Raw genomic sequence first — 56,545 nt, 5'->3', positions numbered from 1 at the left:
GCTGAGCAGGGCTACTACGGCACGGTGGCCCCGCTGACGTTTCTCGCCGTGGCCGGACGTCGCGTTCAGGCCGACGTCTTCACCAAGTTCGACATCCCGATCAACCTGGCCCGCGTGCTGCACCGGGATCAGAAGTTCATCTACCACCGCCCGATGGTGGTCGGCGACAAGCTGTATTTCGACACCTATCTCGATTCGGTCATCGAGTCGCACAGCACCGTAATCGCGGAGATCCGCAGCGAAGTCACAGACGCCGACGGAAAGCCGGTGATCACCAGCATCGTCACGATGCTCGGCGAATCCACAAGTCCAGACGCGAATGCCGAAGCCACCATCGCGGCAATTGCTTCGATCCGAAGCGGGGCATAATGTCAGCGCGGACGAATCAGGGGGACCCCAATCCGATGAGCACCGAATTGACGCCGCATTTTGACGACGTCCAGTCGCATTACGACCTGTCCGACGAGTTCTACCAGCTCTTTTTAGACCCGAGCCAGACCTACAGCTGCGCCTACTTCGAACGCGACGACATGACGCTGGAAGAAGCCCAGCTGGCCAAGGTCGACCTGTCGCTGGGCAAGCTCGGTCTGGAGCCGGGCATGACCCTGCTCGACGTGGGTTGCGGCTGGGGGGCCACCCTGCGCCGCGCGATCGAGAAGTACGACGTCAACGTGATCGGCCTGACGCTGTCCAAGAACCAGGCCGAGCACGTGCAGAAGTCGTTCGACGAACTGGACACCCCGCGCTCGCGGAGGGTACTGCTGAACGGCTGGGAGCAGTTCCACGAGCCGGTCGACCGGATCGTCTCGATCGGTGCCTTCGAGCACTTCGGTTTCGAACGCTACGACGACTTCTTCAAGATGGCCTGGGATGCGCTGCCCGCCGGCGGCACCATGATGTTGCACACCATCGTCGTCCCGACCGACCAGGAATTGGCAGACCGCGGCATCAAGATGACCATGACCAGAGCGCGGTTCGCCCTGTTCATGATGCAAGAGATCTTCCCCGGCGGCCGCCTGCCGACCGTCGCCATCGTCGAGGATCACGCCACTAAGGCTGGCTTCGAGCTCACCCGCGTCCAGCCGCTGCGACAGCACTACGCGCGGACCCTGGACTTCTGGGCTGCGGCGCTGGAGTCCCGCAAGGACGAGGCGATCAAGATCCAGTCCGAAGAGGTCTACGAGCGCTACATGAAGTACCTGACTGGATGCGCCGAGTTGTTCCGCGAGGGCGCCTGCGACGTGGCGCAGTTCACCCTGGTCAAGCCCGCTTAGCTCGGGGGTTCTAGCCGAAGAACATGTTTCGGCGCCCGGCCAGCAGCTGATAGAGCGTCTGCTGGATCGTCTCGCGCACCTGATCGGTCAACTCGAAGGTGACCATCGGATCTTCGGCGTCGGCGTGCTCGTAGTGCGCGGTGTCGATCGGCTCACCGAACGCGATATGCCACTTCGACGGCAGCGGCACCAGCCCGGCGGGCCCGGCCAGCGGGAACAGCGGCGTGATCGGGAAATACGGCAGACCGAACAACCGGGCCAACAACCTGACGTCGGTCAGCATCGGGTAGATCTCCTCGGACCCGACGATCGAGCACGGGATGATCGGAGCCTTGGTGCGCAGCGCCGCCGCGACGAAGCCGCCGCGGCCGAACCGCTGCAGCTTGTAGCGGTCCTTGAAGCGCTTGCCGAGGCCCTTGTAGCCCTCGGGGAACACCGCGGTCAGCTCGCCGGCGGCCAGCAGGCGATGGGCGTCGGCGGTGCAGGCCATGGTGTGGCCGGCCTTGCGGGCAGCGGCGCCGACCATCGGCAGGTCGAACACCATATCGGCGGCCAGCAGCCGCAGATCCCGGTGCGCGGGATGCTCGTCGTGCACGGCCACCGAGGCCATCAGCCCGTCGAACGGCAACACGCCGGCGTGGTTGGCCACCACCAGCGCCGCGCCGGTGTCGGGAAGGTGCTCGATGCCGCTGACCTCGACCCGGAACCAGGACTTGAAAAAGAACCGCAGCAACGGCCGCACAAACGCGTCGTTGAAATGCGGATCGAACCCGAACTCGTCGACGCGGTAGTCGCCGGTGAACCGATGCCGCAGAAAGTCAGCGACCGCGCTGACCTTTTGCGCAAGCTCGTTGGGAGTCTGCTCGACGTCGGACGCGCCGCGACGGTGCAGATCGATTTCACGGACAACCGCGGCGATCTCGTCTGCCGACGCGTGGGTGTCGGGTTCGGAGAGCAGTGACGGATGTTGCCGGGAAGCCTGCGCGCGGCCAGCACGTCGTTGCGCCGCTGCACGACCTGTATTCCCGTGCAGCGGAATGACTTTCGCCTTTGAGTCGCCCGCCACGAAACTAACCTCGCCCCACCATCAGTTGATTTTGATTCGTCCGCCAAAGCGCTGCGCTGCGGCTACGGCTCGACCTTCAATGGAGCGTACCCATTCTGGATCGATAATGGGAGTCAAACCTCTGCCGCGTACGTAATCGTCGAAAGCCTCCGCAGTGGTCCACTTGGGATGGTATTCGAGCTCCTGACGCATGCGGGTCGTGTCCATCACCCGGCCGTAGCTCAAATAGTCGAGTTGCTCGCGATTGACCTCGACGTAGCGATTGGCTTTGCGTAGTGAATCCAACGCCCACAGACTGAATCCCGGCACCGGCAGCGAGACGCGCCCGGCCCGTCGAATCGCCTGCGACAGCATCATGACCCCGCTGCCGCCGATGTTGAAAGTGCCTGCCCTGCCCGCCATCACGGCGCGTTCCAGCGCGCCGAGCGCATCCTGCTCGTGCAACAGCTGCAGCCGGGCATCGCGACCGAGCACCGTCGGCACCAGCGGCCCGGCCAGATATCGCGACAGTGTGGTTTCCATCGCCGGACCGATCATGTTGGCCAGCCGGAGAATCGTCACCGCGATGTCGGGCCGACGCCGACCCAGCCCGCGGGTGTAACCCTCGATGTCCAGGCTGTCCTTGGGAAAGCCCTCCCGGAATGGACGACGGCTGCTGCTGTCCTCGGTGAACATCACCGGGTCATGCGCGCTTGACCCGTAGACCTCCGACGTGGACTTCAGCACGACACGTTTGACCGACGGCGCCTTCTGGCAGGCAGCGAACAGTTGCATCGCACCGAGCACGTTGATTTCCTTCAACGCCGCCCCGCCACCGGACCGCGGCGCGAACGACGCCGCCGCGGCGTGCACCACCGTGTCGACGTCGCCGTTTCGAATCACCTTGGCGACAAAGGGGTTGCGGATGTCGGCGCGGACGAACTCGGCGCGGCCCATCCGCCGCAGCATGTCCTTGCTGGGTGCGACGGCGTCGACCGCGATGACCCGGTTGATCATCGGGTTCTGCGCCAGTCGCGCCGTGAGATAGCCGCCGAGAAACCGGCACGCACCGGTGACCAGCACGACTTTCGGATAGTGAACGGTGTCAGGTCCGTTGCCTGATTGACCGCCCGACGACTCCACCTGGCTAGCCTAGCGGCGGCAGCGGTGCGAGGTTACTTACCGAGTTTTCTACGCTGCACCCGTGTGCGGCGAAGCAGCTTACGGTGCTTCTTCTTCGACATCCGCTTACGCCGCTTCTTGATTACTGAACCCATAACTCCGCTATCTGTATTGGATTGCCCGACTCCTCTTCGAGACGCTGCGCGTCCCGCATCGTCGTCGAGCGGTGGCCGGCCCGAGTCCGCCATGGCCGGGCTACATGCAATAACCCGGACACTCTACCCGGGACAACGCGTCGAACACCAAAGTGCACCGGCAGGCCGATACGGCTCACCGGTGCACGCGACTAGAGGCGACCGCGAGGCCGGCGTGGCGATCGCGTTCCAATGTCACGCCAGCTTGATGCTGGACGCGGCAACGCTAGCCGGCGTCGAAGTAGGAGCTCTCCAGCATGTCGTGCACGGCCTTGGCGTGCACGCGGAATGACCTGCCGACGCGGACGGCCGGCAGTTCACCGTTGTGAACCAGCCGGTAGACCGTCATCTTGCTGACCCGCATCAGTGCTGCCACTTCAGCGACGGTCAGGAACTGCGTGCGGGGCTGCTGGCCGTCCGCGGAACCTGAATCTCGTCCCGCCTTACCGCCAGCTGAATCCCGTCCCGATGGCCCGTTCATAGACGTCATCGCAACCCAATCCGTCAGGCTCCTGCAATCCCAGCGGCTTCCCCTCCGCTGGCACCGACAGGTGCTTACCAAGAAGGAGAATAGCGGGACTAGTGGGGTTACTGCGACGCATGGGGGTAATTAAATAAAATTCTATAAATTACTCTGATGTAATTCTTAGCTGCTCAGAGCGGGTTTTTGCGGCCCGAACCGCCTCGTCTACCGCCGCCCGCAAACCACGCTTTTCCAATTCTCGCAAAGCAGCCGCAGTAGTTCCACCGGGCGAGGTAACAACGGCCCGCAGCCGCGCAGCGGTGGTATCCAGCGACAGATCCCGCGCCGCGTCGCTACCCGTTCCACGGTCCTGCTCCATGCGGTCCAGCAACAGCGCCGCCGACCCGGCCATCGTCTGGGAAACCAGCTCGGTGGCGACCGCGCGACTTAGCCCTGCACCCACGCCGGCATCCACCAGAGCCTCGACCATCAGGAAGAAATACGCCGGGCCTGAGCCCGATACCGCCGTGACGGCGTCCAGGTGCTCCTCGGGCACCGTCAGCACGGCGCCGACCGAGTCGAACAGCGCGGCGACCTCTTTGAGTTGCTCTGGCGTCGCATAGCGGCCTGGGGCCATGGCGCTGATCCCGGCGCCGACCAACGCGGGCGCGTTGGGCATCACCCGGACCACCGGTGTGCCGGCCGGCAACTTCGACTCCAGGTAGGCCGTCGTCACCCCGGCGGCGACGGTGATGACCACCTGATCAGGACTGTCGTGGGCGGCATCGCAGGCGATCTGGGCGATGTCGGCAACCGTCGAACCGACGTCGGAGGGCTTCACCGCGATGATGACGAACGTCGCGTTGCCCACCGCATCCGGCAGCGACGTCACCAGCACCGAATAGGTGTCGGCGAGGTAGCGGGCGCGGTCAGGCATCCGCTCGGCGACCACCAAGTCCTTGACCTGCCGTCCGGCCCGCAGCAGCCCGGAAAGCAGGGCTTCGCCCATGCTGCCGCCGCCGACGATCGCGATTCTGGCCATGCCGACCAGCATCTCAGACGTTTGACAGTTTCGTCATCAAGGCGCGGGCACCATCGCCAGCTGTCGGCTCTGCACCACGATGCGGCCTTCGCAGTCGACGACGGTGTGGTCTTCGTCGAACCAGTCCTGACCGATCTGCACACACGTGCACACCACCCGCAGCCAGCCGTCGGCCGGCAACCCACGCAGGTAGGCGGTCAGCTGAACGGTCGGCGCCCAGCCGGTGCGATCAACGGCGAAGCTCACCGGCGCCGAGATGTCGCCGCACATCAACGCGAACAGCACGTCGGGTGCCGCGTCACGTGGCCGAACCCAGTTCTGTATCACCGGCGGCTTGCCGTCGGTGGAGATGCCCAGCGTCGAGGTCAGCGTCCGCACCTCACAGCCCTCGGCCAGGTTCACCAGCCCGGCCAGCCGATGACCGGGCGCGATCGGCAGGACGTCGTCGGGTGGCTCGGGATCCATCAGGCCGACCGCCGGATTGGCCGACAGCAGCGGCGGCACCAGGTGCTCCGGCTCACCGAGCGTGATCACGGCGTGCACCGCGGCGCGATCACCCTGGATCAGCTCGACGTCGACCACGCTGATCCGACGCCCGCGCTTACGCATCGAGGTGACCAGCTGCATCGGGCCGGGATCGGGTGCGGACAGAAAGCTGGCCGAAACCGCAACCGGCTCAACGGGTCCGCCGTGGGCTGTGCGAGCGGCGTTGGCGCACAACGCAACCATGGCGCCGCCGTGCACCTTGGGCCCGATGGTCCAAATCTTGTTCAGCTCGCCCTCATAGATGCGGCGCACGCCGTCCTCACGGACCTCGCGGAGTGCCATCGCGGAGGTGAATAGTGGGGTCAAGTTGTCGAATATCCTTGCGTTTTAACGCAACAGGTGCGTACGGGCGAATTGCAGCGACTCAGCCAACATGGCCTCGCGCTCGTGAACGGAACGCGCACTCGAGGTCGACACCTCCAGGACGACGTGGCCGGCGAAGTCGCCGGTGGCCAGCATCTCGCAGACCTCGACCACCGGCTGGGTGCCACGACCCGGTGTCAGGTGTTCGTCGGCCGGCAGACCGGTGCCGTCGCACAGGTGCAGATGCACCAGCCCCGAACCCATGCGCTCCGCCATGTCGACCGCATCGGTGCCGGCGGTCGCGGTGTGCGAGAGGTCCAGCGTGTAGTGCGCGTGGTTGCCGTCCAGCGGGTCGTACGACGGCGCGAACGCCGAGATCCCCGGCCCCGGCCCGCCCCCGCGTCTGCGCATCCGCTCCATCGTCTGCCCCGCGCCGAAGAACCGGTCGGCCCGAAACGGGAACATGTTCTCCACGGCCACCAGCACATCGCTGGACTCTTCCAACTGCGCGACCTGCTCGGTGAAGCCGTCGACGTAACGGCGTTGCCAGCGGAACGGCGGATGCACGACGACGGTTTGGGCGCCCAGCTTTTCGGCGGCCCGCACACTGCGATCGAGCTTGGCGATCGGGTTGGCACCCCAGACCCGCTGCGAGATCAGCAGACAGGGCGCGTGCACCGACAGCACCGGAACCCGGTATCGCTTTGAGAGCTTGGCCACCGCGCCGATGTCCTGGCTGACCGACTCGCCCCACACCATCAGCTCGACACCGTCGTAGCCCAGCTTGGCCGCATATTCGAAAGCGGCCTCGGTCTTCATCGGATAGACCGAGGCCGTCGACAGACCGACCTTGATGGCTGGGCGCACAGATGTCTGCTGAGCGCTAGCCGGATTGCAACAATGCCAGCGGGCCCAGCGTGACCAGTGCGCCGACCGCCACCGCGATCAGCGTGCTGCCGATGTCCTCGGTCTTTCGCACCACCCGCACACCCACCACCAGGCCGAGGATGACCAGAACCGAGAGCACCAACGCCACGATGTTGTTCCATCGCCACAGCTGGTCGAACGCGATGAACAGTCCGGCGCCAAATGCGACAGCCAGAATCGATTGCAGCACAACCATTCCGCCGAAACGCATGCTGTCGGCTCGCGACCAGGTGTGCGGTTCGCCGTGGTCGAGGTCGTCGGGGTAGTCCTCTTCCTCGGCGACATCGGCGATGTCGCGATAAGACCGGTCGTCGTGGGAATCGTCGTTCTCGCCAGTTTGCAGGTAGGAGCGCACGTAGGCGGAGTCTTCGATCACCGGCTCGGCGTCTCGCACGTCGGTGTCCATCACATCCACCGACATGCCCGCGTAGTCCTCGATCGGATCGGGGGCCATGCCCTCGGCCCCGGTCCGTTCCGCCGGCTTGTCGTTGCGGTCCTCGGCGCGATCGGCTTCGGTTCGTCCGTTGGTGCGCACCGGGCGCGGATACGCGCTGGGCTGCAGACGCGGTTCGCGCGGCTCGGGTCCCGCTTCCCGCGGGCGAGGCGGCGCGGACTCCGGCCAGCGCGGCTCGGGTTCCGACCAGTACGACGGCTTCTCAGCGGGCTTGGCGGGGGCCGGGTCGTCGACGGGTCGGGCAGTCGAATGCTCAGGCGCGTCGGGGTCGGTGTCGTCGGTGATGATCGGAATCTCGCCGGTCAGTTCGGCGACGGTGACCGCATCGGAGTTGCCGCGGCGGCGGCGGCGACGCGCGGGAACGGGTGCCCCGAGTGTGCCGTTCTTGGCCAGCAGCTCGGCAACCGAGATGGGTCGGGTGGTCTCGTTTGGTCCGGTCATTTCTTGCCGCCATTCCGATCGGCTCGCTGTTTAACAGCATCTCGCACCGATGTCTCGACCAGGGCGGTTCCGTCAGCTTCGCTGTCGAGTTTGCGCAGAATAAGACCCTCCCGTAGCGCCCACGGGCAAATGTCCACCGAATCCAACGACAGCGCTCGCATACTTGCCTCTGCGACCAGAGCTCCTGCCACAATTTGCGGCGCTCGCTCGGCGCTCACCCCTTCCAATTCGGCACGGTCAGCGGTCGTCATCCTAGAGATGAAAGATATGAGTTGTCTGAGGCCATTGGCCGTCAGCGTCCGCTTCACCCGAGGTCCGTCGGCCGACGGCGCCGCCCCGGTCAGCCGGGCCAGCGAACGGAATGTCTTCGACGTCGCGACCGCGAGGTCGGGGTTGCCGGCGTCGAGCAACTTGGCACTCGCGTCAGCCAACTCCGCGTCCAGCCAGTCGCGCAGCATGCCCACCCGGCGGCGGCCGGGCGGATCGTCCTTGAGCCATTCGCGGGTCAGCCGGCCGGCGCCCAGGGGCAGCGATAACGCGACTTCGGGTTCCTCGTCGACGCCGCTGGACATCTCCAGCGAGCCGCCGCCGATGTCGAGGTTGATGATCCGGCCCGCGCTCCACCCGTACCAGCGCCGCACCGCCAGGAACGTCAGCCGAGACTCGTCGACGCCGCGCAGCACCTGCAGTTGGACGCCGGTCTCCTTGCGGACCCGGGACAACACGTCGTCGGAGTTCGTGGCGTCGCGGACCGCTGATGTGGCGAACGCCATCAACTCGGCGCATCCGGAGCTGTCGGCGATCTTCTCGAACTCGTCGATGGTCTCGATCAGCTTGTCGGCGCCCTTGCGGGTGATCTTGCCTGAGCCGTCGATCGACTCGGCCAGTCGCAAGGTGGCCTTCGTCGAACTCATCGGCGTCGGGTGCCCGCCGCGGCGGGCGTCCACCACCAGCAGGTTGACCGTGTTGCTGCCCACGTCGAGCACACCTAATCGCACGAGACACAACCTTACGGTGGGGCACGGTACCGACGGATTGGTCTACCGTGAAAACCGTGGCAAGTGCGCAGCCAAATCACCCCGGTGAAGTCGAATTGGACTTCGCCCGTGAGTGGGTGGAGTTCTACGACCCCGACAATCCCGAGCATCTGATCGCCGCGGATCTGACCTGGCTGCTGTCCCGGTGGACGTGCGTGTTCGGCACGCCTGCCTGCCAGGGCACCGTCGAAGACCGCCCCGACGACGGCTGCTGCTCGCACGGCGCGTTTTTGTCCGATGACGACGACCGGGCCCGGCTCGACGACGCGGTGTCCAAGCTCACCGACGACGACTGGCAGTTTCGCGATAAAGGCTTGGGGCGCAAGGGTTATCTCGAGCTCGACGAGCATGAAGGCGAAGAGCAGTTCCGCACCCGCAAGTACAGAGGCGCCTGCATCTTCTTGAACCGGCCGGATTTCTCGGGCGGCCAGGGCTGCGCACTGCACACCAAGGCGCTCAAGCTCGGCGTGCAGCCGCTGACGATGAAGCCCGACGTCTGCTGGCAGTTGCCGATCCGCCGCAGTCAGGAATGGGTGACCCGTCCCGACGGCTCGGAGATCCTCAAGACCACCGTCACCGAGTACGACCGCCGCGGCTGGGGCGCCGGCGGCGCCGACCTGCACTGGTACTGCACCGGCGATCCGGCCGCCCATGTCGGCGCCGAGCCGGTGTGGGTCAGCATGGCTGCCGAGCTCACCGAGTTGCTCGGCGAGAAGGCCTATTCCGAGCTGGCGGCGATGTGCAAGCGGCGTGGCGGGTTAGGGCTTGTCGCGGTGCACCCCGCTACCCGGGCCGCCGAATAGCGGGCGCTTACATGCCGTCCATGTTGACCGCGTAGGCGTGGGCGAGATCGTTGCCCATGCCGAAGAAGATGTGCATTCCCAAGTGCCGCATGGCCATGCGCGGGTGGTAGTGCCAGCGAGTGATCGGACCTCCCGGCGTGGGCGGCGGCCCCGGATACGCGCCGTCGGCCAGGAACATGACTCCGACGAGCTTCCATGCGCCGTCGCTCTCGTAGTCGTACATCAGCATGTCGGGGGCGTTGGGGTCCAGCACGGCGCCGCCGGGGTGGTCCTTGGCGACATGCATCATCGTCATCTTGCCCGGCACCATTGAGGCGTAGACCTCGGTGAGTCTGGTGACCGCCGGGTTTTGCCGGTAACCAGCCTTCTCGGCCGCGGCCAAGTCGACCCATCCGGCTGTGGCGGCTTCGGTTCGGACCAGCAGATCGGTCGCAGCGGCCCGCTGCTGTGGGGTGGCGGCGCCCACATCCGGCAGATTGGGCATTTGCAACGCGTTCTGGCCGTACTTCTCCACCCACGCCCGCATATCCGGGCCGGCCGGGTTCCGCTTGAACGGCCACATCTTGGTCTTGGCGCGGATTCCGGGGCTGCCGGGCGCGGCGGGAGTCGTCATGCAGCCGGCGGAGGCGACCAGAAACACAGCGGTGCCGATGACGACCGCGACGATGCGTAACCGTCGAGCCATGACGCCAGTGTGCGCCGACGGTCGGCCGGTGTCAGCCCTGCAATGGCATCAGCCGTCCGGCTGCCGGAAGACACTTGACTGGTTCGTTGGTTTAACCAATATCGTGGACGCACCCTCAGCGACGCGGGAGGTGGAGCCGTTAACGAGGAATTGCAGTCGGCTGCGGCACCACGGTGGCGCGGACAGGCCGGCCGTCTGGAGGTTTGGTACGCGACCCTGTCGGATCCGGTGACGCGCGCTGCGCTGTGGGTCCACTACGAGATGGTGTCGCCGACGTCGACAAGCGCCCGCGATCCCTATGCACACGGCTGGGTGAGCTGGTTTCCCGCAGGCGGCCTACCGCAGACCGAGCGTTTCGGTCCCGAGCCCGTCGCGCCGGACACTGGGCCGGACTGGCTCACAGTTGCCGAAGCTCGAATGACGTCGGAAGTGCTGACCGGGCGGGCCGGGCCAATGGCATGGAACCTGAGCTGGAAGGACAGCGGTGCCCCGCTGTGGACCTTCCCGCGATCGGTGTGGGAGCGCGAACTGCTGCCCGGCGCGCAAGTGGTGCTCGCCCCGACCGCACAGTTCACCGGCTCGCTCGGCGTCGGCGACATCACCCACCGGGTCGATGGGTGGCGCGGCGCCGTATCCCACATCTACGGGCACGGCAACGCTAGCCGCTGGGGCTGGATCCACGCTGACCTCGGCGACGGCGACGTGCTGGAGGTGGTCACCGCGGTGTCGCGCAAAGCGGGCCTGCGCAGACTCTCGCCGCTGGCGTTCGTTCGATTCCGTATCGACGGAAAAGATTGGCCTGCAAGCACTTTGCCGTCGGTGCGGATGCGGACCACATTGGGCCTGCGGCACTGGCAACTGAAGGGTCGGATCGGCGGTCGTCAGGTGCTGATCCGCGTCGACCAGCCCGCCGAGCGATGCGTGAGCCTCGGTTACACCGATCCTGACGGCGCCACCGCAGTATGCACCAACACCGAGCAGGCCGACATCTACGTCGAGATCGACGACCGCCACTGGTCGGTGATCGGCACCGGCCACGCCGAGGTCGGCTTACGCGGTGACTCGGCACCGAATACCACCGAGAAGACCCCGTCGTGAGTTTCCTGCTCGACTCGCCAATCATCGGCGTGAGGGTTCAGCCCTCGAGTTTGTAACCCAGTCCGCGGACCGTCACCAGGTGAATCGGGTTGGCCGGGTCGGACTCGATCTTGGAGCGCAGACGCTTGACGTGCACGTCCAGCGTCTTGGTGTCGCCGACGTAGTCCGCGCCCCACACCCGGTCGATCAACTGACCACGCGTCAGCACCCGGCCGCTGTTGCGCATCAGGTACTCGAGCAAGTCGAATTCCTTGAGCGGCAACGTAATCGGTTCACCATTGACCGAGACAACGTGGCGTTCGACGTCCATTCGCACCGGCCCGGACTCCAGCACGCCGTCGGTGATCTCAGAGTCGTCGTCACCGCCACGGCGCAGCACCGCGCGGATCCGGGCGATCAGCTCACGCGCCGAATACGGCTTGGTGACGTAGTCGTCGGCGCCCAATTCGAGGCCCACGACCTTGTCGATCTCGCTGTCACGTGCCGTCACCATGATCACCGGCACGCTGGAACGCGACCGCAACTGCTTGCAGACGTCGGTGCCCGACATGCCCGGCAACATCAGGTCGAGCAGCACGATGTCGGCGCCGGCCCGGTCGAACTCGGCCAGCGCGGACTGCCCGTCGGTCACTACGGTGGCCTCGAAGCCTTCCTTGCGGAGCAGGAACGCCAGCGGATCCGCCAGCGATTCTTCGTCCTCCACGATCAGGACACTGGTCATTAGTGCGATTCCTTCAGGGTCATCGGTGTAGCTCTTCCTCTCGTTGGGGCTCCCGTTGGGGCTTCATGGGCCGAATCTCGCGCTCTGGCGGTTGTTCGGGCGGGTCGTAAACGGTGTCGTAGGCGGGGATGGACAGGGTGAACGTCGAGCCGGTACCCAACTGGCTCCACAAACCGATGCTGCCATTGTGGTTGGCCGCAACGTGTTTGACGATGGCCAAGCCGAGTCCGGTGCCGCCGGTGGCACGCGAGCGGGCCTTGTCGGCGCGGAAGAACCGTTCGAAGACGCGCTCTTGGTCCTTACGGGCAATTCCGATACCCCGGTCGGTGACCGCGATTTCGATGTTCTCGCCGCGACGCCGACGGCTGATCGACACCAGCGAGCCGCGTGGCGAGTACGCGATCGCGTTGGACACCAGGTTGGCCACGGCGGTGACCAGCAGGGCCTGCTCGCCCATCATCCGCAGACCGCTGGGCTCGTCGGTTCGCACCGTGATGTCGGAGTTGTCGGCAGGCACCTTGTGACGTGAAATTGCTTCGGCGACAACGGAATCGACATCGACGGCACCCATGTCCGGCAATCGCTCGGCACCCTGCAACCGGGACAACTCGATCAGCTCGCTGACCATGTTGCCCAGCCGGGTGGCCTCGACGAGCACCTTCTCGCCGAACCGCCGCACGGTCTCGGGGTCGTCGGCCGAGGACAGCAGCGCCTCGGCGAGCACCGACATCGCACCGACCGGAGTCTTGAGCTCGTGGCTGACGTTGGCCACGAAGTCGCGGCGGGTCGCCTCCATCCGGGCATATTCGGAATGGTCGTAGACGAAGACCACGGCGAACCTGCGGTCTTCCTCGCTGAGCAGCCGCGCCTGTCCGTGCACCGAGAGGCCCGCGCGCCCCGGGACCAGCCGCTTGCCCGGCATCAGGTCGAACTCGACGTCCGAGCCGTCGGTGAGGGTCTTACGCGCGGCCTGCCACGCCTCGTCGTCCAGCTGTCGCTCGCGCACCAGGCCCAGCTCCTTGGCCCGGCCGTTGTGATAGACCACGTCGCGGTGGCGGTCCACGACGGCGGCGCCCAGCGGCATCAGCGCGACGATGCGATCCAGCATCTGCGCGACGGTGATGCCGGCCGCTTCGACGACCGCCCGTTGCCGTCGCTCCAGCGCCCTCGGCGCCAGGCGGGCGCCGACGGTAACTCCGACAGCCAATGCCGCGAGGAACAAAACCCCGGCCAGTGACAGGGCCGAGAACACGGTCACGTGAAAAGCTTACAAATCAGGTGAACGCCAACCCAGCAGCGCAAGGCCAAAATCGGGCATGTCACATGCCACGAGACAGGTGTTCGGGCGCCGTTCACCCGACGTTTGCCGGGTTGCTGCGATCGGGCGGTTATTTCGCGCCTTGGCTGGCCACTGCCGCCGCACCGGCCGCCGCGGCTTCTGGATCGAGGTAGCTGCCACCGCGAACCAGCGGCCGCATATCGGCGTCCAGGTCGTAGCGCAGCGGAATGCCGGTCGGGATGTTCAGCCCGACGACGTCGTCCTCGGACATGTCGTCGAGGTATTTCACCAGGGCGCGCAGCGAGTTGCCGTGCGCGGCGATCAGTACCGTCTTGCCAACCCGCAGGTCAGGGATGATGACGTCGGTGAAGTACGGCAGGAAACGGGCCACCACGTCGGCCAGGCATTCGGTTAGCGGCCCGCCGCCGACGTCGACGTAGCGGGGGTCGGCGTCCTGGCTGTACTGGCTGCCTTTTTCGATCGGCGGCGGCGGGGTGTCGTAGCTGCGCCGCCAGGTCATGAACTGCTCGTCGCCGTAACGCGCTTTGGTCTGGGACTTGTCCAGCCCCTGCAACGCGCCGTAATGCCGCTCGTTGAGCCGCCAGCTGCGCCGCACCGGGATCCACAGCCGGTCGGCGGTGTCGAGTGCCAGGTGTGCGGTGGTGATCGCCCGTCGCAGCAGCGAGGTGTACAAGACGTCGGGCAGCAGGCCGTGCTCGGACAGCAACTCGCCGCCGCGGACCGCCTCGCGGCGGCCCTTTTCCGTCAGGTCGACGTCGACCCAGCCGGTGAACTGATTGCTTGCGTTCCATTCGCTCTCGCCGTGGCGGAGCAGCACCAGCGTGGCCGTGTCACCCATGGGAGAAAGTCTCTCACCCCCCTCCGATGGGCTCCCGGGGGATCGGCGCTCGGTGAGGTGAGTCACACGCCGTCGATCATCGTTTGGAACTGATATAAAGTTATGCCGTAATCGAGTATCACAGCGTTGTGAGGAGGATCCGATGAGCGAGAAGACGACCTGCGTGATCGTCGGCGGCGGTCCCGCCGGAATGATCGCGGGGCTGCTGCTGGCCCGAGGCGGCGTGGACGTCACCGTGCTGGAGAAGCATGCGGATTTTCTTCGGGACTTCCGGGGCGACACCGTGCATCCCTCCACGCTGCGGCTGCTCGACGAGCTCGGCCTCTTCGAGCAGTTCGATGCGCTGCCACACACCAAACTCAGCGGGTGGGGCCTGGACTTGCCCGACGGCCGCAAGGCGCCGGTGATCGACTTCACCCGGTTGCGGCTACCGCACCGCTACATCGCGATGGTCCCGCAGTGGGACCTGCTCGACCTGCTCGCCGAGGCGGCCCGCAACGAGCCGTCGTTCACCCTGCGGATGAGCCACGACGTCACCGGGCTGATCTACGAGCGGGGCCGCGTGGCCGGCGTGCGTTACGACAGCCCGGACGGGCCCGGGCAACTGCGCGCCGACCTCACCATCGCCTGCGACGGGCGCTGGTCGCTGTGCCGCCGCGAAGGTGGGCTTATTCCGCGTGAGTACCCGGTCAGCGCCGACATCTGGTGGTTCCGGCTGCCCAAGGCGGAAGGGGTCGGCGATACGCTGCTGCCTCGATTCAAGGACGGCCAGTTCCTTGGGGTCATTCCGCGCGAGAACTACCTGCAGACCGCCTACTTCCTGCGCAAAGGCGCCGACGCTCGACTGCGGGCCCGTGGGATCGAGGCGCTGCGCGCGGACATCGTCAACGCGATTCCCGAGCTGGCTGAGGCTGTCAACAGCCTCGCGATGGACGACGTCAAGCTGCTCGACATCCGGCTCAACCGGCTGCGCCGCTGGTACACCAACGGCCTGCTGTGCATCGGCGATGCCGCACACGCGATGTCCCCTGCCGGCGGCGTCGGCATCAACATGGCCGTCCAGGACGCCGTGGCTGCGGCCAGGCTGCTCGCGGCCCCGCTTCGCGAACACCGCGTCACCGCGCAGGACCTGGCCGCCGTGCAGCGCCGCCGCGAATTCCCCACGGCGGTCACCCAGACGGGTCAACGATTCCTGCACGCCGCGATGCTGCGCGCGATGAACGCCGGCACGACGCCGGCACCGACCCGAGCGCTGCGCATCCTGGCTCGCTTCCCGCAACTGGCGGCGATTCCGGCGTACCTGATGGGCGTCGGCGTCCGGCCCGAGCACGCTCCGCAGTTCGCCCGTCGTGCACCGCAACCGGTTTCGGCGGCGACGGACCGATGACGACGCCCGCGATCCACGACGTGCCGCCCGAGGTGATCGCGGCGGCGCTGCGGGCCGCCGAGACCCTCGGTCGCGACGTGGCCGACGTGCCACTGGTCGCGATCGCCCGCGAGGCCGGGATGTCGCGCAGCACCCTCCTGCGGCGGCTCGACGGTTCCCGACAGCCGCTGGACGACGCGGTGCGTGCCGCCGGGGTCGAACCCGGCGGCCGGCCGCCGGTGCGTGAACGTGCGGTGGAGGCGACGGCCACCCTGATCAGCGACCGCGGCCTGGCTGCAGTGACACTGGAAGCTGTTGCCGTGCAAACGGATTGCTCAGTACACAGCCTGTACGCAGTGTTCGGCGGCCGGGACGAGTTGCTGCGCAAGGTGTTTGACCGCTACGGCCCGATTCTCGACCTCGACGAGGTGGTCGCCGAACCGGATGCCGAACTGAGCGACACGGTGCACCGGATCTACCGGTTGCTGGCCAAGACATTCAGTCGCGAGCCACGGGTGGCACCCGCGATGCTGGCCGAGGGGCTGGCCCGGCCGACCGGGCCGACGGCGCAAGCGATTCTGCAGTACTACGTGCCGCGCATGCTCGCCGGCGTAGGTCAGTGGCTGGCGGGCGAGATTGCTGCCGGTCGTATTCGAGATCTGCCGTTGCCGTTGCTCATTCAGCAGATGCTCGCGCCGATGGCCTTCCACACCATGGCCCGGCCGGCCGCAGACGGTATCCCCGAAGTCGAGCTGCCAGACCTGGATCAGGCCTGCACGGTGTTCGCCGACGCCTTCTTGCGCGCCGTCGCCGTCTAACCTTCGTCGTCGTCTTCGAGCCTTATGCTCGACTTCTCCTCATCGCGCTTCGCGCTCTGCATCGTCGTCTTCGAGCCTTATGCTCGACTCCTCCTCATCGCGCTTCGCGCTCTGCATCGTCGTCTTCGAGCCTTATGCTCGACTCCTCCTCATCGCGCTTCGCGCTCTGCATCGTCGTCTTCGATCAGATGCGCGAAGGCCTCGAGGTTCTTCAGCGACTCCCCGCGGGACACCCGCCACTCCCACTCTTTCTGGATCGACGACCGAAAACCCAACTCCAGCAACGTGTTGAAGTCGGTGTCGACCGCCTCGAGCACCTGTCCGAGCACGCGGTCGATCTCTGCGGCATCCACGGACGCCAGCGCCATCCGGCCGACGAGATAAATGTCGCCGATGTTGTCCAGCGTGTAGGCGACGCCGTAGAGGCGGCGATTGCGCTTGAGCAGGAAACGGTAGACGCCCTCGTGGTTTTCGTCGGGCTTGCGGCAGACGAACGCCTCGATGCGCACCGAATGCTCACCGATGCTGAGGATGGTGTTGGTCTTGAGCTTGCGCTCGCCCGGCAGCTCGACGATCAGGCCGGGCAGACCGCCATGCGAGCCTTCGTGCCGCGAGTAGGTCAGCTCGTTGGCGTCCAGAGTGTCTTCGATCAGCCGCTGGACGTGTGGGATCGGCCGGTCACCGTTCGGGTGGCTCACGCCCACGCCTTCCTGCGCGACGACCGCCGGGCAGCGCGGCGGGTCGAGGGCAGACCGCGGACCGAACGGCGGGCGGTGAAGTCGCCGATCGCCCGCCGGTAGCTGGCCAGCAGCGCATCGACGGTGTGATCCCAGGAGAACCGCGACGCGTGCTCGACGGCGGCGCGGCCCATGGTCTCGTCGTCCCGCTCGAGCAACTCGTCGATAGCTTGCGCCCACCGGTCGACGTCATGACCCGGCACCAGGGTGCCGGTCACCCCGTCGCGCACCGCCACCGGCAGGCCGCCGACGGCGGCGGCGGCAACCGGCGTCCCGCACGCTTGCGCCTCGATGGCGACCAGGCCGAACGATTCCGAATAGCTCGGCACCGCGACCAGGTCGGCGGCCTGGAAGACGGTGGCCAGGTTGTCCCGCGACTGCGGGGGTAAGAAGGTCACCCGGTCAGAGATACCCATATCGCGGGCGAGCCGAACAAGGCCGTCGGGCGTGGCCAGCCCGCTGCCGGAGGGACCGCCGACGACCACGATGTGCGCCCGCGGCAGTTTGGCCGCCGCGCGCAGCAGGACTTCGGGGCCCTTGAGCGGCTGAATCCGACCGACGAAGGCCACCACGTCCCCGTCGATCGGCAGGCCGAGCCTGGCCCGCGCGGCGCGCTGATCACCGGGCCGGAACACGTCCAAGTCGACGCCGGGGTGGACGATGTCGATCCGGGCCGGGTCGGCGTTATGCAACGAAACCAGTTGTCGCGCTTCGTCATCGGTGTTGGCGATCAACCGGTCGGCTTCGTCGACCACCTGCTGTTCGCCCACGGTACGCAGCGGCGGCTCGGGTATGTCACCGTCGGCCAGGGCGGCGTTCTTCACCGCCGCCAGCGTGTGCGCGGTGTGCACCAGCGGCACCGACCAACGGTCGCGGGCCAGCCAGCCGACCTGACCGGACAGCCAGTAGTGCGAGTGCACGATGTCGTAGTAGCCAGGTTCGTGGGCGGCCTCGGCCCGCAGGACTCCAGCGGCGAACGAGCACAGCTGGGTCGGCAGGTCGTACTTGTCGAGCCCTTCGAACGGCCCGGCCACCACGTTGCGCACCAGCACACCCGGCGCCACCCGCGCGACGGGCGGATCGGCGGACGCGGTGGCCCGGGTGAAGATCTCCACCTCGACACCGCGACGGGCCAAATGCAGCGCGCTTTGCAGCACGTAGACATTCATCCCGCCGGCGTCACCGACACCGGGCTGAGCCAGCGGCGACGTGTGCACGGCCAGCACCGCGACGCGACGCGGATTGGTCAGATCAGAGGGGCCCACACGATCATCTTTACAGGGCCACCGCAAGCCGCCAGAAGGCGCAGGTCAGGCGGACGACTCCGAGGCAACCTCGAACGCGGGCGCAGGCGGCTGAGCGCGGCGCATGGCACCGAGCGGGTCGGCGTACAACCCGGCCAGCGACACGATGCCCGCCCCGGCTTCCTGGACCCGGTTGCCGAACGCGGTCATGCGGATGTCGCGCGGCGGCAGCACCGAGCGAGCCTTGTAGGCGGCCTCGACGTGCTCCATCGCCTCGGGGTATTCGGTGAACGCCTGCCCGCCGACCACCAGGTCGTCGGGGTTGAGCAGGTCACGCAGCAGCGCGACCGATTCACCGAGGACCCTGGCCCGCTCGGCCAGCAAGTCCTTGGCCTGCTCATTGCCGCTGCGGGCTGCGCGCAGCAGCTCGGTGACGGCGACACCCGCCCCACCGGTGCGGGCCGGCAGGATGCGCAGCCGACGAGCCGCGGTCAGCACGGCCTCGTCGCTCACGGTGGATTCCAGCAGCCCGGTACCGCCGAGCAGCTCGGACTGTGCGGGCAGGTTGGTGATGGTGCCCGGTCCGCTGGCCGGGCTGTGCACCCGACCGCCGATCATCAGCGCGTAGCCGACGGTCTCGCGGGCGTAGACGTACAAGCTGGTCGACGAGTTCGGCCCGAACCGGCGCATGCCGAGCAGCAATTCGGCGGCGGCCATCGAGTCGACGTGTGACGCCACCGACACCGGCAGTTCCAGCGCCTCGGCGATGACCGGGCCGACCGGCGCGTCGCGCCAGCCCAGCCGGGCGTGCTCGACGTGCCCGCTGGCCGCGTCGACCGAGCCACCGATCGCGACGCCGACCCACAGCGCACGACGTCGGTGCCAGCGCCGCAGATACCGCTGGGCACCGTCGGCCAAAGCGGCCAGCGCGGGGCCTTGGGCGCTGCGCGGGGTCGGGGTCTCGACCGCGTCCAGGGTGCGGCCGAGCAGGTCGGTCGCGACGATGCTGGTGGTTCGCGCGCCGATGTGGATGCCCAGCGTCAGGAACGGTTCGTGGTTGACCTCGACCGGCACCCGGGGGCGCCCGATTGCACCGGAGACGGCCAGATCAGCACGTTCCCGCAGGATGCCGGCGTCCAGCAGCGCGATGACCTGGCGGTTTACCGTCGCAATCGACAGCGAGGTGACTTGAGCGATGACGTCGCGGCCGATCGGGCCGCGCAGCCGCACCGCCCGGAATACCGACGAGGCGGCGGCGTCGGAGAGTTGCAGTGATGGCGCCACGACCCGGTGTCGTCCGGGCGATCGCCGGCGGTTGGGAGCGAGGTGGCTATGGGTGGTGAAAGTGGTTGAGCGCATTGCGTGTCCTTGTCCGAGTTCCGATGGCGGTCTGAGCCGCACACCGTCGCGAGCGCTGGGCGCTCGATCAGGCGCGGCTGGTTGCGCGGCAACAACACGCGCAGTCCGCGTGACAACACGCAGACAGACAGCCGAACAAGGTGTAGGTGAACACACGAGGAATTTAGCACGGTTATTAGAGTTGGGCAGATGAGTTCCGCGAAGCGCGTTGCGGTGGTCACCGGCGCCAGCGCCGGCATCGGCGAGGCAACCGCGAGAGCCCTTGCCGCACAAGGTTTTCATGTGGTGGCCGTGGCGCGGCGGGCGGACAGGATCAACGCACTGGCCGCCGACATCGGCGGGACGGCGGTCGTGGCCGACGTCACGGACGGCTCGGCGGTCGACGAACTGGCGAGTCGACTGGGCCGGGTCGACGTGCTGGTCAACAATGCCGGCGGCGCCAAGGGCCTGGCGCCGGTCGCCGACGCCGACCTGGAGCACTGGCGGTGGATGTGGGAGACCAACGTGCTGGGCACGCTGCGGGTCACCCGCGCGCTGTTGCCGAAGCTGATCGACTCCGGCGACGGCCTGATCGTCACCGTTACGTCGATCGCGGCACTGGAGACCTACGACAACGGCGCCGGCTACACCTCAGCGAAGCACGCGCAAGGGGCGCTACACCGGACGCTACGCGGTGAACTACTCGGAAAACCGGTGCGGCTCACCGAGATTGCGCCCGGGGCGGTCGAGACCGAGTTCTCGCTGGTGCGCTTCGACGGCGACAAAGAGCGCGCCGACGCGGTCTACCAGGGCATCACGCCGTTGACGGCGCAAGACGTCGCCGAGGTGATCGGCTTCGTGGCGTCGCGGCCGTCGCACGTCGATCTCGACCAGATCGTCATCCGGCCGCGCGATCAGGCGCCGGGGAGTCGGTTCAACCGCCGGGCCCCGCAGGACTAGGCGTCGTGGTCGGCGTGCCCGACAGCGTCGGGGCATCGCGTGGCGTGGCCGGGGCGCTGCGCGGGATCGACACCGGCGACGGCTTGGCGCCCGAGGACGGCGGCAGCGCCGACATCCCGACCCAGGTGTCCCAGGGCACGGCCCAGTCCCAGATGTCGCCGTCGGAGTAGGACAACTCGATCGTGCTGCCGGTGACCTCGACCGGGTCGCCGTAGATCGCGCTGCCGAAGTACTGCTCGGCGTCGGATGTGGACAGGTTGATGCAGCCGTTGGTGACGTTGGTGTTGCCCTGCGCGCTCGCACTGTTGGGGTTGGCGTGGATGAACTCGCCGTTGTTGGAGATCCGCACCGCCCAGCGTTCGTGGATGTGGTTGTAGCCCGCGGCCGGGTTGGACATATAGAAGTCCGAGTACTTCTCGCTGACCACGTGAATGCCGTTGCGGGTGACGTTGCGCGGCTTGTCGGCCTCGCCGTAGCTGCACGGGAAGTCCATGATGACGCCCTCGTCGCGGACCACCTGGATGCGGTGCGACGAGACCTCGGCCTTGACGACCTGGCGGCGCCCGATGTTGAAGTTCAGGCTGAAGTCCTGCTTGCCGTACGCGCCGTCGCCGAAGGCCAGCCCGTACAACTTGGCGTCGACGTTGACCTTGGTGCCGGCCGGGTAGTACTCGCGGGTGCGCCAGTGCACCCGGGCGCCCTGCGCCTCGTCGGGCAGCCACGCCCAACTGCCCTCGACGGGCGGCTCGGTGGTCACCTTCAGCGCACGCTCGACGGCGGCCTTGTCGGAGATCGGCGCGTCGAACTGGATGATGATCGGCGCCGCGACGCCGACGGTCTGGCCGTCGTTGAGCTGAAACCCGCCGTCGATGACTTTCGTCGGTGCGATCGTGGACAGCTTGCCCGCCACCGGGACGGACTTGCCGTCGTGCCCTACCGCCGACCCGGTCCAGGTGTAGGTCACGTCGTAGCCGAGCGGCTCGCTGACGGTGTAGATGGTGCGGTCGCGGTTGAGCGAACCGGCGACGACCTTGCCGTCCGGATTGCTCAATGCGACGTGCTGAAACCAGCCGTCGCGGACCTCGACGCTGACCGGCGTCGTCGGCTGCACGTCGGTCGCCTTGTCGGCGGGCCGGAAGGTGATTGCGGCCGCAGCCGGCGGCTTGGCCTTCTCGGCCTGCTTAGCTGCTTCCCCGAAGCACGCGGCCAACACGTTGGGCGCGAACACGCCGACCGCCAGGGTCGTCAGGGCCCGGCGTCGGTTGACCGGCGACAAGCCGCGTGCTGCGTTCACGAGAGTCCAAGATACCGGCGGGAATGCCGCTCTTCGTCCCCGAGCGCGTCACAGCGAGCAGCCGACCAGCACCGGCTCGGGTACAAGTGTGACGCCAAACACATCGCGGACGCCGTCGCGCACCGTGCGGGCCAACGCCAGCACATCGTCGGCGCTGGCTTCGCCGCGGTTGGTGAGCGCCAGTGCGTGTTTGGTGGACAGCCGGCAGCGCGCGGCACCGTCATCCGGATAGCCCTTGCCGAACCCGGCCCGCTCCACCAGCCACGCCGCGGCCAGCTTGACACCGCCGGGGGCCGGATAGTTCGGCACCGCATGGCGTGCACCGTCAGCGATCGACTGGTAAATATGTTGTGTGACAACAGGATTGGTGAAGAACGATCCCACGCTCCAGGTGTCGTGGTCGGCTGGGTCGAGCACCATGCCTTTGCGAGCCCGCAGCGTGAGGACCGCCGCCCGGACCGCTGCGGGATCGGTGCGTTGCCCGGCCGCGACGTCCAGCGCCGTCACAAGTTCGCCGTAGCGCAGCGGCGCGCTGCGGCCCGAAGCGTCCAGCGCGAACTCCACTTCCAGCACGGTCGCGGCGTCGGAGTGCTTGAGCACGCTGGTGCGATACCCGAATTCCAGCTCGTCGGCCGTCGCCCAGCGCTCCTCGCCGCTGCGCCGGTCCAGCAGCCGAACCCGGGTAATGGTGTCGGCCACCTCGGCGCCGTAGGCCCCCACGTTCTGCACCGGGGTGGCGCCCACCGAGCCGGGAATACCGGACAGGCACTCCAGTCCACCCAAGCCGGCGTCGATCGCGGCGACGACCACGTCATCCCACACCGCGCCGGCCTCGGCGCGAACGACATTGCCGTTGACGCGAATGGTGTTGGCGGCCAACCGGATAACGGTCAGATCGGTCAGCGTGTCGGCGATCACCACGTTCGACCCGCCGGCTAATACCAGCAGCGGGCCGTTTCCCTTGGCGGCGTCGAGGTAACGCAGCGCTACGACGACCTGCTCGGTGCTGGTGCAGGTGATTACCCGCGACGCGACCGGTCCGACGCGCAGGGTGGTCAGCGGCGCCAGCGGCACGCCCTCGTCCACACGCGCACCGGCGAAAAGCGTTCCGACATCACCCGCTTTCATGAGTCTTGACGGTAGCCTGACCTGCTATGCCGCGTTCGTTCGACATGTCCACCGATTACGGCGTGAGCGTCGACGAGGTTCTTGCGGCCTTCAGCGAAGAGCAGTATTGGCTCGCCCGGCTGGCCGATTCGGGCGCCGACGACACGGTCCTGGATTCGATGGAGATCGGCGGCCCCGCCGGCGACGACGGCAGCATCGACGTGATCACCACCCAGGTGCTGCGCCGGGATCGGTTGCCCGGTGTGGTCACTCAGTTCCATCGCGGCGATCTGCGTATCCGCCGCGAAGAGCGTTGGGCACCAGTCATCGACGGCGCGGCTACCGCAACGGTCACCGGCTCGATCCTGGATGCGCCGGCGTTGTTGACCGGCACCGCAATGCTGGAGCCGCTGAACGACTGCGGCGGCGCGCGGTTAACGCTCCGGGCCACCGTCGAGGTGAAGGTCCCGCTGGTCGGCGGCAAACTGGAGAACTTCATCGGCAGCCAACTCGTCGACTTGCTGATCGCCGAGCAGCGGTTCACCACGACGTGGATCGGCCGAACCGCCTGAGGTCAGGCGCGACCTTCGGCGGCGTCCACCGCGCCGTTGAGAAGCTCGCCGATCACCCGCTTGAGCACCGGCGACAGCAACCAGTCGAGGCCGGGGATCTTGGGTGTCGACCGCAGATGCCAGCTGACCTCGGTGCCGGTGCCTGCTTCCTTCAGCGAGACCGTGCCGACGTGGTCGCGCACCGGGGCGCCGGCGACCAGTTTGTAGGCGTAGCGGGTCGGTCGCTGGTAGTCGATGATCTCTTCGACGATCGCGGGTCCGAGTGCTTCGATGCGCCTGACGGCGCCGATGCCGTTGGGCGGCGGCGTTCCCTCCCGGTCGAGGGTGCTGCGACGTACCAGCCGGACATAGCTTGCGATCCCGCGGTGATTGGTGAGGGCGTCGAACACGGCCTCGATCGGCGCCGGCGTGGTCCGCGTGAGAGTGAACTCGGTCATCGTCGAATTCTGGCATCCGCGGCGACCCGCCCGATCCGCCGGGCGTTCGGATTCATAGCGCAGGCACGTCAAAACCGGCGGGGATGATGTCCAGCGGGTTGAGGGGGATGGCGGCGTCGAGGGACGGGATCGTGAAAGTGATCAGCGGCCCGAACGCCGTCATCAGGGTGTCGGTGACGGTCCCGCTCGGGGTGCCCTCGTAGATGTTTTCGATACCACCGCCCAGGTTGAAGACGTCGAAGATCGTTCCGTTTGCCGGCGCATCCGTACAGAGAACGATCGCACAGCCGGTGACAGTGAACGACGCGTTGCTGAACGACAGCACGTCCAAGACCGACATGCTGGTTGTCAGTTCCCCTTCTAAGTGGGCGCTGGCACCCGTGCCGCTGTAGTAGAAGAAGTCTTGCGGCGCGAGACTGATGCCCTCAGCCGAGCCGCCGAAGGCGGCGACCCACGGCGCTGCGCCCAGCGTTTGAGCGATGTTGTTATAGCCCTCGGTGAGTAAAGACGTCTCGGGGTAGAACGTAATTTGGTTGATGGTGAAAGCGTCCGTAGCGGGGGCGCCTAGCAGGGGCGGCGGAATGCTGGCGTCCTGGGGCTGCTCCGCGGCCAGCGAGGCAAACACACTGGCCGGGTTGATCTCCGCGGTGCCGGCTGAGTCGAGGTTGAACGGGGCGGCTTCGGTGAAGCTGCCAGTCGTCGTCACCGTGGTGTCGGTGGCGGATGTTGTCGGCGTTGTGAGGTAGACCTCGGCCTTCCCGGCGTTGTGAAACGGGGCCAGGTTGGTGACGCTGAATACCGTTCCCACTGCCGGCAGGTTCGCGTCGGTAAACCCGAGTTGCGGGAGTGCGGCGGTGACCACTTCCTCCGTGCTGGTAACGCCCACCGCATTGACCACGAACTCGTCGGCCTGGATGCTGCCGACGTCGGTGCCGGCGGCGTTGTAGACATTGAAACCCTGGGTATCAACAGATATGCCGATGAAGTCGGCGCCGCCGGCGGCGAAGAACGGCGGAAAGCCTGCGAGGGGGGTCACCGCGTTGTACGTGTCCGGGGCGAGGAGAGTGCTGACGGGGTCGAGTGTGTAGTCGAAGCCAGGCACGTTGATCGTGAAGGCGTCTGGGCCGATGCTGGCATCGGCCGCTGTCGCCAGACTGCTGAAGGCGGCGCCCGGCTGCAGATCCGCGGCGTAGTTCGTCGTCAACAACGACGACAGGTTGATTGTGCCGAGGCCTAGCGGCAGCCGAATGGGGTCGGCCAGGTTGTACTGGCCGCTCGGCTCCACCAGGTAGTCGGCGATGTTGCCGCTCGGGGTGGCCTCGTAGACATTCTCGAAGGCGTTTGAACCGCCGGGCCCCACGCCGAGACCTTTGAAGATGTCGTACACCGTTCCCACTGCCGGCAGGTTCGCAGTGCTTCCCAACAACACAGGGGTTGAGCTGGTGACGGTGAACTCGTAGCTGTCTTGGCCAAGGACCTGCAATATGGTCCCGGCGGTGCCGATGGTCCCGACTTCTTGGCCGCTGGCGTTGAACACCTCGAAGTTCTGAGGGGCGAGGCCAATTCCGTCCAGATTTCCGCCGGCGATATTAAACACAGGCGGACCAGGGAAGACCGGGGCGGGGAATGTGGCCCAGCCCTCTTGGGGCAGGAGGAGGGGGGTCGTGTAGGGATCAAAGGTGTACGGGCCGAGGGTGAACGCGTCGACGCCGGTGTCGCTCGGACCGGAGAGCAGCTGCGCGGAGGCGGTCACCGGGCGTGCGTGGGCGGACTCATCGGCTTGGCCGGCGCCGATCCCGATCACAGCGGCGGTGGCCAGGGTCGCACCAGCTAACCCTGCAACGTCCCCGCGCTGGAGCTGTCGACGAGCGGCACGGTGTCTGGGCATAAGGACAATCCCAAGCTTCCCTCTACGTCCGACTAATGCCCCGTTAGCCGTCTATTAGATGCGTGTAGAAGACCATACAGTCTGTCGAGCCATCCCTAAAGAGATTCGGCGATAACCCCTGCGCCCGGCTTCGCCCCGCTGGCGATCGCCCTAGTCCGTCGGGGGCGACCCGCTGCGCCCGGCTTCGCCGCGCTGGCGATCGCCCTAGTCCGTCGGGGGCGACCCGCTGCGCCCGGCTTCGCCGCGCTGGCGATCGCCCCTAGTCCGTCGGGGGCGACCCGCTGCGCCCGGCTTCGCCGCGCTGGCGATCGCCCCTAGGCTGTTCTGCATGCGGATCGCGGTGGCGCAGATTCTCAGCGGCACTGACCCGGCCGCCAACCTGCAACTCGTGCGGGACTACTCAAGGCAGGCCGCCGACGCCGGCGCACAGCTGGTGGTGTTCCCGGAAGCCACCATGTGCCGGTTCGGTGTCCCACTGTCACCGATCGCCGAGCCGGTCGACGGGCCCTGGGCAGACGCCGTCCGCCGCATCGCGGCCGACGCCGGTGTCACCGTCATCGTCGGTATGTTCACTCCGGCGGACGGTGACCGGGTCTTCAACACGCTGCTGGTCGCGGCGCCGGATCAGGCCGACGCGCACTACGACAAGATCCACCTCTACGACGCCTTCGGGTTCACCGAGTCGCGGACTGTCGCGCCGGGGCACGAGCCGGTGGTGATCACCGTCGACGGTGTCGGGGTGGGGCTGAGCACCTGCTACGACATCCGCTTTCCGGAGCTGTTCACCACGCTGGCCCACCGCGGCGCCCAGCTCATCGTCGTCAGCGCGTCGTGGGCCGCGGGCCCCGGCAAGCTGGAGCAGTGGACGCTGCTGGCGCGTGCCCGCGCGCTGGATTGCACCAGCTACATCGTCGCGGCGGGGCAGGCCGATCCCGGCGAACCGCTGGCCTCCAGCGCGCCGACCGGGGTGGGCGGCAGCCTGGTGGTGTCGCCGTTCGGCAACGTGGTGGCCGCGGCCGGTGCCGACCCGCAGCTGCTGGTCGCCGACCTCGACCTCGAGCAGGTGACAAAGGCCCGCGAGACTATAGCGGTGCTACGCAACCACTCAGCGTCCGCTAATCCCGATAAGGCAGAATCGCCCAGGTGACGAATCCCCAGGGACCCCCACAACAGGACCCGTCGATGTGGGCTCGTCCGGGCGAAAACAGCCCGCCCACCCAGTCGACTTCTCAGTCCTATTCGCCGCCCGCGCGCGAATATCCGGCCACCGCGGAGTTCCCGGCCGGCTCGCCCCCGCCGCAGGACAGCACAGCTCCCGAGAAAACCAAGCGCCGCTTCCAATTTCGCCGCAGCGATCCGGTGTCGATCATCCTGGTGCTGGTCATCGTGGCCGCGTTGGGCATCGCCGCCCTGATCGGCGGCGAACTCTACGCCCGCAACCGCGCCAACAACGTCGTCGCCACCGCGACCCAGTGCGTCGTGCAAGACGGCGCCACCGCGTCGTTCGGTCCCAGCCCGTTCCTGCTGCAGCACCTCACCGGGCACTACAAGGACATCTCCATCCACACCGCAGGACACAACATCAAGAACGCCAAAGGCATGAAGGCCGACATCAACATCAACGACGTCGACCTGCACGGCAACGCCGACTCCAAGGGCACCATCGGCGAGCTGGACGCCAACATCACCTGGACGTCGGAGGGCATTCAGGAGACCATTCAGGATTCCCTGCCGTTCATCGGCGGCCTGGTCAACAGCGTCAGCACCAACCCCGGCGCCGGCACCATCGAGCTCAGCGGCGCGATGGGCCTGGGCGGGGTCACCGTCAAACCCCAGGTCGCCGACGGCGCGCTGACGCTGCAGGTATACAAAGTCACTGCGCTGGGCGCCATCATCCCCCACGAGACGGCGCAGACCGCTTTGAACACCTTCACCGCGGCATTGCTCAAGCAGTATCCGCTGGGCATTCGCGCGGACAGCGTGCAAGTCACCGATTCCGGTGTGATAGCTCACTTTTCGACGCACAACGCGTCGATCCCGCCCGGCGGGCAGGACCCCTGCTTCGCCCACGTCTAAGGTCATTCATTGATGACGAATCCGCCAGGCCCCGGCAACGGCGAGCCGCCAGAACGAGGTCGGCCGCTCAGGCCGGCCGGCCCGCCCAACCGCGGGTTTCCGCCGCGCCGGCAACCGCCGGTGCCGTCGGAATCGCCGACTCGCCACATCCCGCAACCCGGCCGCCCGCAGTCGACGGCCCGCGATGTCCCGCGGCCGCAGCAACCCGGCCGCCCACCCGGCCCTCCGCAACAGCCGCCGCCTCCCCCGGTCAACCGGCCACCGCAGCAGCCCGGCCCGGCGCCCAACCCGCGGCCTCAGCAGCCCGGTCCCCCGCCGCAGCCGCATGAGCAACTGACCACCCGGATCTCCACACCGACGCCACCGCCGCCGCCGGAAGCGACCGAGACGGGTAAGCGTTCGTTCTTCGCCAACCGGACGTCGCTGCTGTTGATCCTGCTGATCGTGGCGCTGGTCGTCATCGCGGTGCCGGTCGGCGCGGAGCTCTATGCCCGCCACGTCGCAAGCACGAAGGTGGCCAACGCGGTGCAGTGCGAGGTGCAGGACGGCGCCAGCGTGTCCTTCTCGCCTGTCCCACCGGTGCTGTGGCAATACCTGACCAAGGACTACAGCGACATCTCGGTGCAGACCAACGGCAACCAGGTGCGCCAGGCCAAGGGCATGAAGGTGAACCTGGACATCCGCGACATCAAATTGGCCAGCGGCAACAACTCTCAAGGCACGATCGGGTCGTTGAGCGGCACCATCAGCTGGTCAACCGACGGGATCAAGCAGTCGATCCAGGACGCCATCCCCGGCCTGGGCAAGTTCGTCAGCGGCAACGTGACCGCCAATCCCAGTGACGGCACCATCACGATCAAGGGCACGTTCGACAGCGCGACGGTCAAGCCGCAGATCGTCAATAACGGGCTGTCGTTGCAGGTGGTCAGCCTGTCTGCGTTGGGTTCCAACATGTCGACGGCGACAGTCCAGAAGAACCTGGACGACCTCACATCTAAAGCCACCCAGAACTATCCCCTGGGCATCCACGCCGACAGTGTGAAAGTCACCAGTTCCGGGGTCGAGGGCGCGTTCTCCACGCGCAACGCGACCATCCCGTCGGGCGGCGGCAACCAGGACCCCTGCCTGGCGAATCTTTAGCCTGCCCGGCGACGATGCAGAGCGCGCAGCGCGATGAGGAGGAGCCGGGCAATCCGGCCTAAGCCTTAACCCAAGCCGTCGAGCACGGCGCGGGTGCCGGACAGCCCCAACCGGGTAGCGCCCGCGTCCAGCATCGCGAGGGCGGCGTCGGCGGTGCGGATGCCGCCGCTGGCTTTGACCCCCAACCGGCCGCCGACGGCGTCCGCCATCAGCGCGACGGCGGCGACCGAGGCGCCACCGGCGGGGTGAAATCCCGTGGAGGTCTTGACGAAATCGGCCCCGGCGTCCTCGCCGGCCCGGCAGACGTCGACCAGCGCCTGCTCGCCGGCCAGGGTCAACAGCGCGGCCGACTCGACGATCACCTTGAGCACGGCGTCGGGCACGGCGGCGCGCACCGTCGCGATGTCGGCCCGTACCGCGTCGATGTCACCGGCGACCGCCGCCCCGATGTCGATCACCATGTCAATCTCAGCCGCGCCCGCTTCGACGGCCTGCGCCGCTTCACGCGCCTTGAGGCCCGACAGATGCTTGCCCGACGGGAAACCGGCGACCGCAGCCACCGGCACCCCGGCGTGGATGGCGTGCGACACCATCGAAGGCGAGACGCAGACGGTGCAGACCCCGAGCTGCGCGGCCTCGTCAGCGACGGCGGCGACCTTGGCGGCGGTGGCCTCGGGTTTGAGCAGAGTGTGGTCGACCAGAGCGGCCAACTGGCCGCGGGTCAGTCGGGTCGGCATCAGAACGGCTCGCGCGGGCCGCCGGGGTTGCAGCCGGCGTCGACCATCGCGGCGTCGTCGACGACCGGACGCCACGGCTCCAGGTTCCAGCTCACCTTGCCGGGCTGCGCAACCTCGGCGAACTCCCAATGGCAGAGGAATTGCGCACGCATGCCGGGTGAGCCGGCGTTGGGGGCCTGCGCGAGCACCTCGGACCACGCCTCGTCGGCGGCGGGTGTCGAGGACCCGAGCTCCCGCGCTGCGGCCCGCCCGGACTGCGTCGGATAGACCCGCAGGCTGGACAGCTGATTCCGCCCGGACCACTGGGTCCATAAAACGTGGTCGACGAACGGCGGTGCATAAGGCAACGCGCCCGATCCCGGATCGGCCGACGCGGGAGCGACACTCGTCAGCGCGCCGAGGACGGTCGCCGCGAGGAGCAGAACTCGCATATCGCTATCGCGACTTACCTTGAATCTCAAGTAGTTTGGGCCGCACATCGACTAGGTAGACACCCGCTGCACAGGCGGCGGCGACCGCCCCCATCACACTGAGCACGTACGCCACCGGCAAGGCGACACCCAGGATGATCAGCCACACCGGCTTGGTCATCTTGTCGGCGGCCGTGTAGGCATCAGGCCGCTGCATCGCCGCGTGCACGAACGCGTAGAGCGTCATCAGCATCACGCCGAGTTGCAAGTACAAGATGACGGTCTGCACCAAGTTCACCCAGTAAGCGTAAGCGGGCGTCCCGCTAAACGTCGACTCCGAGCCACCCAACCGGGCAACTCGGAGTCGAACGTCAGCGATATTCGCTTACTTCTGGGTGACCTTCTTGGCCGGCGCCTTCTTGGCCGGAGCCTTCTTGGCGGGAGCCTTCTTGGCGGGCGCCTTCTTGGCGACAGCCTTCTGCGCCTTCTTGGCGGCCGCGTCGGTCTTCTTCGGCAGCTCGATACCGACCAGCTTGGCGGCACGCTCGCCGACAGCGCGGGTCTGCGACGCCACGGTGCCCAGCGCCTCCTGGGTCAGCTCGACCGCCTGGTCGACGTAACCCTCGGCACGCGCCGATGCGTCGTCCAGACCGGACTGGCTGCGCAGCCGCTCCAGGGCGGCCTCGCCGCGCTCGACCAGCTCGTTGTAACGCGAGGTCGCGGCCTCGACGTAGCCCTCGGCGGCGCTGCGCAGCTCGTCTGCGGTAAACCGGTCGCGCAGGTCACGCAGCTGCTCGGGGAGCTCCCCCTGCAGCTTGGTCAGGCGAGCGCGGCTCTCCTCGACGCGGCTGCGGGTGTCGGTGCGGGTCTCCTCGGCACGCTCGCGCAGCTCGGTGAGCAGGTCGTTGACCGTGGCCAGCGCCAGGTCAGCGGCGCCCAGCGCCGCGAGCAGCGGGGCCTTCAGGTCGTCGATGTTCGGGTTGTTGTCCGCCATTGGTGTTTCCTTTCGTCGTTCTCGGTCTTCTCAATTGGGTTGCCAAGTTGTCGAGGTCTAAGCAGGCGCAGTCTCCTCACGATCCGCTTCGTTTTGTTGGACGAAGGACGTGTAGATGTCCAGCAGGACCTGTTTCTGTCGCTCAGTGATCGCCGTGTCGGTCACGATGGCGTCGCGGACCTCGTTCTTTGCGCCAGGCTCGAGAATCCCGGCCTGCACGTAGAGAACCTCGGCAGAGACCCGCAGTGCCTTGGCGATCTGGTTGAGCACTTCAGCGGAGGGTTTGCGCAATCCGCGCTCGATCTGGCTGAGGTATGGATTGCTGACACCGGCTTTCTCCGCTAACTGCCGCACCGATACTTGCGCTGCTTCACGCTGCGCCTTGATGAAGCTGCCGATGTCGGACGCAGCCGTGGAGACCACAGCGGAGAGCTTTTCCTCCTGAGCCACAACTGAGTCCTTTGAGTCCTGGTGTTGGCCACGTTCGGTGCGGACGCGCCCACCGTAGCTAACTAGTGCTAGCTATTGCAAGCACTAGTTAGCACCGCTCAAAAAAGAAGCTGCCCGATCGTGTAGATGACCAACCCGGCCAACGAGCCCACCACGGTGCCATTGATCCGGATGAACTGCAGGTCACGGCCGACATGAAGCTCGATGCGCCGGCTGGCTTCCTCGGCGTCCCAGCGTTCGATGGTGTCGGTAATGATCGCTGTGATCTCTACCCCATATTGCGCGACCAGATGTTCTGCGCCCCGCACGATCCAGTTGTCCACCTTGTCCCGCAGCTCGGCGTCGTCACGCAGCGATTCGCCGATGCTGACCACTGCGTCGGCGATGCGGGTCCGCAACGCGCTCGACGGGTCGTCGACGCCCTCCAGGACCAGCCGTTTGAGCGTCTTCCACGCCGTCGCCGCGGCGTTGGTGACCTCTTCGCGCGCCATCAACTGCTCCTTGACGGCCTCGGCCCGGGCGATCGTCGCGTCGTCGTGCTGGAGGTCGTCAGCGAACTCGAACAAGAAGCGAGTCGCCGAACGGCGCAGTTCGTGCTCCGGGTTACGGCGGACCTTGTCGGTGAAGTCCATCAACTCGCGGTGGATGCGGTCGCCGACGAGATGGTCGACGAATCGCGGTGACCAGGTCGGCGAATCGCGCTCCACAACGCGCTGGATGATTTCACCGGCATTCAGCGACCACTGGAATGCCCGATCGGCCAGCAACTGGATGAGGGCTTCCTGCCGATGCTCGGCGAGCAGCGTGGCAAGCACCCGGCCGACCGGTGGACCCCACTTCGGCTCGGCGATGCGTTTCACGATCACCCGGTCGATCACGTGCTGGACATCGTCGTCGCGCAGCAACTCCACCAGCACCCGCAGCACCGTGGCCGACTCGGCGGCCACCCGCTGAGCGTGGGGCAGCTCCGACAGCCACTTGCCCAGCCGGCTCGGGATCTGTGCGTCGCGAATTTTGGTGCCGACGACCTCCGGCGACAGGAAGTTCTCCCGCACGAACGTGCCGAGACCCTCGCCGAGCTGGTCCTTCTTACGCTTGATGATCGCGGTGTGCGGGATGGGGATGCCCAAGGGGTGCTTGAACAGCGCGGTCACCGCAAACCAGTCCGCGAGCGCGCCGACCATGCCGGCCTCCCCGGCGGCACCCACATAGCCGACCCACGTCGCGGTGATGCCGGCGGACTGCGCCCACCGGCAGCCGAGGAACACGCCGGTGGCGCCGATCAGAAAGCTCAGCGCGACCGCTTTCATCCGTCGCAGCGCCCGCTGCCGTTCGGCGTCCGCCTGCGGGTCGGCTCCGGCGAACGATTCCGCGAACGACGCGGGTTTGCTCGGCGTCTCCGGCGGCAGTGGCTCCGGATCCACCGGCGTCGCCTGCCCGCGCCGCGGATCGGCTCGGTGCCTGGGACCCGTCTCGGGTCTTCCGTTCAGTCCGACTGCCACCTCACCATCATCCGCTATCGAGGTAGCTGCTCGGTGACGATGCGCTCCCGGGCAACGCCGGAAAAAGCCCGGTAACTGTTACCGCATCGGCCGGGCTGGACTGTTACCTGAGGTCCAGGCGAGAAATTGCGATAAATAACCCGTACTATGCATAGGGTCTACGAGATTAGGAACCGGCAATAGTGGCACAGCATCTCCCGGCCGGGACGGTAAAGACCGATGGCCGGAAACGACGTTGGCATCAGCACAAGGTCGAGCGCCGCAACGAGTTGATCGACGGAACCATCGACGCGATCCGGCGGCGTGGCCAGTACGTGAGCATGGACGAGATCGCCGGCGAGATCGGCGTCTCCAAGACCGTGCTGTACCGCTACTTCGTGGACAAGAACGACCTGACCACCGCAGTGATGATGCGGTTCGCGCAGATCACACTGATCCCTAATATGGCGAAGGCGCTGTCGTCGAACCTGGACGGCTTCGACCTGACCCGCGAGATCATTCGGGTCTACGTGCAGACGGTGGCCTCCGAGCCGGAGCCGTATCGGTTCGTGATGGCCAACAACTCGGCCGGCAAGAACAAGGTCGTCGCCGATTCCGAGCGGATCATCGCCCGCATGCTCGCTGTGATGCTGCGACGGCGCATGAAGCCCGCGGGGATGGACGCCGGCGGGGTGGAACCGTGGGCGTATCACATCGTCGGCGGCGTCCAGTTGGCCACCCACTCCTGGCTGCTGGACCCGCGGATGAGCGCCGACGAGCTCATCGACTACCTGACCATGCTGAGCTGGAGTGCGTTGTGCGGCATCGTCGAGGTCGGCGGTTCGCTGGAGAAGTTCCGCGGTCAGCCGCATCCGTCGCCAATAGTGCCGCCGCTGACTGACTAGAGGTCTACGTTGGCGCCATGACTGACCTCAAGTCGCGCTCTCGTATCAGCTCCTGGGCATACGCCCTGCGTACCACCAACCCGCCGCCGGACCGCCCGGTCGACGTCGTCACCCGGTGGCTCGTCGTCACCCGCGCCGCGGTGCTGCCGATGACGCTGTTCGCCGGGCTGGTGGCCGCCCTGCTGGCAATCGGGAAGCCGGGTTTTGACTGGCGCTGGCTCACTCTTGCGATCGTCGGAATCCTGTTGGCGCACACCGCAAACAACCTGATGAACGATCTGTTCGACACGCAGACCGGCCTCGACAGCGAGAACTACCCACGCGCCCTCTACGCTCCGCATCCGGTGTTGTCGGGATTGGTCAGCCGCCGCACGCTGCTGACCGCGATCGGCTTGGTCAACCTGGCCGACTTGGCCATCCTGATCGTGCTGACGTGGGCCCGCGGCTGGCCCGTGGTGGCGTTCGCGTTATCCGGCTTCATCCTCAGCGTCGCCTACACCGCGCCGCCGGTGCGGCTCAAGAAACGCGGCCTCGGCGAACCGGACGTCCTGGTGGTGTGGGGCCCGCTGATGGTGTGCGGCACCTACTACTCAGCGGTCGGACACGTCGGCTGGGAGGTCCTGGTGGCGTCACTCCCCTACGGCTTGCTGTGCACGACGGTGCTGATGGGCAAGCACACCGACAAGATCCCCTACGACGAGCCGCTGGGTATCCGCACTCTGCCGGTGATCTTCGGTGCGACCCGCGCCCGCGCGCTCACGCTCGCGATGATGGTCGGCTTCTACCTGCTGGTCGTCGTGGCGGTGCTGGTCAAGGCGATGCCGTGGCCCGCACTGCTGGTCGTGCTGGCGCTGCCCAGGCTGGTCAAGGTGTGGCCGTACTTCCGCCGCCCGCCGCCCGACGAGCCGCCGGCCGACTTTCCGGTGTGGCCGTTGTGGTACGCCGCGTTGGCGTGGCTGCACGTTCGTCAGGCGGGCGCCCTGCTGGTGGCGGGCCTGGCGATCGGTGTGCTGCTGCCGGGCCGGTGACCGTCGTCAGTAGCGCCCGAAGGCCAGGGCGACGTTGAGGCCACCGAAGCTGAACGAATCGCTGATCGCATAGCGGTAATCACCCGGCCGCGGCTCGCCGGACACCACGTCCAAATCGATCTCCGGGTCGAGCGTCCGCAGGTTCAACGTCGGCGGGACGATGCCGTCGCGCAACGCCAGCACGGTCAGGATCGCCTCCACCGCTCCGACGGCGCCGATCGAGTCGCCCAGCGCCGCCTTCGGCGCGTAGACCGCCGGGTCGCGATTGCCCAGTGCGCGCCTGATCGCCCGTGCCTCGGCCAAGTCGCCGGCGACGGTTCCGGCCGCGTGCGCGTTGACGTGGTCGATGTCGCCGGCGGTGAGGCCGGCCAGCTGGATCGCCCGGGTGATCGCGTCGCCGGCCCGCACGCCGTCGGGGTCATTGAGCACCGGCTGGTAGCCGTCTGAGGTGATGCCTGCGCCCATCAGTCGTCCGATGATGTTGGCGCCCCGCGCTTTTGCGTGCTCTTCGGTCTCAACAACCATCAGCGCGCCCGCTTCACCGAACACAAAGCCGTCCCGATCTTTGTCGAATGGGCGGCACGCGCCGGCCGGATCGTCGTTGTTCGTCGACAGCAGGTTTTGATGCGAGTACGCCGCGATGGGCACGGCCTCGACCTTGGTTTCGACGCCGCCGCAGATCGCCATGTCGGCCTCGCCGAGCACGATGTGGCGCCACGCCTGGGCGATCGCTTCAGCGCCGGAGGCTCCGGCCGAAACCGGTGTGATGACACCGGCTTTGGCGCCGCGCTCCAGCCCGACGGCCGCGGCCGCGGCGTTGGGCATGGCCTTCTGCACACCCAACGGAGAGATCGCCCGGATCCCGCGCTCGCGGATTTCGTCATTGACCCAGACGAATTCCTCGGTCGAGCCCATCCCGGTGCCGATGGATACCATCAACCGGTTGGCGTCGACCTCTGGCGCTCCCGCGTTCGCCCAGACCCGCCGCCCGACGATCGTCGAGATCTTCTGCAGGAACAGGAATCGACGCAGTTCGACCCGCGTGAGCATTTCATCGAAATCTTCGAGCAGGTGCCCGCCGATGCGGACCGGCATGTCGAACTTATCGACGAATCCATCGTCGAGCCGACGAATCCCGCTCTGGCCGTCCAGTAGCCCTTTCCAGGTGGCCTCGACATCCGTGGCGAGCGCAGTCGTCATTGCGACGCCGGTGACAACGACACCGGGCAAACCATTTCCGGTTGACAGCTCCGCCATGGTTGCTTCGTTCCTCTACGTGAGATCGCTCCAAGACCTCAGTACCCACGACCTGACAGAACTTAAGCTTAAATGCGGCCCATGCCACTCGCTCGACAATGATTACCGCGGACGAACGCGGTGCCCGCGCCTCAGTAGGTGTAGAAACCCTTCCCGGATTTCTTACCCAGTTGGCCGGCTTCGACCATTCGCTGCAGCAGCGGCGGCGGGGCGTAGTGCGCGTCCTTGAGTTCGTCAAACATGGCGTCGGCGATCAACTTCATGGTGTCGAGCCCGATCAAATCGGATAGCCGCAACGGACCCATCGGATGCGACAGTCCCGCGACAACGGCGGTGTCGACGTCTTCGACCGACGCGACACCCGACTCGACCATGCGGATGGCGGACAGCAGATAGGGCACCAGTAGCGCGTTGACGATGAAGCCGGAACGGTCGCCGCAGCGCACCACCTTCTTACCGAGCACCTCGCTCGCGAATTGCTCGGTGCGCGCCGCAGCCTCGTCGTCGGTGACGATCGTGCTGATCAACTCGACCAGTGGCAGTACGGGAACCGGGTTGAAGAAGTGCAGACCGAGCACACGACCCGGATTCTTGGTTGCCGCAGCGATTTTCATGATCGGGATGCTCGAGGTGTTGGACGCGAGCACGGCGGCGGGGTCGGTAATCACCTCGTCGAGCTCGGCGAACACTTTGGCCTTGACGGCCTCGTCTTCGACGATCGCCTCGATGGTCAGCTGACGGTCGGCGAGGTCGGACAGCTTGGTGGTGTACCGCAGCCGCGCCACCGTCGCCTCGCGCTCGTCGGCGGACAGCTTGCCCTTGCTGACGGCGCGCTCCAGCGACGCCTCGATCCGGGCCTTGCCCGCGGCGGCCAGCTCCTCGGTGGGCTCGAAGACCACCACATCGGCCCCGGCCTTCGCCGAAACCTCGGCGATGCCGCCGCCCATCTGCCCGGCGCCGATAACGCCGACGCGCTCAATCGCACTACTCACTGGTGAAGGTGTCCTCTCGATATGCGTCAGGCCCCGCCCAGGGTTTCCGGGCGGGGCCTGCGCTGTCAAGCCGTTCGCTTGTGGCTACGGCCTGGTCTTGGTGCGGCCTAGTGGAACTGTCTGTCGGTTCCACTTCCTCCTCGCGGCCTGACGGCCGCGCATCGTCAGTGGCTCCGTCTGTCGGTTCCACTTCCTCCTCGCGGCAAGAGGCCGCGCATCGTCAGTGGAACTGACCCTCTTCGGTCGAGCCCGCCAGCGCCGTGGTCGACGACGTCGGGTCGACGGTGGTGGCGATCCGGTCGAAGTAACCGGCCCCGACCTCGCGCTGGTGCTTGGTGGCGGTGTAACCGCGCTCCTCGGCCGCGAACTCGCGCTCCTGCAGCTCGACGTAGGCGCTCATCTGGTTGCGGGCGTAGCCGTAAGCCAGGTCGAACATCGAGTAGTTGAGGGCGTGGAAGCCGGCCAGCGTGATGAACTGGAACTTGAAGCCCATCGCACCGAGCTCCTTCTGGAACCGCGCGATGGTCGAGTCGTCCAGGTGCTTGCGCCAGTTGAACGACGGCGAGCAGTTGTAGGCCAGCAGCTGGTCGGGGAACTCGCTCTTGACGCCCTCGGCGAACCGGCGGGCCAGGTCGAGGTCCGGGGTGCCGGTCTCCATCCAGATCAGGTCGGAGTAGGGCGCGTAGGCCTTGGCCCGGGCGATGCACGGCTCGAGTCCGTTCTTCACCCGGTAAAACCCCTCGGCGGTGCGCTCACCGGTGATGAACGGGCGGTCGCGCTCGTCGACGTCGCTGGTGATCAGCGTGGCGGCCTCGGCGTCGGTGCGGGCGATGACGACGGTCGGCACGTCAGCCACGTCAGCCGCAAGCCGCGCGGACGTCAACGTGCGGATGTGCTGCTGGGTCGGGATCAGCACCTTGCCACCGAGGTGACCGCACTTCTTCTCCGAGGCCAGCTGGTCCTCCCAGTGCGAACCGGCGACACCGGCCGCGATCATGGCTTTCTGCAGCTCGTAGACGTTGAGTGCGCCACCGAAACCGGCTTCACCGTCGGCGACGATCGGGGCCAGCCAGTTCTCGACGGAGGTGTCGCCCTCGACCTTGGCGATCTCGTCGGCGCGCAGCAGCGCGTTGTTGATCCGGCGGACGACCTGCGGCACCGAGTTGGCCGGGTAGAGGCTCTGGTCCGGGTAGGTGTGGCCGGACAGGTTCGCGTCACCGGCGACCTGCCAACCCGACAGGTAGATGGCCTTGAGGCCGGCGCGAACCTGCTGCACCGCCATGTTTCCGGTCAGCGCGCCGAGCGCGTTGACGAACTCCAGGTCGTGCAGTTGGCTCCACAGCACCTCGGCGCCGCGGCGGGCCAGCGTCGACTCCTCGACCACGCTGCCCTGCAGGGCGACGACGTCTTCGGGGGTGTAGGTGCGGGTGAGGCCCTTCCAGCGGGGGTTGGTGTCCCAGTCCTTCTGGATCTGTTCGGCGGTCTTCGGCGTGCCAACGCTTGACATTGCGCTGCTCCTCAAGTCGATAGGGATTTCCAGCCTTGCTAAGGCTTTCAGCTTCTTGATTGCTCTGCTAAGACGAAGATGGCACAGCCTTGCACCGCAGGTCCACCCATTTCTATTGCCAATTTTCGTTAGGGCTCGCGCAGTATTTGCAAAGCTTGCAAAGTTTCTTCGCAACTGAACCGGTTCAGACGTTACCGGCTGGTAACAAGAATCCGCAGGTCAGTGCCCGGTTTGCGTAACGCTCGTACTGTTAGAGCGGGAAGATCGCCGCGAGCGCCTTGATCTCGTCGCCGACGGCATATGTGAGCGTTCTAACAGTGCGATCGGCAAGCTCGGCGCCGAAGCGATCGGTCGAGCCGGCGGGGTGCACGTGCGAGATGATCTCCAGCTTGTCGCCCAGCGCCACCGCGGCATCGTGCTCGATGGTCACCCGCAACGGCGCCTTGAGCAGCTCCGGGTATGACGAGAGGTAATCCTCGACGACGCTCCAGTACACGGAGTTGTTCATGTGATCGAAGAAGTCGATGTCGGTGAATCGGACCGGAAACTCGTGGATTTCCGCGGCGTCGTCTCGGCTGCCCGCTTTCAGGTAGGCCTTCCACCGCAGCCGGTCGACATCGGTGGTCTTGCGCAGGCCCTCGAGAAAGTCGTCGGCGATGCGGGCAGGTGTCTGGGTGTCCCGATTGAAGTTGATCCAGAACGCTTCCGACTCCAACAAGCCGCCCTTGCGGCCGTCGATGCGGACTCGCATCTCGCACCACCGGTTCGAGGTCCCCGAACACCACCGACGCATCCGCAACATGTCGCCGAACTCGATCGGGCGGATCACGTCGATCATCGTCCGCCGGACGATCCAGAGCGGATGAGTCTCCTCGAACCCCATCTCGCGCAGCTGATCCTGACCGATGTCCACGATGTGGCGGGCGGCGGAATCGAAGCGCAGTCGCCCGTCGCGGTCGATGTCGGCGACGCGCAGCGGCCATTCCCGGTCGAAGACGTCGGGGTGCGGGTCCGGCACCGGCATCATTACTTTGTCCAGGCTCACGAGTCTCCGCTGCTCCTCCCACCGCACCGCGGCCGCTACCCAAATAGCGTGGCCCGGCTAAAACCTCCCCCAATCACCGATGATGCCAAACGACCACGACGAGGCGCTAATCCGGAACATCGTGCAAATCTTGCTAATGAAGCCTTAGCAACCCGCGTAGGCTGGGCGGATGTCTAAGACGTTCGTCGGCTCGCGGGTGCGGCAGCTGCGCAGCGAGCGCGGATTCAGCCAGGCCGCACTGGCCCAGATGCTCGACATCTCCCCGAGCTATCTCAACCAAATCGAGCACGACGTCCGGCCGCTGACCGTGGCTGTGCTGCTGCGCATCACCGAGGTCTTCGGCGTCGACGCGACGTTCTTCGCCTCGCAGGACGACACCCGTCTGCTCGCCGAGTTACGCGAGGTCACCCTCGATCACGACCTCGGTGTCGACGTGGATCAAACGGAGCTGGCCGACGTTGTGAGCTCGCACCCGGCTTTGGCGCGCGCGCTGGTCAACCTGCACCGGCGATACCGGCTCACCACCACGCAACTCGCCGCGGCCACCGAGGACCGCTTCTCCGACGGCAGCGGGTCGATCACCATGCCCCACGAAGAGGTGCGCGATTACTTCTACGAGCGACAGAACTACCTGCACGAGCTGGACACTGCGGCCGAGGAGCTGACGGTGCGGATGCGCATGCACCGCGCGGATCTGGTGCGCGACCTGTCCGACCGGTTGATCTCCGTCCACGACGTCCGCATCAAGCGAATCGACTTGGGCGACAACGTTCTTCACCAGTACGACCCGGAGACGCGCACGCTGGAGATCGGCGGGCACCTGCCGTCCGGCCAGTACGCGTTCAAGCTCGCCGCCGAGCTCGCCTACCTGGAACACGGTCCGCTCATCGACAGTCTGGTCGACGAGGGCAATTTCACCAGCGAGGAGTCCCGCAAGCTGGCCCGGCTCGGGCTGGCCAATTATTTCGCCGCCGCGACGGTGCTGCCGTACCGGCAGTTCCACGAGGTCGCCGAGAATTTCGGCTACGACGTCGAGCGGCTGTCGGCGTACTACGCCGTCAGCTACGAGACCATCTGCCATCGGCTGTCCACCCTGCAGCGGCCGTCGATGCGCGGCGTGCCGTTCTCCTTCATCCGCGTCGACCGCGCGGGCAACATGTCAAAACGCCAGTCCGCCACAGGCTTTCACTTCTCCTCCAGCGGTGGCACCTGTCCGCTGTGGAACGTCTACGAGACATTCGCCAACCCCGGCAAGATCCAGGTGCAGATCGCCCAGATGCCCGACGGACGCAATTACATGTGGGTGGCCCGCACCGTGGAGCGCAGGGCATCACGGTATGGTCAGCCCGGCAAAACGTTCGCGATCGGGCTGGGCTGCGAGCTCCGGCACGCCCACCGGCTCGTCTACTCGGAAGGACTGGACTTGTCCGGGGATATCGCAACACCGATCGGTGCGGGCTGCCGCGTCTGCGAACGCGACAACTGCCCGCAGCGCGCGTTCCCCGCGTTGGGACGGGCACTGGACCTCGACGAGCACCGCAGCACGGTCTCGCCCTACTTGGTGAAGCGAACATGACCCGCGCCGGCGACGATGCAGAGCGCAGCGATGGGGAGGAGCGGCGCAGATGACGGAAGAGATTGGCCGCATCCCGGCAGGTGGATTTCGCGAATTAGGGCCGATCAATTGGGTTTTGGCGAAGTCGGCGGCCCGCACCGTCCGCGCACCCAGGATGCACCTGTTCGCCACGTTGGGACAGCACAAGCGGCTCTTCCTGGCGATGATGCCGTTCTCCGCGTTGCTGTTGAGGGGTCGGCTGCCGCAGGTGGACACCGAGTTGGTGATCCTGCGGGTCGCTCACCTGCGCGGGTCCGAGTACGAATTGCAGCACCACCGCTGGATGGGGCGCCGCCGCGGACTCGACGATCACACCCAGGAGCTGATCTTCGCCTGGCCGGACACGTCCGGCGGCGACCTGACCGACCGCCAGAAGACGCTGCTGCGTGCCACCGATGAGTTCATCCTCAACCGCGCCATCAGCCCGGAGGTCTGGCAGCAGCTGTCCAGCCACCTCGATAAGCGTCAGATCATCGAATTCTGCATGCTCGCAGGGCAATACGACAGTCTGGCCGCGACGATGTCGGCACTGCAGATTCCGCTGGACAACCCCGGACAGTCGGACCGCTACAGATAACTGTCGACCAGCACGACCGTCGAAAGCACGACCGGAAGAACCGGCAACGCGAATGCGAACAACGCCAGCGGCACGTTGCCCTGTTGCCGCACACGCCGTCCCCACAGCACCGTGCCGATCGCGAACGCCACCGAGACGACCAATACCACCAGCCCCCACAGGCTCACCACGGTGAGCGCTTCGCCGATCGAGATCGCTGCCAGCCAAAGGACATAACCAGCCAAGACACCGCCGATCACTGCCCAAATCGACTGAGTGCGCGCGGTCACCTGGCCATGGTATCGCTGTCGCGGATCCGGGCTAGTCGCCGAAGGTCCAGGCGGAATGCGCCGACACCACAAACCCTCTGGGATGATCGGGCGACTGGGCATAACACGCCACCCCGCCGTCTCCGCCGGCCAGACAGGTGGTGAAGGTTTCGTAGGTGTAGTCGATCCGGTGCCAGGCCGGCAGCTGCTTGATGGTTCCGTGGGTGGTGAACCTGGGCGTGTCGGTCGTGCGCATCCCGACCCGGCGACCGGATAGGTCGATGTAGATCTCGCTGTCCGCTTCCGCCATCCCGGGCAGTGGCCCGTCGCACCCGACCGCGCCGCCGCTGAAGACGGAGATATTGCAGGTCAGTCCGGACGCGACGGTGAAGTACGGGAAGATGTTCCGGCCCCCCGACCCGACTGTGTAGCTCTGCTCGTCGACGACGAAGTCGTGCGGGTCCGGGAACTTCGGCGGCAGATTCGCGATGCGCGGCCCGATACCACTGCGGGTCGGCGACAGCACGAACCAGCTCACGGGCGGCGACCCATGGGCGCATACGGTGATCGCGCCGCTGTCGACCGCACACTGCGTGCCCTGATAGACGATCTTGTGCCGCGGCGGCAACAGCTTCGGGGGGGCGCCGGGCGGCGCGGCAAACCGCGGCTGGGCCGTCTGCCGGAAGCCGCTGGGCTCGACTCTGCCGCCCGCCACCGCCGGGGTGCCGTTGAGCACGACCTCGTTGGCCGGCGCCAGGGTGCCGTGGATCGCACCGTCGCAGCCGATCGACGACCCGATCCGGCAGGTCAGCCCGTCAGGCGTTTGGAACGCCACGTACTGGTCAGCGACCTGGTAATCGTTGGCCGCGACCTCCTGGTAGCCGTTGAGCTCGGGCGCGGGCGGTGCCGGTAGCGGTGCCCGCGGCGGCGCTGCCGGCCGACCGGGCGTGGGCTGCTCGGGCTGCGAGTCGTGGCACCCCGGCGCCGCGAAGCCAACCACGATCGACGCGAAGACGACTGCGAGCGTCCGCCGGCACATCGGCGTCAAAAGTTGATCATGTGCCCGGTCAAGCCATGGAAACACTCTTGGAGGGCCTCTGACATGGTCGGGTGGGTGTGCACGTTGCGGGCCAACTCGGTCGCGGTCAGATCCCACTTCTGCGCCAGCGTCAGCTCGGGCAGCAGCTCGGAGACGTCGTGCCCGACCAGGTGTCCGCCGAGCAGTTCCAGGTGTTTGGCGTCGGCGACGAGCTTGACGAAACCGCTGGGGTCCCCCACACCGTGCGCCTTGGCGTTGGCGGTGAACGGGAACTTGGCGACCACCACGTCGTAGCCCTCGTCGCGGGCCTGCTGCTCGGTCAGCCCGAAGCTCGCCACGTTCGGCTGGCAGAACGTCGCACGAGGCAGCATCCGGTAGTCACCCAGGGGCAAAGTCTCTGCGCCAGCAATGGTTTCGGCAGCGACGACGCCCTGCGCCTCGGCGACGTGGGCCAGCTGCAGCAGTCCGGTGACGTCGCCGATCGCGTAGACGTGGTCGACGTTGGTGCGCATGTAGTCGGTGATCCCGATCGCCTTGCGGTCGGTCAGCGCAACCCCGGCCTTCTCCAGCCCGTAGCCATCGACGTTGGGCGCAAAACCGATGGCCTGCAACACTTTTGCGGTCTGAAGCTCTTCGGTGTTGCCGTCCTTGCTGACGGTCACGGTGACGGTGGAGCCGTCGTCGGCGATGGACTCGACCTTGGTGCCGGTGAGGATCTTCACGCCGAGCTTCTTGAACTGCTTCTCGATCTCCTTGGACACGTCGACGTCCTCGTTGGGCAGCGCCCGCGGCAGGAACTCGACGACGGTCACGTCGACGCCGTAGTTCTTGAGTACGTAGCCGAACTCGATGCCGATGGCCCCTGCGCCGGCGATGACGATCGACTCCGGCAGCTCGCGGGTCAGGATCAATTCTTCGTAGGTGACAACGTTTTTCGACAGCGAGGTGCCCGGGACGAGCCGGGTGCTGCTGCCGGTGGCGATGATGACGTTGTCGAAGGTGACCGTTTCGGTACCGCCCTCGTTGAGCTCGACGTCAAGTGTGTGCGCGTCGGTGAACCGGCCGTAGCCGTGGATCTCGGTGATCTTGTTCTTCTTCATCAAGAAGTGCACGCCGGCGACCCGGCCCTCGGCGACCTTGCGGCTGCGGTCGTAGGCGACGCCGAAGTCGAATGTCACCTCGCCGCTGATACCGAAGGTCTTGGCTTCCTTATTGAAGATGTGCGCGAGTTCGGCGTTGCGCAGCAGCGCCTTGGACGGGATGCAGCCGACGTTGAGGCAGACGCCGCCCCAGTACTTCGGTTCGACGACGGCGGTGTTGAGGCCCAGCTGCGCGGCGCGGATGGCCGCCACGTATCCGCCGGGTCCGGCTCCGAGCACGACAACGTCATAGTGAGAAGTCACGGCATCCACCCTAGTGGCCGACCACGCGGCGTCAGGGCACCAACCATTTTTCGATGTTGTCGTCGAAAGCGTCGTCGACCCGCAGAGCGCGACCCGGACCGCGGGCGAGCCAACCGCGGTCGAGAAACACGCTGGTGATCGCGGCCGGCAGCGCCCCGGCCAGATGCACCCGGCGATCGGTCCAGTCGACGCAAGACCGGGCGAACACCCGCCGACTGGCCCGCAGTACGGCCAGCTCGATGCCCAGCCGGCCGAGCAGATCCTGCCCGCGATCGGTCAGCTCGTGGTCGCGGTCGTCGAGACCGCGGATGGCCCCGACGCCCAGCAGCCGGTCGCGCAATTCCACCCCGAGCCGTCCCGCCAGGTGGTCGTAGCAGGTGCGTGCTTCCGACAGCGAGGGCACAGGCGCCGGCGGTGCGATCTCCGCGATGGCTTCCAGCACGATCGCCACTTCCGGACTGACGATCTCGTGGTAGCGGTGCCGGCCCCGGACCCGAACCTTGATCAGACCGGCGTCGGTCAATCGGCGTAGATACATCGGGGCGGCCTCCGGCTGCACTCCGGCCAGGCGCGCCAGCTCACCGGCAGGCAACGCCCGGCCACCGGCCAACGCCGCGAGCATCGCGGAGAGCGCGGGGTCTTCGATCACGTCGGCGATCGAAGCGGCGCGCACGTCGCCAGCCTTGCACAGCCGTAGCGCGGCTGCTCAGTGCGGCAGGACGCCCATCAGGCAGGGCCGCTGGCTGTGCTCGCAGTAGAACTTGCCGTACGCCGGACCGGCGCACACCACGGCGGCGAACACCGCCGAGATCATCGCGATGGCCAGCGCGGACACCAGCGGCCGGTCGGACACCATCGCCAGCATCAGGCCCGCGACCGCCGACACCACGACGAAAACCAGAACGACGAAGACCACCGCGGTCTTGTGCCTGGAGCTGTCATGGCTCCACCAATAGAACAGCCCGGCACCGATCCCGCCTGCCGGGATCCACACCGCGAGCAGCACCAGGATGAACTGCCACCACTTCACGTAGTGGTGGTGGTCGGTTACCGGCAGGTCATCGGTCGACGGGACCTCTGCCGGGGACTCGGTGCGCGCCGGGTCGGAGCGCCGATGCCACCACCGGCGTCGCGGAGCGGGTGGCTCCGGCTCGATGAGCTCGGGTTCGACCTTCTGATGAACGCCGGTGTCGAAAGTCGGTGTGTAGCGCTCGGTCAGCGGCATCGACTCGGTGTCCAGCCGTTCCGTTTCAGCCACGGGTCACCACCTCGATCACCGCGAGCACCCCGAACCATCCCGGCGCCACTGCCAGGAAGAAAACGCCGAGCGCGGTCAGCCATCGGGCCCGTGACAGTAAGAGCACCAGCAGCCCGACCACGCTGGGGAAACCGACCACCAGCGCGATGGCCAGGTCTGGTCGCATGCGGGCGTGCTCCACGGTCAACGCGGCTGCTGCGCCCAGCACGCCGGCGGCGAGGCCGACCAACATCGCACTGGCCAGTAGCCAACTCCGCGGCAGCGGTATCACCCCTAAAAGATACTGCCGCGACAGGCTCCTAGCGCTTTACCGCTTCGGCGCGCCCCGCAGGTACTGGGCAAGCATCGGCGGCGGCCGACACCACCGGAGCGCGATCGGGCGGGCGTTCGCCGCGCTCGTAGTCGGCGCCGGTGATCACCGGCGAGGCGTTCAATTCGGCGTTCTCGTCTGCGCTGAACGCGCGGCCGCGGGACAAGAACCGCTTGCCTTCGGGCGCTTCCAGACTGAACCCGCCGCCCCGGCCGGGCACCACGTCGATGACGAGCTGGGTGTGCTTCCAGGCCTGAAACTGCGGCCCCGAGATCCACACCGGCACACCGTCTTCCTCGGTGTCGAGCACGCCGAGCAGTACGTCGTGATCGCCGACGATGAAGTCGCCGTCCGGATAGCACATCGGCGACGACCCGTCGCAGCACCCGCCCGATTGGTGAAACATCAACGGGCCGTGCTTGTCTCGCAGCTCACCGAGCAGCCCGGCGGCAGCGGCAGTAACCACTACCCGGGGCGTCATCAGAAGAAGCCCTGCGCCTTGTCGCTGTAGGACACCAGCAGGTTCTTGGTCTGCTGGTAGTGGTCGAGCATCATCTTGTGGTTCTCCCGCCCGATGCCGGACTGCTTGTACCCGCCGAACGCGGCGTGCGCGGGATAGACGTGATAGCAGTTCACCCACACCCGGCCGGCCTGGATATCGCGCCCGGCCCGGTAGGCGGTGTTGCCGTCGCGGCTCCACACCCCCGCGCCCAGACCGTAGAGGGTGTCGTTGGCGATCGAAATGGCGTCGTCGTAGTCCTTGAACGACGCGACCGAGACCACCGGGCCGAAGATCTCCTCCTGGAAGACCCGCATCTTGTTGTTGCCGGCGAAGATGGTGGGCTGCACGTAGTAGCCACCGGACAGGTCGCCGCCCAGTTCGGCGCGCTCTCCGCCGGTGATGATCTTGGCGCCTTCGTCTTTGCCGATCTCGATGTAGGACAACACCTTTTCCAACTGATCGTTGGAGGCCTGCGAGCCGACCATCGTCTCGGTGTCGAGCGGATCGCCCTGCCGGACCGCTTTGGTGCGGATGGCCGCCAGTTCCAGGAACTCGTCGTAGATGTCGGCCTGCACCAGGCTGCGCGACGGGCAGGTGCACACCTCGCCCTGGTTGAGCGCGAACATGGTGAACCCTTCCAGCGCCTTGTCCTGGAAGTCGTCGTGCGCGGCCATCACGTCGGAGAAGAAGATGTTGGGACTCTTACCGCCCAGTTCCAGCGTGACCGGGATCAGGTTCTGGCTGGCGTACTGCATGATCAGCCGCCCGGTGGTGGTCTCCCCGGTGAACGCGATCTTGGCGATCCGGTTGCTCGATGCCAACGGCTTGCCCGCTTCGGCGCCAAAACCGTTGACGACGTTGACCACCCCGGCCGGCAACAGATCGCCGATCAGCGACATCAGGTAGAGCACCGACACCGGGGTCTGCTCGGCGGGCTTGAGCACCACCGCGTTACCGGCGGCCAGCGCGGGCGCCAGCTTCCAGGTGGCCATCAGGATCGGGAAGTTCCACGGAATGATCTGCCCGACAACGCCGAGCGGCTCGTGGAAGTGGTAGGCGACGGTGTCCTCGTCGATCTGGCTCAGCGAACCTTCTTGGGCGCGGATCGCACCGGCGAAATAGCGGAAATGGTCAGCGGCCAGCGGGATGTCGGCGGCCAGCGCCTCCCTGATCGGTTTGCCGTTGTCCCACACCTCGGCCAGCGCCAGCGCATCCCGGTGCTCGTCGATGCGGTCGGCGATCTTGTTCAAGATCGCGGCCCGCTCGGCTGGGGCGGTCTTGCCCCACGCCGGTGCCGCCGCGTGGGCCGCGTCGAGCGCCTTGTCGATATCGGCCACCTCCGAGCGCGCCACCTCGCAGAACGCCTGACCGGTGACCGGCGTCAAATTCTCGAAGTATTTGCCGCTCGACGGCGCTACCCATTCGCCGCCGATGAAGTTTCCGTACCGCGATTCATAGGACATCAGGGACCCTGTGGAACCCGGTCGTGCGAAGACGGTCATCTAATCCACTCCTCTTCCTCGCGAGACGGTGTTACACAGCTCACACTACCGTCGCGGTAACAATGGGCGTCATGGCTGGTGATGAGGGCAGCGACCCCTACCTGTGGCTCGAAGACATCCTCGGCGATGAGCCGTTGAACTGGGTGCGCACCCGCAACGACCCGACGGTGGCGCAATTCGCCGGCGAGGACTTCGACCGGATGCGCGCGCAGGCCCTCGAGGTGCTCGACACCGACGCCCGCATTCCCTATGTCCGCCGTCGCGGCGACTACCTGTACAACTTCTGGCGCGACGCGGACAACCCGCGTGGTCTGTGGCGGCGCACCACGCTGGACAGTTACCGCAGCGACAGCCCTCAGTGGGACGTCCTCATCGATGTCGACGAGTTGGCCCGCGCCGACGACGAGAACTGGGTGTGGGCCGGCGCGGACGTCCTCTACCCCGAGCGCACCCGCGCGCTGGTGGGCCTGTCGCGCGGCGGCTCCGATGCCGCAGTCTTGCGTGAATTCGACATGGCAACAAGAGAATTCGTCGCCGATGGGTTCACCCTGCCGGAGGCCAAGTCTGGCTACACCTGGGAGGACCCGGACACGCTGCTGGTCGGGACCGACTTCGGCGAGGGGTCGCTGACCGAGTCCGGCTATCCGCGAATCATCAAGCGGTGGCGCCGCGGTCAGCCGCTCGAGGCCGCCGAGACGGTGTTCGAAGGTGCGGCCGCCGACGTGGTCGTGTCCGCCGGTGTCGACCGCACGCCCGGCTTCGAGCGGACGATGCTGCGCCGCGCTCTGGACTTCTTCAACGACCAGGTTTACGAGCTGCGCGGTGACGAGCTGATCCGCATCGACGCCCCGACCGACGCATCGCTGTCGGTGCACCGGCAATGGTTGCTGATCGAACTGCGCACCGACTGGGACACCGGCACCGCGAGCTACCCCGCAGGGTCGCTGCTCGCGGCCGGCTACGACGAATTCCTCGCCGGCCCAGCCCAGTTGCAGGTTGTCTTCTCCCCTGACCAGCACACCAGCCTCAACCACTACGCGTGGACCCGTGACCGGCTGGTCATGGTCACGCTCGCCGACGTGGCCTCCCGCGTCGAGATCGTCACGCCGGGCAGCTGGCAGCGTCGCACCGTGACCGACGTGCCGGCCAACACCAACACCGTGATCGCCGGCGCCGACGATGACGGCGACGAGATCTTCCTCGATTCCAGCGGGTTCGATTCCCCGTCGCGGCTGCTGCACGGGCCCGTCGACGGACCGCTGGAGCAGATCAAGTCCGCACCTGCCTTCTTCGACGCTGAAAACATCTCCGTTGCACAGTATTTCGCAACGTCGAAGGACGACACCGCGGTTCCCTACTTCGTGGTGCGCCCGGGTGGCGCGACGGGTCCCGGCCCGACGCTGCTCGGCGGCTACGGCGGCTTCGAGGTGTCTCGCACGCCGGGCTACGACGGCGTACTCGGCCGGCTGTGGCTGGCCCGTGGCGGCACGTACGTTCTCGCCAACATGCGCGGCGGCGGCGAGTACGGCCCGAGCTGGCACACCCAGGCCATGCGGGCCGGGCGTCACCTTGTTGCCGAGGACTTCGCGGCGGTGGCAACCGACTTGGTGGACCGCGGCATCACGACGGTGCCACAGCTCGGCGCGCAGGGCGGCAGCAACGGCGGCCTGCTGATGGGCATCATGCTGACCAAATACCCGCAGCTGTTCGGCGCATTGGTGTGCCAGGTGCCGTTGCTGGACATGCGCCGGTTCCATCTGTTGCTTGCCGGTGCGTCATGGGTCGCCGAGTACGGCAATCCCGACGACCCGGCCGATTGGGAGTTCATCGCCGAATACTCGCCCTACCAGAATGTTTCGGCCGACGACAAGTACCCGCCGGTGCTGATCATGACGTCGACCCGGGACGATCGGGTACATCCCGGACATGCCCGCAAGATGACGGCGGCGTTGGAGGCGGCGGGCCATCGCGTCTGGTACTACGAGAACATCGAGGGCGGCCACGCCGGTGCGGCCGACAACTCCCAGACCGCGTTCAAGGTCGCGCTGAGTTTCTCGTTCCTGTGGCGGATGCTGGGTGCTTGACAGCCCAACGGCCAAGGTGTGATGTGGTGCGATGCGGTTGCCGTACTTGGTCTGTGCGACGGTCACCGCGGCGGCATTGTTCGCGGCGCCGGGCTGCACAAGAGTGGTGACCGGCAGCCCGACTCTGGCCGCCGGCACTCCGGCCTCCAACAACACTGAGTGCGAATCGGTTTCAGCGCCGATGACCGCCATCGAATCGCACACCGACGGTGAGCCGCAGCTCAAGATTCCGCAACCGCCCGGGTGGCAACGCACGTCGATGCTCGACTCGCAGATCATTCGCTTCACGATGGGCAACAAAGCCCTGACGGCCAGGAACTTCATGCCGACCGTCGTGGTCACTCTCGAATCGGTACCCGGCGGACACGTCGACTACCAAACGATCTTCGACCAGGAGCGTGCGGCGCTGGTGCAGCGCCTCGGCGCCACACACGTACGCAGCTCCGAGACGACGCTGTGCGGCGACAAGGCCGAGACGGTGAACTATGACGCGCCGGGCATGGGCCGGATTCCGCCGCGGAAGGTCAGGACGCTGATGGTGACCGCGACGTTCAGCGCCAACACCTACGTCGCGACCGTCACCGTGCAGTCGACCGACCCCACCAACCCCAGCTACGCGCGCGACACCGACCTCATCCTGACCGGATTCCAGATGCTCCCTCCGGAGGGCGGCTAAGCCCGCGCATATTTTTCGCAACAATTCAGTCGAAACATGGCCGTTGTGCTTCCATGTGCGTTGCCTAAGGCGTACCTTAAATTTCACTGAGAAGAACATGGACGGTCGGAGGCGTCGCGATGAACCCGGTGTTGGTGGGCACCTTGTCGCTGGTCAGCCCGCTGTTCGCGGTCGGCTTCTACAAGTTGCAGGCGCACCTCGAACAGTGGGACGCCCGACGGCACGCTGAGGACTGATTGCGGCGAAGCCGACCGCCCAGGTCGACCTGAGCTGACACCATTCTCCGCATGCCAAGCGATCACTTCGAGACCCTGCTGTACGCGACCGCCGGATCCGTCGCCACCATCACGTTGAACCGGCCCCAGCACCTCAACACCATCGTTCCGCCGATGCCCGACGAGATCGAGGCCGCCGTCGGGTTGGCCGAGCGCGACCCCGACATCAAGGTCATCGTGTTGCGCGGCGCCGGGCGGGCGTTCTCCGGCGGCTACGACTTCGGTGACGGCTTCGCGCACTGGGGCGAGGCGATGAACACCGACGGCCGCTGGAATCCGGGCAAGGACTTCGCGATGGTGTCCGCGCGGGAGACCGGGCCGACGCAGAAGTTCATGGCGATCTGGCGGGCGTCCAAACCGGTGATCGCGCAAGTGCACGGCTGGTGTGTGGGCGGCGCCAGCGATTACGCCCTGTGCGCCGACCTCGTCATCGCCAGCGAGGACGCCGTGATCGGCACGCCGTACAGCCGGATGTGGGGCGCCTACCTGACCGGCATGTGGCTCTACCGGCTCAGCCTGGCCAAGGTGAAGTGGCACTCTCTCACCGGCAGGCCGCTGACCGGTGTGCAGGCCGCCGAGGTCGAGTTGATCAACGAGGCGGTCCCATTCGAGCGACTGGAAGCCCGGGTCGCCGAGATCGCGGCGGAGTTGTCTCGAATTCCGTTGTCGCAGTTACAAGCACAGAAGCTGATCGTCAACCAGGCCTACGAGAACATGGGGCTGGCCTCCACCCAGGTTTTGGGCGGCATTCTCGACGGCCTGATGCGCAATACCCCCGACGCCCTGGACTTCATCCAGACCGCCGCGACCGAGGGCGTGCGGGCCGCCGTCGCGCGCCGGGACGGGCCGTTCGGCGATTACAGCCTGGCACCGCCGGAACTACGCCCGGACCCGTCGCACGTCATCACGCCCTGACTTGGTGTGAGCTCACTGGCTCGGCGGCATCAGCACCGTGTCGATCATGTACACCTGAGCGTTGGCGGTAGGCACTCCACCACAGACCAATCCGGCGTTGTTGACCTTGAGACCGTTACCCGAACCGGTCACGTTCACCGGTGCACCCTCAACTGAATTGTGCGATCCGTCAACCTGATTCGGACTCAGCTGGCCGGGAACGACGTGATAGGTCAGGATGCTTTTCAGCATGTCGGGGTTAGTCTTGAGCTGGTTGATCGTGTCTGCCGGCAACTTCTTGAAGGCGGCGTCGGTCGGCGCGAACACCGTGAACTGGCCGCCGTTGAGCGTGTCGACGAGGTTCACCTGCGGGTTCAGTTGGCCCGACAGCGCGGCGGTCAAGGTGGTGAGCTCGGGATTGTCCGACGCGGCGACCGCGACCGGGACCTGCGACATTCCGGTCACCGAGGCGGGCCCGGAGGGGTGCTGGGCCGCATAGTCAGCGCAGCCCGCGCCGATCAGGTTTGGCGCGGCCCCTGCGGGTGCGGAGTTGGCGATGACGAGACCGACGGCGGTGGCCGCCAGACCTGTCGCTGGGATCAACTTGCTGTATATGTTCATGCACGTCATTCGGAGCCGAGCGGCTCCTGGACTGGTGATCAGCCGTAGGTGAAGGAAAACACCTGCAGCCCTTGGTCGAGACGGACTTGAAGTGATCCGCGGGTCACCGCGTCGCCGGCAACGATCTGGCGGGCTTGCGGCGGCCCGTCGATCGGCAGCGTTGTCGTCTTTCCGTTGCGCGTCACCGTCAGGTTGCCTTTTCCACCGACGACGAGATAGACGTTCTTCGCGTGGTAGTTCAACTGAATGCCTGACGCGCCGGAGTCTGCCGTTGCGCCTTGATAATCCAGCGTCCACGGACCCTGCAGGGCGAACGAATCGTCCGGCAACACCGGCGGAACCGCGAAATCGGCTCGGCCTTCGTCGTAGACCCCGCCGCCGGCGTAGTTGACGACCTTGCCGACCGCGAAGTAGGTCTCCGGAGTCAGCCCGTTCTGCGGGGTGGTGTCGGGTGCGTCGACGGCTGGTGGCAGCGTGGTTCCCCGGTGCGCGTCGGTGATCAACTCGCGGATCAGTCTCTCGGTGCCGTTGTAGTCGCCTTCGCCGAACTTCGTATGGCGCACAACGCCATTGGCGTCGATGAGATATTCGGCGGGCCAGTATTGGTTGCGGTAGTTGGTCCACGTCGAGTAGCTGTTGTCCTGGGCTATCGGGTACGTGATGCCCAGATCGGCGGCGCCTTTCTTGACATTGCTCGTCACTTTTTCGAACGCGTACTCCGGTGTGTGGACGCCGATGACTTCGAAACCGCTATCCCGGTATGCCTTATACCAACCTTCGACATGCGGAATGGCACGCTGGCAGTTGATGCAGGAGTAGGCCCAGAAGTCGATCAGCACCACCTTGCCCCGCAACGAACGCAGGTCGATCGGTTTGTCGCCGGGCGTGTTCAGCCATCCGACGATGCCTTTGAGATCGGGCGCAGTGCCGCAGTTCTGCAGCTGCTCCGATGCGTTGGCGCAGTTGGACAATTCCTTGTTCTGGTCGTTGACGATGCCGCCGAGCTGGCGTTGCACCTGCTGACTGCCGCCGAACTTGTCCTCCAAGGAGTGCGTGTAGTCCGGGATGGCGCGTTGCAGCGCCGCGGGCAGATTGAACACCAAGGCGATCGCCAGCAGAATCGTCACGATGCCGGCCGTGATGCGGATCCCGCGCTGGCGACGTCGAAAGGCGTTGACTCGCTCCGCAATCCGTTGACCCGCGAGAGCGAAGAAAAACAGCGGCACCGCCGTGCCGACGGCGAATCCCACCGTCAGCATGACGATCGGCAGGCCGATTTTGGCGGTGGCGCCGGCGACTACGATCGCGGCCAGAACCGGCCCCGCGCACGGCACGTACAGCACGCCCAGCGCCAGACCGAGACCAAAGCCGTTGCTGCGACTGGCAATCTGCTTCTGCGGTATGCGGGCGAACGGCCGCTCGAGCAGTTGCTCGAACCGCGGGAAGATCAAGCCGAGGCCGATCGCCACCAGTGCGACCAACGCGAACCACCGGATCGCGTCCTGGGGCAGATGCAGCAGCGACAACAGCGCCGAGCCGACGAGGGTGACCAGGCTGAAGCTCAACACCAGGCCACCGATCACCCGGTATGGCCGCGAGACTTCACGTTTCGACTTCACCGCCACAGCGACCCCGCCGTCGCCCGTGACCTCGTCGGGTTTGCCCTGCGCCCCGGAGAAGAAGATCACCGGCAGCACCGGAAGGATGCACGGCGAGATTCCGGTGATCAAGCCTCCGACAAGACCGATGAGTGCGATGGACACCATGCCCATTATTCGCGGCCACAACCATCTTGGATGGGTTACCTGACAGCGATAGGGCAGCCCGGCGAACCGGACTGCCCTATCGGGACGGATTGACCGTCTACTGGCTGGGAGGAATCAGCACCGTGTCGATCATGTACACCGTCGCGTTCGCGGCGTGCACCCCTCCGCACACCAGACCTGCGTCGTTGACTTTCAGATCGTTGCCCTGGCCGGTCACGTTCACCTCGGCGCCCTGCAGCGTCTTGTGCATGCCGTCGACCTTGTTCGGGCTCTGCTGTCCCTGCACCACATGGAAGGTCAGGATGCTCTTGAGCATGTCGGCGTTCGTCTTGAGTTCGTCGATCGTGCTCGCAGGAAGCTTGTCGAATGCGGCGTTGGTCGGCGCGAACACCGTGTACTGGCCGCTGTTGAGGGTGTCGACCAGGTTGACGGCCGGATTCAGCTTGCCCGACAACGCGTCGGTCAACGTCGACAGCAGCGGGTTGTGCGACGCCGCCGTCGCAACCGGGTCTTGCGACATACCGGTCACCGACGCGGGGCCGGTCGGATGCATTGCCGCATAATCCGCGCAGCCGGAACCGATCAGGTCGGACGCCGGGGCCGCCGGCGCGCCGGTCATGGCAGGCGCCGCCGAACTCATCGCCGAACTCGGGCTGGTCTGCTGCCCGGTGTCGGATTTGGTACTCGAACACGCCGAGAACCCGACGGCCGCAAGGGCAGTCATGCTCACCACGAGGGTTTTGCTTCGCACGTCCATCATTCCGCTAGCTCCTTTGTCAGGCGACGGGCCACTCCCGCATAGCTGTCATTCGGAGCGGTGGGTGCGGCGGTTGGGTCTCGGCTCGCGTCATCCAACAGGCCACCCGCTCCGAATACCGTTGTGTGCACGAGCTATATGAACTGTCGGCGGTGGACCACGCGGCTATCCGCTTCTACCGCCCCACGGTGACTGACAACAGCAAAAACCCTGCCACGGCGTCAGATTCAGCGCGCCGGCCAACGGTTGCACCGGCGCCGTCCGGACCGGCCGCCGCCGCGTCGGCGTTCGTCGCGGCTCAACTGTTCCATCGCGCGGTCTCCCGCCTGCCGCTGCGAGTGGTCTACCCCGACGGCACACAGCGAGGCGGCGGTGACGCCGGGGCGCCCGTGCTGGTCGTCCGCCACCCAGACCGACTGCACCGCCGGCTGGGAGTTCACGGACTGGTCGGCTTCGGCGAGTCCTTCATGGCAGCCGAGTGGGAGTCCACGGACCTGGTCGCGGTGTTGACCGCGTTGGCCCCCACGCTGACCCGGTGGGCACCCTGGGGGCTGCGCTGGCCCCGACCGCGTTCGCCGCAGCTCAGCCGCGCACAGACACAGCGCAACGTCGCGGCGCACTACGACGACCTGTCCAGCGATCTGTTCATCGAATTCCTCGACGAGACCATGACGTATTCCAGCGCGTGGTTCGACCGCCTGCCCGCGACATGGTCCGACCTGGCCGACGCACAACGCCGCAAGATCGATCGCGTGCTGGATGCGGCCGGCGTCGGCCCCGGCACCCGACTGCTGGAGATCGGCACCGGGTGGGGTGAGCTGCCCATCCGCGCGGCCGCCCGCGGGGCCGAGGTCCGGTCGATCACCCCCTCCGAACAGCAGCAGTGGCTGGCACGGCAGCGAATCGCCGCGGCCGGCAAGTCCGACCGGGTGCGGGTCGATG

At 66.6% G+C, this 56,545-nt stretch carries 59 protein-coding genes and 1 pseudogene (2 of these 60 running past the window's edge); 19 read left to right on the top strand and 41 right to left on the bottom strand.

Annotated elements, in window-relative coordinates:
- On the top strand, positions 1–369 hold the 3' portion of the coding sequence (locus tag G6N27_RS19825) for an FAS1-like dehydratase domain-containing protein (RefSeq protein WP_163779362.1). It extends 144 nt beyond the left edge of the window; 369 of the gene's 513 nt are visible here — the last part of the coding sequence; its start codon lies beyond the left edge, outside the window; its stop codon occupies positions 367–369.
- A gap of 35 nt (positions 370–404) precedes the next feature.
- Positions 405–1,274, top strand: coding sequence for a cyclopropane mycolic acid synthase family methyltransferase (locus G6N27_RS19820; RefSeq protein WP_163779360.1), 870 nt, complete (start codon positions 405–407; stop codon positions 1,272–1,274).
- Between the two features lie 10 nt (positions 1,275–1,284).
- On the opposite strand, the gene G6N27_RS19815 is transcribed toward G6N27_RS19820, so the two are convergent.
- From G6N27_RS19815 to G6N27_RS19775, 9 genes are all read right to left on the bottom strand, one after another.
- Positions 1,285–2,340, bottom strand: coding sequence for a lysophospholipid acyltransferase family protein (locus G6N27_RS19815; protein WP_163779358.1), 1,056 nt, complete (start codon positions 2,338–2,340; stop codon positions 1,285–1,287).
- A 21-nt stretch (positions 2,341–2,361) separates the two neighbouring features.
- A complete protein-coding gene (locus tag G6N27_RS19810; protein WP_163779356.1) occupies positions 2,362–3,462 on the bottom strand; it encodes an SDR family oxidoreductase in 1,101 nt (366 codons plus the stop codon).
- 32 nt (positions 3,463–3,494) lie between these two features.
- Positions 3,495–3,596: a 30S ribosomal protein bS22 gene (locus G6N27_RS19805; protein ID WP_003402602.1), complete on the bottom strand. Its 102-nt coding sequence runs from the start codon at positions 3,594–3,596 to the stop codon at positions 3,495–3,497.
- Positions 3,597–3,861: 265 nt separating this feature from the next.
- Positions 3,862–4,125 (bottom strand): helix-turn-helix domain-containing protein, encoded by a 264-nt coding sequence (locus G6N27_RS19800; RefSeq protein ID WP_163779354.1) that lies wholly within the window; start codon positions 4,123–4,125, stop codon positions 3,862–3,864.
- Between the two features lie 139 nt (positions 4,126–4,264).
- Entirely contained in the window at positions 4,265–5,140 is an 876-nt protein-coding gene (proC, locus tag G6N27_RS19795; protein ID WP_179963310.1) for a pyrroline-5-carboxylate reductase, read from the bottom strand.
- Positions 5,141–5,176: 36 nt separating this feature from the next.
- Positions 5,177–5,992, bottom strand: coding sequence for a thioesterase family protein (locus G6N27_RS19790; protein WP_163779350.1), 816 nt, complete (start codon positions 5,990–5,992; stop codon positions 5,177–5,179).
- Positions 5,993–6,013: 21 nt separating this feature from the next.
- The gene (locus G6N27_RS19785) at positions 6,014–6,856 is read right to left on the bottom strand and encodes a sugar phosphate isomerase/epimerase family protein (RefSeq protein WP_163779349.1); all 843 of its coding nucleotides are present in this window, start codon (positions 6,854–6,856) and stop codon (positions 6,014–6,016) included.
- Between the two features lie 16 nt (positions 6,857–6,872).
- On the bottom strand, positions 6,873–7,811 hold the full coding sequence (locus G6N27_RS19780; RefSeq protein WP_163779347.1) for a hypothetical protein: 939 nt from the start codon (positions 7,809–7,811) through the stop codon (positions 6,873–6,875).
- Positions 7,808–8,809, bottom strand: coding sequence for a Ppx/GppA phosphatase family protein (locus tag G6N27_RS19775; protein ID WP_179963309.1), 1,002 nt, complete (start codon positions 8,807–8,809; stop codon positions 7,808–7,810). The genes G6N27_RS19780 and G6N27_RS19775 overlap by 4 nt, the downstream gene beginning before the upstream one ends.
- Before the next feature lie 47 nt (positions 8,810–8,856).
- On the opposite strand from G6N27_RS19775, the gene G6N27_RS19770 reads away from it, so the two are divergent.
- The gene (locus G6N27_RS19770; RefSeq protein ID WP_163779345.1) at positions 8,857–9,651 is read left to right on the top strand and encodes a hypothetical protein; all 795 of its coding nucleotides are present in this window, start codon (positions 8,857–8,859) and stop codon (positions 9,649–9,651) included.
- A gap of 7 nt (positions 9,652–9,658) precedes the next feature.
- Here the strand turns inward: G6N27_RS19770 and G6N27_RS19765 are convergent, their stop codons facing one another.
- Positions 9,659–10,336: a hypothetical protein gene (locus tag G6N27_RS19765; protein WP_163779343.1), complete on the bottom strand. Its 678-nt coding sequence runs from the start codon at positions 10,334–10,336 to the stop codon at positions 9,659–9,661.
- A gap of 228 nt (positions 10,337–10,564) precedes the next feature.
- Here G6N27_RS19765 and G6N27_RS19760 point away from each other — a divergent pair, with 228 nt between their 5' ends.
- A complete protein-coding gene (locus tag G6N27_RS19760) occupies positions 10,565–11,434 on the top strand; it encodes a hypothetical protein (RefSeq protein WP_232064698.1) in 870 nt (289 codons plus the stop codon).
- Between the two features lie 37 nt (positions 11,435–11,471).
- Here the strand turns inward: G6N27_RS19760 and regX are convergent, their stop codons facing one another.
- The 3 genes from regX to G6N27_RS19745 all read right to left on the bottom strand — a co-directional run bounded on the left by regX (position 11,472) and on the right by G6N27_RS19745 (position 14,293).
- Positions 11,472–12,155, bottom strand: coding sequence for a two-component sensory transduction protein RegX (regX, locus tag G6N27_RS19755; RefSeq protein ID WP_163779341.1), 684 nt, complete (start codon positions 12,153–12,155; stop codon positions 11,472–11,474).
- A gap of 19 nt (positions 12,156–12,174) precedes the next feature.
- The gene (locus G6N27_RS19750; protein ID WP_163779339.1) at positions 12,175–13,413 is read right to left on the bottom strand and encodes a sensor histidine kinase; all 1,239 of its coding nucleotides are present in this window, start codon (positions 13,411–13,413) and stop codon (positions 12,175–12,177) included.
- Between the two features lie 130 nt (positions 13,414–13,543).
- Complete coding sequence (locus G6N27_RS19745) at positions 13,544–14,293, bottom strand: phosphoglyceromutase (RefSeq protein WP_163779336.1); 750 nt, start codon at positions 14,291–14,293, stop codon at positions 13,544–13,546.
- A 142-nt stretch (positions 14,294–14,435) separates the two neighbouring features.
- Here G6N27_RS19745 and G6N27_RS19740 point away from each other — a divergent pair, with 142 nt between their 5' ends.
- Positions 14,436–15,680 (top strand): FAD-dependent oxidoreductase, encoded by a 1,245-nt coding sequence (locus tag G6N27_RS19740; RefSeq protein ID WP_163779334.1) that lies wholly within the window; start codon positions 14,436–14,438, stop codon positions 15,678–15,680.
- A 20-nt stretch (positions 15,681–15,700) separates the two neighbouring features.
- Positions 15,701–16,477 (top strand): TetR/AcrR family transcriptional regulator, encoded by a 777-nt coding sequence (locus tag G6N27_RS19735; protein ID WP_163782059.1) that lies wholly within the window; start codon positions 15,701–15,703, stop codon positions 16,475–16,477.
- A gap of 94 nt (positions 16,478–16,571) precedes the next feature.
- On the opposite strand, the pseudogene G6N27_RS19730 reads toward G6N27_RS19735, so the two are convergent.
- The 3 genes and pseudogenes from G6N27_RS19730 to G6N27_RS19720 form a co-directional block, all read right to left on the bottom strand.
- A pseudogene (locus G6N27_RS19730) lies at positions 16,572–17,148 on the bottom strand (YbjN domain-containing protein).
- Between the two features lie 23 nt (positions 17,149–17,171).
- Positions 17,172–18,506 (bottom strand): D-inositol-3-phosphate glycosyltransferase, encoded by a 1,335-nt coding sequence (mshA, locus tag G6N27_RS19725; protein ID WP_179963308.1) that lies wholly within the window; start codon positions 18,504–18,506, stop codon positions 17,172–17,174.
- Between the two features lie 18 nt (positions 18,507–18,524).
- Positions 18,525–19,817: an ROK family protein gene (locus G6N27_RS19720; protein WP_163779332.1), complete on the bottom strand. Its 1,293-nt coding sequence runs from the start codon at positions 19,815–19,817 to the stop codon at positions 18,525–18,527.
- Between the two features lie 189 nt (positions 19,818–20,006).
- Between G6N27_RS19720 and G6N27_RS19715 the strand changes: the two genes are divergently transcribed.
- On the top strand, positions 20,007–20,756 hold the full coding sequence (locus tag G6N27_RS19715) for an SDR family oxidoreductase (RefSeq protein ID WP_163779330.1): 750 nt from the start codon (positions 20,007–20,009) through the stop codon (positions 20,754–20,756).
- Here the strand turns inward: G6N27_RS19715 and G6N27_RS19710 are convergent.
- On the bottom strand, positions 20,731–22,050 hold the full coding sequence (locus G6N27_RS19710) for a L,D-transpeptidase (RefSeq protein ID WP_163779328.1): 1,320 nt from the start codon (positions 22,048–22,050) through the stop codon (positions 20,731–20,733). The genes G6N27_RS19715 and G6N27_RS19710 overlap by 26 nt on opposite strands.
- A gap of 48 nt (positions 22,051–22,098) precedes the next feature.
- On the bottom strand, positions 22,099–23,178 hold the full coding sequence (locus G6N27_RS19705; RefSeq protein ID WP_163779326.1) for a UDP-N-acetylmuramate dehydrogenase: 1,080 nt from the start codon (positions 23,176–23,178) through the stop codon (positions 22,099–22,101).
- A gap of 26 nt (positions 23,179–23,204) precedes the next feature.
- On the opposite strand from G6N27_RS19705, the gene G6N27_RS19700 reads away from it, so the two are divergent.
- Positions 23,205–23,729, top strand: coding sequence for a DUF2505 domain-containing protein (locus G6N27_RS19700; RefSeq protein WP_163779324.1), 525 nt, complete (start codon positions 23,205–23,207; stop codon positions 23,727–23,729).
- A 2-nt stretch (positions 23,730–23,731) separates the two neighbouring features.
- Here the strand turns inward: G6N27_RS19700 and G6N27_RS19695 are convergent, their stop codons facing one another.
- Together G6N27_RS19695 and G6N27_RS19690 are read right to left on the bottom strand one after the other, a co-directional pair.
- Positions 23,732–24,166 carry an SRPBCC family protein gene (locus G6N27_RS19695; RefSeq protein WP_163779322.1) on the bottom strand — a complete coding sequence of 145 codons (435 nt, stop codon included), beginning with the start codon at positions 24,164–24,166 and terminating at the stop codon, positions 23,732–23,734.
- A 52-nt stretch (positions 24,167–24,218) separates the two neighbouring features.
- Positions 24,219–25,919: a hypothetical protein gene (locus G6N27_RS19690; protein ID WP_163779320.1), complete on the bottom strand. Its 1,701-nt coding sequence runs from the start codon at positions 25,917–25,919 to the stop codon at positions 24,219–24,221.
- A 463-nt stretch (positions 25,920–26,382) separates the two neighbouring features.
- On the opposite strand from G6N27_RS19690, the gene G6N27_RS19680 reads away from it, so the two are divergent.
- From G6N27_RS19680 to G6N27_RS19670, 3 genes are read left to right on the top strand one after another with little or no spacing between them, the layout of a single operon-like run.
- Positions 26,383–27,201 (top strand): carbon-nitrogen hydrolase family protein, encoded by an 819-nt coding sequence (locus tag G6N27_RS19680; RefSeq protein WP_163779318.1) that lies wholly within the window; start codon positions 26,383–26,385, stop codon positions 27,199–27,201.
- Complete coding sequence (locus tag G6N27_RS19675; RefSeq protein WP_179963307.1) at positions 27,198–28,130, top strand: LmeA family phospholipid-binding protein; 933 nt, start codon at positions 27,198–27,200, stop codon at positions 28,128–28,130. Before G6N27_RS19680 ends, G6N27_RS19675 begins: the two co-directional genes overlap by 4 nt.
- A 12-nt stretch (positions 28,131–28,142) precedes the next feature.
- Positions 28,143–29,270 (top strand): LmeA family phospholipid-binding protein, encoded by a 1,128-nt coding sequence (locus G6N27_RS19670; protein WP_163779316.1) that lies wholly within the window; start codon positions 28,143–28,145, stop codon positions 29,268–29,270.
- 65 nt (positions 29,271–29,335) lie between these two features.
- Here G6N27_RS19670 and deoC read toward each other — a convergent pair whose 3' ends face one another.
- The 6 genes from deoC to G6N27_RS19640 all read right to left on the bottom strand — a co-directional run bounded on the left by deoC (position 29,336) and on the right by G6N27_RS19640 (position 33,285).
- Entirely contained in the window at positions 29,336–30,007 is a 672-nt protein-coding gene (gene deoC / locus G6N27_RS19665; protein WP_163779314.1) for a deoxyribose-phosphate aldolase, read from the bottom strand.
- The gene (locus G6N27_RS19660; RefSeq protein WP_163779313.1) at positions 30,007–30,438 is read right to left on the bottom strand and encodes a DUF2599 domain-containing protein; all 432 of its coding nucleotides are present in this window, start codon (positions 30,436–30,438) and stop codon (positions 30,007–30,009) included. Before G6N27_RS19660 ends, deoC begins: the two co-directional genes overlap by 1 nt.
- A gap of 4 nt (positions 30,439–30,442) precedes the next feature.
- Positions 30,443–30,670, bottom strand: a complete 228-nt coding sequence (locus tag G6N27_RS19655) for a DUF2516 family protein (RefSeq protein ID WP_232065136.1) — start codon at positions 30,668–30,670, stop codon at positions 30,443–30,445.
- A 132-nt stretch (positions 30,671–30,802) separates the two neighbouring features.
- Complete coding sequence (locus tag G6N27_RS19650; RefSeq protein ID WP_163779310.1) at positions 30,803–31,411, bottom strand: heparin-binding hemagglutinin; 609 nt, start codon at positions 31,409–31,411, stop codon at positions 30,803–30,805.
- A 57-nt stretch (positions 31,412–31,468) separates the two neighbouring features.
- Positions 31,469–31,861 carry a helix-turn-helix domain-containing protein gene (locus G6N27_RS19645; RefSeq protein WP_163779308.1) on the bottom strand — a complete coding sequence of 131 codons (393 nt, stop codon included), beginning with the start codon at positions 31,859–31,861 and terminating at the stop codon, positions 31,469–31,471.
- Positions 31,862–31,959: 98 nt separating this feature from the next.
- Complete coding sequence (locus G6N27_RS19640; protein ID WP_163782049.1) at positions 31,960–33,285, bottom strand: DUF445 domain-containing protein; 1,326 nt, start codon at positions 33,283–33,285, stop codon at positions 31,960–31,962.
- Between the two features lie 260 nt (positions 33,286–33,545).
- On the opposite strand from G6N27_RS19640, the gene G6N27_RS19635 reads away from it, so the two are divergent.
- Together G6N27_RS19635 and G6N27_RS19630 are read left to right on the top strand one after the other, a co-directional pair.
- Positions 33,546–34,247: a TetR/AcrR family transcriptional regulator gene (locus tag G6N27_RS19635; RefSeq protein ID WP_163779306.1), complete on the top strand. Its 702-nt coding sequence runs from the start codon at positions 33,546–33,548 to the stop codon at positions 34,245–34,247.
- Positions 34,248–34,264: 17 nt separating this feature from the next.
- Entirely contained in the window at positions 34,265–35,275 is a 1,011-nt protein-coding gene (locus tag G6N27_RS19630; protein ID WP_163779304.1) for a prenyltransferase, read from the top strand.
- A 6-nt stretch (positions 35,276–35,281) separates the two neighbouring features.
- Here the strand turns inward: G6N27_RS19630 and G6N27_RS19625 are convergent, their stop codons facing one another.
- From G6N27_RS19625 to G6N27_RS19610, 4 genes are all read right to left on the bottom strand, one after another.
- Positions 35,282–36,532 (bottom strand): KasA/KasB family beta-ketoacyl-ACP synthase, encoded by a 1,251-nt coding sequence (locus tag G6N27_RS19625; protein WP_163779301.1) that lies wholly within the window; start codon positions 36,530–36,532, stop codon positions 35,282–35,284.
- 131 nt (positions 36,533–36,663) lie between these two features.
- Complete coding sequence (locus G6N27_RS19620; protein WP_163779299.1) at positions 36,664–37,524, bottom strand: 3-hydroxybutyryl-CoA dehydrogenase; 861 nt, start codon at positions 37,522–37,524, stop codon at positions 36,664–36,666.
- 220 nt (positions 37,525–37,744) lie between these two features.
- Positions 37,745–39,031: an isocitrate lyase gene (aceA, locus tag G6N27_RS19615; protein WP_163779297.1), complete on the bottom strand. Its 1,287-nt coding sequence runs from the start codon at positions 39,029–39,031 to the stop codon at positions 37,745–37,747.
- Between the two features lie 250 nt (positions 39,032–39,281).
- Complete coding sequence (locus G6N27_RS19610) at positions 39,282–40,076, bottom strand: acyl-[acyl-carrier-protein] thioesterase (RefSeq protein ID WP_163779295.1); 795 nt, start codon at positions 40,074–40,076, stop codon at positions 39,282–39,284.
- Positions 40,077–40,245: 169 nt separating this feature from the next.
- On the opposite strand from G6N27_RS19610, the gene ramB reads away from it, so the two are divergent.
- Both ramB and G6N27_RS19600 read left to right on the top strand, forming a co-directional pair.
- A complete protein-coding gene (ramB, locus tag G6N27_RS19605) occupies positions 40,246–41,652 on the top strand; it encodes an acetate metabolism transcriptional regulator RamB (protein ID WP_163779292.1) in 1,407 nt (468 codons plus the stop codon).
- Positions 41,653–41,701: 49 nt separating this feature from the next.
- Positions 41,702–42,268 (top strand): carboxymuconolactone decarboxylase family protein, encoded by a 567-nt coding sequence (locus G6N27_RS19600; RefSeq protein ID WP_163779291.1) that lies wholly within the window; start codon positions 41,702–41,704, stop codon positions 42,266–42,268.
- Here the strand turns inward: G6N27_RS19600 and G6N27_RS19595 are convergent.
- From G6N27_RS19595 to exaC, 8 genes are read right to left on the bottom strand one after another with little or no spacing between them, the layout of a single operon-like run.
- Entirely contained in the window at positions 42,259–42,537 is a 279-nt protein-coding gene (locus tag G6N27_RS19595) for a hypothetical protein (RefSeq protein ID WP_163779289.1), read from the bottom strand. The two genes, G6N27_RS19600 and G6N27_RS19595, sit on opposite strands and share 10 nt — an antisense overlap.
- A 31-nt stretch (positions 42,538–42,568) precedes the next feature.
- Positions 42,569–43,555, bottom strand: a complete 987-nt coding sequence (locus tag G6N27_RS19590) for a hypothetical protein (protein WP_372512963.1) — start codon at positions 43,553–43,555, stop codon at positions 42,569–42,571.
- Positions 43,556–43,560: 5 nt separating this feature from the next.
- On the bottom strand, positions 43,561–44,958 hold the full coding sequence (gene lpdA, locus G6N27_RS19585; protein WP_163779285.1) for a dihydrolipoyl dehydrogenase: 1,398 nt from the start codon (positions 44,956–44,958) through the stop codon (positions 43,561–43,563).
- 31 nt (positions 44,959–44,989) lie between these two features.
- A complete protein-coding gene (locus G6N27_RS19580; RefSeq protein ID WP_163779282.1) occupies positions 44,990–45,631 on the bottom strand; it encodes an ArsR/SmtB family transcription factor in 642 nt (213 codons plus the stop codon).
- Between the two features lie 33 nt (positions 45,632–45,664).
- Positions 45,665–46,216: a hypothetical protein gene (locus tag G6N27_RS19575; RefSeq protein WP_232064695.1), complete on the bottom strand. Its 552-nt coding sequence runs from the start codon at positions 46,214–46,216 to the stop codon at positions 45,665–45,667.
- Positions 46,209–46,487 carry a putative holin gene (locus G6N27_RS19570; protein WP_163779280.1) on the bottom strand — a complete coding sequence of 93 codons (279 nt, stop codon included), beginning with the start codon at positions 46,485–46,487 and terminating at the stop codon, positions 46,209–46,211. Before G6N27_RS19570 ends, G6N27_RS19575 begins: the two co-directional genes overlap by 8 nt.
- Positions 46,488–46,515: 28 nt before the next feature.
- Positions 46,516–47,007 carry a DUF779 domain-containing protein gene (locus G6N27_RS19565; protein ID WP_372512961.1) on the bottom strand — a complete coding sequence of 164 codons (492 nt, stop codon included), beginning with the start codon at positions 47,005–47,007 and terminating at the stop codon, positions 46,516–46,518.
- Positions 47,007–48,530: an acetaldehyde dehydrogenase ExaC gene (gene exaC / locus G6N27_RS19560; protein WP_163779278.1), complete on the bottom strand. Its 1,524-nt coding sequence runs from the start codon at positions 48,528–48,530 to the stop codon at positions 47,007–47,009. The genes G6N27_RS19565 and exaC overlap by 1 nt, the downstream gene beginning before the upstream one ends.
- A gap of 62 nt (positions 48,531–48,592) precedes the next feature.
- Between exaC and G6N27_RS19555 the strand changes: the two genes are divergently transcribed.
- The 3 genes from G6N27_RS19555 to G6N27_RS19545 all read left to right on the top strand — a co-directional run bounded on the left by G6N27_RS19555 (position 48,593) and on the right by G6N27_RS19545 (position 52,480).
- Positions 48,593–50,614 (top strand): prolyl oligopeptidase family serine peptidase, encoded by a 2,022-nt coding sequence (locus tag G6N27_RS19555; RefSeq protein WP_163779276.1) that lies wholly within the window; start codon positions 48,593–48,595, stop codon positions 50,612–50,614.
- 31 nt (positions 50,615–50,645) lie between these two features.
- Complete coding sequence (locus G6N27_RS19550) at positions 50,646–51,290, top strand: LpqN/LpqT family lipoprotein (protein ID WP_163779274.1); 645 nt, start codon at positions 50,646–50,648, stop codon at positions 51,288–51,290.
- Between the two features lie 287 nt (positions 51,291–51,577).
- Entirely contained in the window at positions 51,578–52,480 is a 903-nt protein-coding gene (locus G6N27_RS19545; RefSeq protein WP_163779272.1) for a crotonase/enoyl-CoA hydratase family protein, read from the top strand.
- Positions 52,481–52,492: 12 nt separating this feature from the next.
- Here the strand turns inward: G6N27_RS19545 and G6N27_RS19540 are convergent, their stop codons facing one another.
- From G6N27_RS19540 to G6N27_RS19530, 3 genes are all read right to left on the bottom strand, one after another.
- Positions 52,493–53,080 carry a fasciclin domain-containing protein gene (locus tag G6N27_RS19540; protein WP_163779271.1) on the bottom strand — a complete coding sequence of 196 codons (588 nt, stop codon included), beginning with the start codon at positions 53,078–53,080 and terminating at the stop codon, positions 52,493–52,495.
- 38 nt (positions 53,081–53,118) lie between these two features.
- Entirely contained in the window at positions 53,119–54,846 is a 1,728-nt protein-coding gene (locus G6N27_RS19535; protein ID WP_163779269.1) for a cytochrome c biogenesis protein DipZ, read from the bottom strand.
- A 97-nt stretch (positions 54,847–54,943) separates the two neighbouring features.
- The gene (locus G6N27_RS19530; RefSeq protein ID WP_163779267.1) at positions 54,944–55,606 is read right to left on the bottom strand and encodes a fasciclin domain-containing protein; all 663 of its coding nucleotides are present in this window, start codon (positions 55,604–55,606) and stop codon (positions 54,944–54,946) included.
- A 185-nt stretch (positions 55,607–55,791) separates the two neighbouring features.
- Here G6N27_RS19530 and G6N27_RS19525 point away from each other — a divergent pair, with 185 nt between their 5' ends.
- Positions 55,792–56,545 carry the 5' portion of a class I SAM-dependent methyltransferase gene (locus G6N27_RS19525; protein ID WP_163779265.1) on the top strand. It continues 497 nt past the right edge of the window, so 754 of the gene's 1,251 nt are visible here — the first part of the coding sequence; it begins with the start codon at positions 55,792–55,794; its stop codon lies off the right edge, out of view.

This window comes from Mycobacterium cookii (assembly GCF_010727945.1).
Taxonomy (GTDB): domain Bacteria; phylum Actinomycetota; class Actinomycetes; order Mycobacteriales; family Mycobacteriaceae; genus Mycobacterium; species Mycobacterium cookii.
Note: the sequence above shows the minus strand (reverse complement) of the source record. Positions and strands in the feature narration are given on the sequence as shown.

Bases quoted from the DNA above. Each gene is read 5' to 3' on its own strand.
- G6N27_RS19820 (WP_163779360.1), top strand. From the start codon at position 405: ATGAGCACCGAATTGACGCCGCATTTTGACGACGTCCAGTCGCATTAC.
- G6N27_RS19805 (WP_003402602.1), bottom strand. From the start codon at position 3,596: ATGGGTTCAGTAATCAAGAAGCGGCGTAAGCGGATGTCGAAGAAGAAG.
- G6N27_RS19800 (WP_163779354.1), bottom strand. From the start codon at position 4,125: ATGACGTCTATGAACGGGCCATCGGGACGGGATTCAGCTGGCGGTAAG.
- proC (WP_179963310.1), bottom strand. From the start codon at position 5,140: ATGGCCAGAATCGCGATCGTCGGCGGCGGCAGCATGGGCGAAGCCCTG.
- G6N27_RS19780 (WP_163779347.1), bottom strand. From the start codon at position 7,811: ATGACCGGACCAAACGAGACCACCCGACCCATCTCGGTTGCCGAGCTG.
- G6N27_RS19765 (WP_163779343.1), bottom strand. From the start codon at position 10,336: ATGGCTCGACGGTTACGCATCGTCGCGGTCGTCATCGGCACCGCTGTG.
- regX (WP_163779341.1), bottom strand. From the start codon at position 12,155: ATGACCAGTGTCCTGATCGTGGAGGACGAAGAATCGCTGGCGGATCCG.
- G6N27_RS19745 (WP_163779336.1), bottom strand. From the start codon at position 14,293: ATGGGTGACACGGCCACGCTGGTGCTGCTCCGCCACGGCGAGAGCGAA.
- G6N27_RS19740 (WP_163779334.1), top strand. From the start codon at position 14,436: ATGAGCGAGAAGACGACCTGCGTGATCGTCGGCGGCGGTCCCGCCGGA.
- G6N27_RS19720 (WP_163779332.1), bottom strand. From the start codon at position 19,817: ATGCGCTCAACCACTTTCACCACCCATAGCCACCTCGCTCCCAACCGC.
- G6N27_RS19715 (WP_163779330.1), top strand. From the start codon at position 20,007: ATGAGTTCCGCGAAGCGCGTTGCGGTGGTCACCGGCGCCAGCGCCGGC.
- G6N27_RS19705 (WP_163779326.1), bottom strand. From the start codon at position 23,178: ATGAAAGCGGGTGATGTCGGAACGCTTTTCGCCGGTGCGCGTGTGGAC.
- G6N27_RS19700 (WP_163779324.1), top strand. From the start codon at position 23,205: ATGCCGCGTTCGTTCGACATGTCCACCGATTACGGCGTGAGCGTCGAC.
- G6N27_RS19695 (WP_163779322.1), bottom strand. From the start codon at position 24,166: ATGACCGAGTTCACTCTCACGCGGACCACGCCGGCGCCGATCGAGGCC.
- G6N27_RS19680 (WP_163779318.1), top strand. From the start codon at position 26,383: ATGCGGATCGCGGTGGCGCAGATTCTCAGCGGCACTGACCCGGCCGCC.
- G6N27_RS19670 (WP_163779316.1), top strand. From the start codon at position 28,143: ATGACGAATCCGCCAGGCCCCGGCAACGGCGAGCCGCCAGAACGAGGT.
- deoC (WP_163779314.1), bottom strand. From the start codon at position 30,007: ATGCCGACCCGACTGACCCGCGGCCAGTTGGCCGCTCTGGTCGACCAC.
- G6N27_RS19660 (WP_163779313.1), bottom strand. From the start codon at position 30,438: ATGCGAGTTCTGCTCCTCGCGGCGACCGTCCTCGGCGCGCTGACGAGT.
- G6N27_RS19655 (WP_232065136.1), bottom strand. From the start codon at position 30,670: ATGCTGATGACGCTCTACGCGTTCGTGCACGCGGCGATGCAGCGGCCT.
- G6N27_RS19650 (WP_163779310.1), bottom strand. From the start codon at position 31,411: ATGGCGGACAACAACCCGAACATCGACGACCTGAAGGCCCCGCTGCTC.
- G6N27_RS19630 (WP_163779304.1), top strand. From the start codon at position 34,265: ATGACTGACCTCAAGTCGCGCTCTCGTATCAGCTCCTGGGCATACGCC.
- G6N27_RS19625 (WP_163779301.1), bottom strand. From the start codon at position 36,532: ATGGCGGAGCTGTCAACCGGAAATGGTTTGCCCGGTGTCGTTGTCACC.
- aceA (WP_163779297.1), bottom strand. From the start codon at position 39,031: ATGTCAAGCGTTGGCACGCCGAAGACCGCCGAACAGATCCAGAAGGAC.
- ramB (WP_163779292.1), top strand. From the start codon at position 40,246: ATGTCTAAGACGTTCGTCGGCTCGCGGGTGCGGCAGCTGCGCAGCGAG.
- G6N27_RS19600 (WP_163779291.1), top strand. From the start codon at position 41,702: ATGACGGAAGAGATTGGCCGCATCCCGGCAGGTGGATTTCGCGAATTA.
- G6N27_RS19590 (WP_372512963.1), bottom strand. From the start codon at position 43,555: ATGTGCCGGCGGACGCTCGCAGTCGTCTTCGCGTCGATCGTGGTTGGC.
- G6N27_RS19565 (WP_372512961.1), bottom strand. From the start codon at position 47,007: ATGACGCCCCGGGTAGTGGTTACTGCCGCTGCCGCCGGGCTGCTCGGT.
- exaC (WP_163779278.1), bottom strand. From the start codon at position 48,530: ATGACCGTCTTCGCACGACCGGGTTCCACAGGGTCCCTGATGTCCTAT.
- G6N27_RS19555 (WP_163779276.1), top strand. From the start codon at position 48,593: ATGGGCGTCATGGCTGGTGATGAGGGCAGCGACCCCTACCTGTGGCTC.
- G6N27_RS19550 (WP_163779274.1), top strand. From the start codon at position 50,646: ATGCGGTTGCCGTACTTGGTCTGTGCGACGGTCACCGCGGCGGCATTG.
- G6N27_RS19545 (WP_163779272.1), top strand. From the start codon at position 51,578: ATGCCAAGCGATCACTTCGAGACCCTGCTGTACGCGACCGCCGGATCC.
- G6N27_RS19540 (WP_163779271.1), bottom strand. From the start codon at position 53,080: ATGAACATATACAGCAAGTTGATCCCAGCGACAGGTCTGGCGGCCACC.
- G6N27_RS19535 (WP_163779269.1), bottom strand. From the start codon at position 54,846: ATGGTGTCCATCGCACTCATCGGTCTTGTCGGAGGCTTGATCACCGGA.
- G6N27_RS19530 (WP_163779267.1), bottom strand. From the start codon at position 55,606: ATGATGGACGTGCGAAGCAAAACCCTCGTGGTGAGCATGACTGCCCTT.